Source organism: Nocardia sp. NPDC101769 (assembly GCF_044766925.1).
GTDB lineage: Bacteria > Actinomycetota > Actinomycetes > Mycobacteriales > Mycobacteriaceae > Nocardia.
Map to the genome: position 1 here is coordinate 1 of NZ_JBIWMX010000015.1, position 55,939 is coordinate 55,939.

At 65.9% G+C, this 55,939-nt stretch carries 58 protein-coding genes and 3 pseudogenes (1 of these 61 cut by a window edge); 29 read left to right on the forward strand and 32 right to left on the reverse strand.

Going from position 1 to position 55,939, the window contains the following annotated elements; translation table 11 throughout:
• Positions 1–267 precede the first annotated feature (267 nt).
• Positions 268–507 carry a hypothetical protein gene (locus tag ACIRRA_RS22980; protein WP_402771458.1) on the reverse strand — a complete coding sequence of 80 codons (240 nt, stop codon included), beginning with the start codon at positions 505–507 and terminating at the stop codon, positions 268–270.
• Positions 498–680: pseudogene (locus ACIRRA_RS22985) on the reverse strand (DUF6301 family protein); the annotation flags it as partial. The gene ACIRRA_RS22980 and the pseudogene ACIRRA_RS22985, both read right to left, overlap by 10 nt.
• Positions 681–893: 213 nt before the next feature.
• Here ACIRRA_RS22985 and ACIRRA_RS22990 point away from each other — a divergent pair.
• Positions 894–1,451, forward strand: coding sequence for an alpha/beta hydrolase (locus tag ACIRRA_RS22990; protein ID WP_402771461.1), 558 nt, complete (start codon positions 894–896; stop codon positions 1,449–1,451).
• Positions 1,452–1,595: 144 nt separating this feature from the next.
• Positions 1,596–2,420: an alpha/beta fold hydrolase gene (locus ACIRRA_RS22995; RefSeq protein ID WP_402771464.1), complete on the forward strand. Its 825-nt coding sequence runs from the start codon at positions 1,596–1,598 to the stop codon at positions 2,418–2,420.
• Positions 2,421–2,815: 395 nt separating this feature from the next.
• On the opposite strand, the pseudogene ACIRRA_RS23000 reads toward ACIRRA_RS22995, so the two are convergent.
• A pseudogene (locus ACIRRA_RS23000) lies at positions 2,816–3,949 on the reverse strand (RNA polymerase sigma factor); the annotation flags it as partial.
• 306 nt (positions 3,950–4,255) lie between these two features.
• Here ACIRRA_RS23000 and ACIRRA_RS23005 point away from each other — a divergent pair.
• Positions 4,256–4,468, forward strand: a complete 213-nt coding sequence (locus ACIRRA_RS23005; protein ID WP_402771466.1) for a cold-shock protein — start codon at positions 4,256–4,258, stop codon at positions 4,466–4,468.
• A 294-nt stretch (positions 4,469–4,762) separates the two neighbouring features.
• Positions 4,763–5,221: a zinc-binding dehydrogenase gene (locus ACIRRA_RS23010; protein ID WP_402771951.1), complete on the forward strand. Its 459-nt coding sequence runs from the start codon at positions 4,763–4,765 to the stop codon at positions 5,219–5,221.
• A gap of 536 nt (positions 5,222–5,757) precedes the next feature.
• Here ACIRRA_RS23010 and ACIRRA_RS23015 read toward each other — a convergent pair.
• A complete protein-coding gene (locus ACIRRA_RS23015) occupies positions 5,758–6,723 on the reverse strand; it encodes an alpha/beta hydrolase (RefSeq protein WP_402771469.1) in 966 nt (321 codons plus the stop codon).
• A gap of 132 nt (positions 6,724–6,855) precedes the next feature.
• On the opposite strand from ACIRRA_RS23015, the gene ACIRRA_RS23020 reads away from it, so the two are divergent.
• Positions 6,856–7,890: a PucR family transcriptional regulator gene (locus ACIRRA_RS23020; RefSeq protein ID WP_402771472.1), complete on the forward strand. Its 1,035-nt coding sequence runs from the start codon at positions 6,856–6,858 to the stop codon at positions 7,888–7,890.
• 170 nt (positions 7,891–8,060) lie between these two features.
• Here ACIRRA_RS23020 and ACIRRA_RS23025 read toward each other — a convergent pair.
• Positions 8,061–8,294 (reverse strand): annotated as a pseudogene (locus ACIRRA_RS23025) (DDE-type integrase/transposase/recombinase); the annotation flags it as partial.
• 941 nt (positions 8,295–9,235) lie between these two features.
• Here ACIRRA_RS23025 and ACIRRA_RS23030 point away from each other — a divergent pair.
• A complete protein-coding gene (locus ACIRRA_RS23030; RefSeq protein WP_402771474.1) occupies positions 9,236–9,517 on the forward strand; it encodes a hypothetical protein in 282 nt (93 codons plus the stop codon).
• A 435-nt stretch (positions 9,518–9,952) separates the two neighbouring features.
• Here ACIRRA_RS23030 and ACIRRA_RS23035 read toward each other — a convergent pair whose 3' ends face one another.
• Together ACIRRA_RS23035 and ACIRRA_RS23040 are read right to left on the reverse strand one after the other, a co-directional pair.
• A complete protein-coding gene (locus ACIRRA_RS23035; protein WP_402771477.1) occupies positions 9,953–10,174 on the reverse strand; it encodes an SDR family NAD(P)-dependent oxidoreductase in 222 nt (73 codons plus the stop codon).
• Positions 10,175–10,303: 129 nt separating this feature from the next.
• Positions 10,304–10,876, reverse strand: a complete 573-nt coding sequence (locus ACIRRA_RS23040; RefSeq protein ID WP_402771954.1) for a hypothetical protein — start codon at positions 10,874–10,876, stop codon at positions 10,304–10,306.
• Here ACIRRA_RS23040 and ACIRRA_RS23045 point away from each other — a divergent pair.
• Positions 10,847–11,119 carry an SDR family NAD(P)-dependent oxidoreductase gene (locus ACIRRA_RS23045; protein ID WP_402771480.1) on the forward strand — a complete coding sequence of 91 codons (273 nt, stop codon included), beginning with the start codon at positions 10,847–10,849 and terminating at the stop codon, positions 11,117–11,119. The genes ACIRRA_RS23040 and ACIRRA_RS23045 overlap by 30 nt on opposite strands.
• Positions 11,120–11,367: 248 nt before the next feature.
• On the opposite strand, the gene ACIRRA_RS23050 is transcribed toward ACIRRA_RS23045, so the two are convergent.
• Complete coding sequence (locus ACIRRA_RS23050; RefSeq protein WP_402771483.1) at positions 11,368–11,784, reverse strand: hypothetical protein; 417 nt, start codon at positions 11,782–11,784, stop codon at positions 11,368–11,370.
• A gap of 532 nt (positions 11,785–12,316) precedes the next feature.
• Here ACIRRA_RS23050 and ACIRRA_RS23055 point away from each other — a divergent pair.
• On the forward strand, positions 12,317–12,514 hold the full coding sequence (locus ACIRRA_RS23055) for a hypothetical protein (RefSeq protein ID WP_402771486.1): 198 nt from the start codon (positions 12,317–12,319) through the stop codon (positions 12,512–12,514).
• A 309-nt stretch (positions 12,515–12,823) separates the two neighbouring features.
• On the opposite strand, the gene ACIRRA_RS23060 is transcribed toward ACIRRA_RS23055, so the two are convergent.
• The 3 genes from ACIRRA_RS23060 to ACIRRA_RS23070 form a co-directional block, all read right to left on the reverse strand.
• On the reverse strand, positions 12,824–13,177 hold the full coding sequence (locus tag ACIRRA_RS23060) for a DUF4870 domain-containing protein (RefSeq protein ID WP_402771488.1): 354 nt from the start codon (positions 13,175–13,177) through the stop codon (positions 12,824–12,826).
• 251 nt (positions 13,178–13,428) lie between these two features.
• Positions 13,429–13,554, reverse strand: coding sequence for a hypothetical protein (locus ACIRRA_RS23065; RefSeq protein ID WP_402771493.1), 126 nt, complete (start codon positions 13,552–13,554; stop codon positions 13,429–13,431).
• A 702-nt stretch (positions 13,555–14,256) separates the two neighbouring features.
• The gene (locus tag ACIRRA_RS23070; RefSeq protein WP_402771496.1) at positions 14,257–14,844 is read right to left on the reverse strand and encodes a TetR/AcrR family transcriptional regulator; all 588 of its coding nucleotides are present in this window, start codon (positions 14,842–14,844) and stop codon (positions 14,257–14,259) included.
• A gap of 110 nt (positions 14,845–14,954) precedes the next feature.
• On the opposite strand from ACIRRA_RS23070, the gene ACIRRA_RS23075 reads away from it, so the two are divergent.
• Together ACIRRA_RS23075 and ACIRRA_RS23080 are read left to right on the forward strand one after the other, a co-directional pair.
• On the forward strand, positions 14,955–15,824 hold the full coding sequence (locus tag ACIRRA_RS23075) for a sterol desaturase family protein (RefSeq protein ID WP_402771499.1): 870 nt from the start codon (positions 14,955–14,957) through the stop codon (positions 15,822–15,824).
• A 337-nt stretch (positions 15,825–16,161) separates the two neighbouring features.
• A complete protein-coding gene (locus ACIRRA_RS23080; protein ID WP_402771502.1) occupies positions 16,162–18,129 on the forward strand; it encodes a serine/threonine-protein kinase in 1,968 nt (655 codons plus the stop codon).
• A 570-nt stretch (positions 18,130–18,699) separates the two neighbouring features.
• Here the strand turns inward: ACIRRA_RS23080 and ACIRRA_RS23085 are convergent.
• Together ACIRRA_RS23085 and ACIRRA_RS23090 are read right to left on the reverse strand one after the other, a co-directional pair.
• Positions 18,700–18,900, reverse strand: coding sequence for a DUF5988 family protein (locus ACIRRA_RS23085; protein WP_402771504.1), 201 nt, complete (start codon positions 18,898–18,900; stop codon positions 18,700–18,702).
• Positions 18,901–19,130: 230 nt separating this feature from the next.
• Positions 19,131–19,271 (reverse strand): cupin domain-containing protein, encoded by a 141-nt coding sequence (locus tag ACIRRA_RS23090; protein WP_402771506.1) that lies wholly within the window; start codon positions 19,269–19,271, stop codon positions 19,131–19,133.
• 266 nt (positions 19,272–19,537) lie between these two features.
• Between ACIRRA_RS23090 and ACIRRA_RS23095 the strand changes: the two genes are divergently transcribed.
• The 4 genes from ACIRRA_RS23095 (at position 19,538) to ACIRRA_RS23110 (ending at position 24,258) form a co-directional block, all read left to right on the forward strand.
• Positions 19,538–20,353 (forward strand): alpha/beta fold hydrolase, encoded by an 816-nt coding sequence (locus ACIRRA_RS23095; RefSeq protein WP_402771509.1) that lies wholly within the window; start codon positions 19,538–19,540, stop codon positions 20,351–20,353.
• 81 nt (positions 20,354–20,434) lie between these two features.
• Positions 20,435–20,836: a hypothetical protein gene (locus tag ACIRRA_RS23100; RefSeq protein WP_402771512.1), complete on the forward strand. Its 402-nt coding sequence runs from the start codon at positions 20,435–20,437 to the stop codon at positions 20,834–20,836.
• A gap of 266 nt (positions 20,837–21,102) precedes the next feature.
• Positions 21,103–21,891, forward strand: a complete 789-nt coding sequence (locus tag ACIRRA_RS23105) for a lysostaphin resistance A-like protein (RefSeq protein ID WP_402771514.1) — start codon at positions 21,103–21,105, stop codon at positions 21,889–21,891.
• A 1,242-nt stretch (positions 21,892–23,133) separates the two neighbouring features.
• Positions 23,134–24,258, forward strand: coding sequence for an LCP family protein (locus tag ACIRRA_RS23110; RefSeq protein WP_402771516.1), 1,125 nt, complete (start codon positions 23,134–23,136; stop codon positions 24,256–24,258).
• A 121-nt stretch (positions 24,259–24,379) separates the two neighbouring features.
• Here ACIRRA_RS23110 and ACIRRA_RS23115 read toward each other — a convergent pair whose 3' ends face one another.
• Together ACIRRA_RS23115 and ACIRRA_RS23120 are read right to left on the reverse strand one after the other, a co-directional pair.
• On the reverse strand, positions 24,380–24,865 hold the full coding sequence (locus tag ACIRRA_RS23115; protein WP_402771518.1) for a hypothetical protein: 486 nt from the start codon (positions 24,863–24,865) through the stop codon (positions 24,380–24,382).
• A gap of 247 nt (positions 24,866–25,112) precedes the next feature.
• A complete protein-coding gene (locus ACIRRA_RS23120; protein ID WP_402771521.1) occupies positions 25,113–26,147 on the reverse strand; it encodes a cupin domain-containing protein in 1,035 nt (344 codons plus the stop codon).
• Positions 26,148–26,237: 90 nt separating this feature from the next.
• Between ACIRRA_RS23120 and ACIRRA_RS23125 the strand changes: the two genes are divergently transcribed.
• The gene (locus ACIRRA_RS23125; RefSeq protein ID WP_402771523.1) at positions 26,238–26,558 is read left to right on the forward strand and encodes an EthD family reductase; all 321 of its coding nucleotides are present in this window, start codon (positions 26,238–26,240) and stop codon (positions 26,556–26,558) included.
• Positions 26,559–27,051: 493 nt separating this feature from the next.
• Here the strand turns inward: ACIRRA_RS23125 and ACIRRA_RS23130 are convergent, their stop codons facing one another.
• The 8 genes from ACIRRA_RS23130 to ACIRRA_RS23165 all read right to left on the reverse strand — a co-directional run bounded on the left by ACIRRA_RS23130 (position 27,052) and on the right by ACIRRA_RS23165 (position 32,297).
• Positions 27,052–27,249, reverse strand: a complete 198-nt coding sequence (locus tag ACIRRA_RS23130) for a hypothetical protein (protein ID WP_402771525.1) — start codon at positions 27,247–27,249, stop codon at positions 27,052–27,054.
• Positions 27,246–28,670 (reverse strand): amidase, encoded by a 1,425-nt coding sequence (locus ACIRRA_RS23135; RefSeq protein ID WP_402771528.1) that lies wholly within the window; start codon positions 28,668–28,670, stop codon positions 27,246–27,248. Before ACIRRA_RS23135 ends, ACIRRA_RS23130 begins: the two co-directional genes overlap by 4 nt.
• Complete coding sequence (locus tag ACIRRA_RS23140; protein ID WP_402771531.1) at positions 28,667–29,521, reverse strand: GntR family transcriptional regulator; 855 nt, start codon at positions 29,519–29,521, stop codon at positions 28,667–28,669. Before ACIRRA_RS23140 ends, ACIRRA_RS23135 begins: the two co-directional genes overlap by 4 nt.
• A 465-nt stretch (positions 29,522–29,986) precedes the next feature.
• Entirely contained in the window at positions 29,987–30,196 is a 210-nt protein-coding gene (locus ACIRRA_RS23145; RefSeq protein WP_356995811.1) for a cold shock domain-containing protein, read from the reverse strand.
• 389 nt (positions 30,197–30,585) lie between these two features.
• On the reverse strand, positions 30,586–31,017 hold the full coding sequence (locus tag ACIRRA_RS23150; protein WP_402771534.1) for an I66 family serine proteinase inhibitor: 432 nt from the start codon (positions 31,015–31,017) through the stop codon (positions 30,586–30,588).
• A 40-nt stretch (positions 31,018–31,057) separates the two neighbouring features.
• Positions 31,058–31,327 (reverse strand): hypothetical protein, encoded by a 270-nt coding sequence (locus ACIRRA_RS23155; RefSeq protein ID WP_402771536.1) that lies wholly within the window; start codon positions 31,325–31,327, stop codon positions 31,058–31,060.
• A 114-nt stretch (positions 31,328–31,441) separates the two neighbouring features.
• Entirely contained in the window at positions 31,442–31,837 is a 396-nt protein-coding gene (locus ACIRRA_RS23160; protein WP_402771539.1) for a phage tail protein, read from the reverse strand.
• A gap of 262 nt (positions 31,838–32,099) precedes the next feature.
• Positions 32,100–32,297 (reverse strand): hypothetical protein, encoded by a 198-nt coding sequence (locus tag ACIRRA_RS23165; RefSeq protein ID WP_402771542.1) that lies wholly within the window; start codon positions 32,295–32,297, stop codon positions 32,100–32,102.
• A gap of 680 nt (positions 32,298–32,977) precedes the next feature.
• Here ACIRRA_RS23165 and ACIRRA_RS23170 point away from each other — a divergent pair.
• Together ACIRRA_RS23170 and ACIRRA_RS23175 are read left to right on the forward strand one after the other, a co-directional pair.
• Positions 32,978–33,313, forward strand: coding sequence for a hypothetical protein (locus ACIRRA_RS23170; RefSeq protein WP_402771545.1), 336 nt, complete (start codon positions 32,978–32,980; stop codon positions 33,311–33,313).
• A gap of 20 nt (positions 33,314–33,333) precedes the next feature.
• Entirely contained in the window at positions 33,334–34,302 is a 969-nt protein-coding gene (locus tag ACIRRA_RS23175; RefSeq protein WP_402771547.1) for an alpha/beta fold hydrolase, read from the forward strand.
• A gap of 130 nt (positions 34,303–34,432) precedes the next feature.
• Here ACIRRA_RS23175 and ACIRRA_RS23180 read toward each other — a convergent pair whose 3' ends face one another.
• From ACIRRA_RS23180 to ACIRRA_RS23195, 4 genes are all read right to left on the reverse strand, one after another.
• Complete coding sequence (locus ACIRRA_RS23180; RefSeq protein ID WP_402771550.1) at positions 34,433–35,161, reverse strand: SDR family oxidoreductase; 729 nt, start codon at positions 35,159–35,161, stop codon at positions 34,433–34,435.
• A gap of 94 nt (positions 35,162–35,255) precedes the next feature.
• Positions 35,256–36,122 carry an ABC transporter substrate-binding protein gene (locus tag ACIRRA_RS23185; RefSeq protein ID WP_402771553.1) on the reverse strand — a complete coding sequence of 289 codons (867 nt, stop codon included), beginning with the start codon at positions 36,120–36,122 and terminating at the stop codon, positions 35,256–35,258.
• A 16-nt stretch (positions 36,123–36,138) separates the two neighbouring features.
• Positions 36,139–37,119, reverse strand: a complete 981-nt coding sequence (locus ACIRRA_RS23190; protein ID WP_402771556.1) for an SDR family NAD(P)-dependent oxidoreductase — start codon at positions 37,117–37,119, stop codon at positions 36,139–36,141.
• 253 nt (positions 37,120–37,372) lie between these two features.
• Complete coding sequence (locus tag ACIRRA_RS23195) at positions 37,373–37,555, reverse strand: hypothetical protein (protein ID WP_402771558.1); 183 nt, start codon at positions 37,553–37,555, stop codon at positions 37,373–37,375.
• A gap of 20 nt (positions 37,556–37,575) precedes the next feature.
• On the opposite strand from ACIRRA_RS23195, the gene ACIRRA_RS23200 reads away from it, so the two are divergent.
• From ACIRRA_RS23200 to ACIRRA_RS23215, 4 genes are all read left to right on the forward strand, one after another.
• Positions 37,576–38,301 (forward strand): TetR/AcrR family transcriptional regulator, encoded by a 726-nt coding sequence (locus tag ACIRRA_RS23200; protein ID WP_402771560.1) that lies wholly within the window; start codon positions 37,576–37,578, stop codon positions 38,299–38,301.
• A 366-nt stretch (positions 38,302–38,667) separates the two neighbouring features.
• A complete protein-coding gene (locus ACIRRA_RS23205) occupies positions 38,668–39,165 on the forward strand; it encodes a nucleoside deaminase (protein ID WP_402771563.1) in 498 nt (165 codons plus the stop codon).
• Positions 39,166–39,471: 306 nt separating this feature from the next.
• On the forward strand, positions 39,472–40,158 hold the full coding sequence (locus ACIRRA_RS23210) for a GNAT family N-acetyltransferase (RefSeq protein WP_402771566.1): 687 nt from the start codon (positions 39,472–39,474) through the stop codon (positions 40,156–40,158).
• 194 nt (positions 40,159–40,352) lie between these two features.
• On the forward strand, positions 40,353–40,877 hold the full coding sequence (locus tag ACIRRA_RS23215) for a hypothetical protein (RefSeq protein ID WP_402771569.1): 525 nt from the start codon (positions 40,353–40,355) through the stop codon (positions 40,875–40,877).
• A gap of 5 nt (positions 40,878–40,882) precedes the next feature.
• Here ACIRRA_RS23215 and ACIRRA_RS23220 read toward each other — a convergent pair whose 3' ends face one another.
• Complete coding sequence (locus tag ACIRRA_RS23220) at positions 40,883–41,359, reverse strand: hypothetical protein (protein ID WP_402771572.1); 477 nt, start codon at positions 41,357–41,359, stop codon at positions 40,883–40,885.
• 148 nt (positions 41,360–41,507) lie between these two features.
• Here ACIRRA_RS23220 and ACIRRA_RS23225 point away from each other — a divergent pair, with 148 nt between their 5' ends.
• From ACIRRA_RS23225 to ACIRRA_RS23240, 4 genes are all read left to right on the forward strand, one after another.
• Complete coding sequence (locus tag ACIRRA_RS23225) at positions 41,508–45,278, forward strand: BTAD domain-containing putative transcriptional regulator (protein ID WP_402771575.1); 3,771 nt, start codon at positions 41,508–41,510, stop codon at positions 45,276–45,278.
• 71 nt (positions 45,279–45,349) lie between these two features.
• A complete protein-coding gene (locus tag ACIRRA_RS23230; RefSeq protein WP_402771578.1) occupies positions 45,350–46,006 on the forward strand; it encodes a CHAP domain-containing protein in 657 nt (218 codons plus the stop codon).
• Positions 46,007–46,162: 156 nt separating this feature from the next.
• Positions 46,163–47,395 (forward strand): hypothetical protein, encoded by a 1,233-nt coding sequence (locus ACIRRA_RS23235; protein ID WP_402771581.1) that lies wholly within the window; start codon positions 46,163–46,165, stop codon positions 47,393–47,395.
• A gap of 272 nt (positions 47,396–47,667) precedes the next feature.
• Positions 47,668–48,393 (forward strand): DUF1906 domain-containing protein, encoded by a 726-nt coding sequence (locus ACIRRA_RS23240; protein WP_402771583.1) that lies wholly within the window; start codon positions 47,668–47,670, stop codon positions 48,391–48,393.
• Between the two features lie 28 nt (positions 48,394–48,421).
• On the opposite strand, the gene ACIRRA_RS23245 is transcribed toward ACIRRA_RS23240, so the two are convergent.
• Positions 48,422–48,790, reverse strand: a complete 369-nt coding sequence (locus tag ACIRRA_RS23245; RefSeq protein WP_402771586.1) for a hypothetical protein — start codon at positions 48,788–48,790, stop codon at positions 48,422–48,424.
• 179 nt (positions 48,791–48,969) lie between these two features.
• Positions 48,970–49,722 carry a hypothetical protein gene (locus ACIRRA_RS23250; RefSeq protein WP_402771589.1) on the reverse strand — a complete coding sequence of 251 codons (753 nt, stop codon included), beginning with the start codon at positions 49,720–49,722 and terminating at the stop codon, positions 48,970–48,972.
• 342 nt (positions 49,723–50,064) lie between these two features.
• Between ACIRRA_RS23250 and ACIRRA_RS23255 the strand changes: the two genes are divergently transcribed.
• Both ACIRRA_RS23255 and ACIRRA_RS23260 read left to right on the forward strand, forming a co-directional pair.
• Positions 50,065–51,297 (forward strand): mannosyltransferase, encoded by a 1,233-nt coding sequence (locus ACIRRA_RS23255; RefSeq protein WP_402771957.1) that lies wholly within the window; start codon positions 50,065–50,067, stop codon positions 51,295–51,297.
• A gap of 184 nt (positions 51,298–51,481) precedes the next feature.
• On the forward strand, positions 51,482–52,702 hold the full coding sequence (locus ACIRRA_RS23260; RefSeq protein ID WP_402771591.1) for a mannosyltransferase: 1,221 nt from the start codon (positions 51,482–51,484) through the stop codon (positions 52,700–52,702).
• Here ACIRRA_RS23260 and ACIRRA_RS23265 read toward each other — a convergent pair.
• Positions 52,644–52,937 (reverse strand): 4a-hydroxytetrahydrobiopterin dehydratase, encoded by a 294-nt coding sequence (locus ACIRRA_RS23265; protein WP_402771960.1) that lies wholly within the window; start codon positions 52,935–52,937, stop codon positions 52,644–52,646. The two genes, ACIRRA_RS23260 and ACIRRA_RS23265, sit on opposite strands and share 59 nt — an antisense overlap.
• A 20-nt stretch (positions 52,938–52,957) precedes the next feature.
• A complete protein-coding gene (locus tag ACIRRA_RS23270) occupies positions 52,958–53,134 on the reverse strand; it encodes a hypothetical protein (RefSeq protein WP_356995835.1) in 177 nt (58 codons plus the stop codon).
• A 170-nt stretch (positions 53,135–53,304) separates the two neighbouring features.
• On the opposite strand from ACIRRA_RS23270, the gene typA reads away from it, so the two are divergent.
• Complete coding sequence (typA, locus tag ACIRRA_RS23275) at positions 53,305–55,203, forward strand: translational GTPase TypA (RefSeq protein WP_356995836.1); 1,899 nt, start codon at positions 53,305–53,307, stop codon at positions 55,201–55,203.
• Positions 55,204–55,458: 255 nt separating this feature from the next.
• On the forward strand, positions 55,459–55,939 hold the 5' end (the start) of the coding sequence (locus tag ACIRRA_RS23280) for an ABC transporter family substrate-binding protein (RefSeq protein ID WP_402771594.1). The gene runs 1,262 nt beyond the window's last position; only the first 481 of its 1,743 coding nucleotides appear in the window; it begins with the start codon at positions 55,459–55,461; its stop codon lies beyond the right edge, outside the window.

Here is a 55,939-nt window from a genome sequence, read left to right on the forward strand (position 1 = left end):
ATTTGAATGAACCCAGGTAGAGCAGTGATTGCTGAGATCAATTGGTGTACCGGGAGTTCATTATCGCGTGTTGCTGGGTGGTCGTCGTGCCCGACCTGTGGCATCACGTGGCCGCATGGCCAGCAGATTCGAACGGTGGAGTCGCGCATCCTGCAGGAAGCAATCCCGACACCTGCCACATCACATAATCGGCATTATGGTGCGTTCGGCCGGCCTTGGATCGGCACGGCCAGTTGATCTTTGCCTGTCCCGCGCTGGCCGGTTCGATCAGCGCGGTATGCGGCAGTAGCGGATGTGTTCGCGGTGGCGCTCGCCGTATTCAAAGCTGCTTCGCATGGTCCAACGACCGCGGTCCGAGATGATCTCGGGCCGCTGATCTTCCGGACTGTCGTGGGACCGGTTCGAACCCCTCCCAACCCAGTACGGCTCGAAGTCCTCCGGGGTGTCGACCCATTCCTGGTAGGCGGGGTTGACCAGATAGAGGTTGATGTAACCGCTCAGCACCACAGAGAGCCGGATAACCAGATTTTGCGGTCCCAGCGCGCCTTTGGCTCCGGCCCTCGTTGAACGTCGTGTGGCGGGCCCAGCACAGTTGTGAGACGGGCCACCAGACCGTCGTATTCGTCGCGCAGCTGCTCCATTGCCGTGACGTCGTTCGTGTCGACCCCGGTCGAGCAACTGACGCGAACTCTTCCGGGCCAGACCGCTCAGTTCCCACGAGCGGTTGCATTTTGAGCGCACCTGAATGGGGTGCTGACAGGGAAGATGCATTGAGGTTCGGTGTCGAGTGTGTGCTCAGTCACCTAGATCTACACCCACACCGGGAACGCTAGACCTGGACTCGCCGAAACAGCGACTCTGACCGTTTCAGCGGCGACGCGAGCCGAACTCTGTTGCAGCGCAGGGCTATCGCGCCTGCGTACCCGCTCTATGCCGCCTACCGCGCTGACCACAGCGGCGACGCCCTGATCGCCCAGCCACAGGCCCGTGGCCCGAATGTGAAGGCCATGGTCTACATCGCGGCCTTCGCGCCGCAGCAGGGCGAACCCATAGCGATCGCCATGGATCCCTCCCGCTTCCCCGGCAGCCAATTGCAGCCGCCCGCACTGGCATTGGAGCCATCGAGTTCGGGATTGGACGGATACGTCGCCCCCGATGCCTTCAACAGTGTGTTCGCGCAGGATGTGTCGCCCGATACGGCGGTGAACATGGTCACCCATCAGCGCTCCATCGCAGTAAACGCGCTGCTGGAACCCAGCGGTCCGGCCGCTTGGACGACGACTCCCACCTGGTATCTGGTTTCGGCTGCCGACCGGGTGATCTCGCCCGCCGCCGAACGGTTCTTCGCGCAGCGGATGGGTGCGCACACCACCGAGGTCGAAGCCTCACATGCTTCGCTGGTTTCCCAACCGGCCGTGGTCGCCAGATTGATCGAACAAGCGGCTCGGTAAGGAGAAATCGATTCGCCCGGCATGGCCGAATTGGTGGGATTCGTGGCGTGGATGGTGGGGCGTGACGGACCCATGATGACGCACACTGACTGCGCGCCACCCATCCATAGACTGCGAACCGAATATCCGACCAAGGAGTCTCACATGCCCGTCATCACAACGCCCGAAGGCGTCGAAATCTTCTACAAGGACTGGGGCACCGGACAGCCGATCGTGTTCAGCCACGGCTGGCCGCTGTCGTCCGACGACTGGGACGCGCAATTGATGTTCTTCGTGTCCCAGGGCTTCCGGGTGATCGCCCACGACCGGCGCGGTCACGGCCGTTCGGCGCAGGTCGCCGACGGCCACGATATGGACCACTACGCCGATGACCTGGCCGCCGTCGTCGCGCACCTCGATCTGACGGACGCGGTACACGTCGGTCATTCCACCGGCGGTGGTGAGGTCGTGCGCTACCTGTCGCGCCACGGGCAGGATCGGGCGGCCAAGGCCGTGCTGATCAGTGCGGTGCCGCCGATCATGGTCAAGACCGACGACAACCCCGGCGGATTGGACAAGTCGGTCTTCGACGATATCCAGGAACAGGTCGCCACCCGCCGCTCGGACTTCTTCCGCACCTTCGCCGAAGGGCCGTTCTATGGCTACAACCGGCCCGGCGCGCAGCCCTCCGAAGGCGTGATCGCCAACTGGTGGCGTCAGGGCATGGCCGGCGGTGCCAAGGCGCACTACGACGGCGTCGTCGCGTTCTCGCAGACCGACTTCACCGAGGAACTCACCAAGATCACCATCCCGGTGCTGGTCCTGCACGGCGAAGACGACCAGGTGGTCCCCATCCAGGACTCCGCCATCCGTTCGGCCGAACTGCTGCCCAACAGCACCCTCAAGACCTACCCGGGCTTCCCGCACGGCATGCCGACCACCGAGGCCGCCACCATCAACGCCGACCTGCTCGCCTTCATCCGTTCCTGAGCATAGCCAGCGAGGTGGTGCGGCCGGAGAGGCGGTCTCGGATCGGTGCCGGCATCGGTCGGCTCGGTAGGTTGCGTGCAGAGGTTATTCGGCTTCGGAACGCGAGTCGGGCCCCGAGCAGGGCGTTTGACGTGCAGCAATTGGATGTGAATGGGGTCGAATTCCGAAGCGGATCAGCGTCTGCGAAGAAGTAGGGCAGCGCGCGTATCGCTGCTGGTAGAGACTCTGCTGAGCCCTTATCCGGTATCCGGGTGGGGGCTCAGTCGTTTCGCCGGCGCGGCGCGCTGGCCGGTTCGGTCAGCGCGGTATGCGGGGTGCCATTACAGGATGTCGGGTCGCGGTTTCGGCGATTGTGCAATTCGCCCTTCACTGCGGACGGCAGACCTCAGGGCCGGTCAGTCGAGGTAGCCCTGCAGGGCCTGTGAGCGTGACGGATGGCGCAGCTTCGACATGGACTTCGATTCGATCTGGCGGATTCGTTCACGCGTGACGCCGTAGACCTTCCCGATGTCGTCGAGGGTCCGGGGCTGCCCATCATCCAAGCCGTACCGCAGGCGCATTACGCCTGCTTCCCGCGGGGTGAGCGTGTCGAGCACCGACCGCAATTGGCGCTGCAGCAGGGTGAACGACACGGCGTCGATCGCGACGACCGCCTCGCTGTCCTCGATGAAGTCGCCGAGCCGGCTGTCACCCTCGTCGCCGATCGTCTGATCCAGTGAGATCGGCTCACGCGCGTACTGCTGGACCTCCAGAACCTTCGCGGGTGCGATGGCCAGTTTCTCCGCGAGCTCTTCGGGCGTGGCCTCGCGGCCCAATTGCTGCAGCAGCTCACGCTGGACGCGTCCGAGCTTGTTGATGATCTCCACCACGTGCACCGGGATGCGAATGGTCCGGGACTGGTCGGCCATGCCGCGACTGATCGCCTGCCGGATCCACCAGGTGGCATAGGTCGAGAATTTGAATCCCTTGGCGTAATCGAACTTTTCGACCGCACGAACGAGGCCCAGATTGCCTTCCTGGATCAGGTCGAGAAAGGCCATACCGCGCCCGGTGTACCGCTTGGCGATCGATACCACCAGGCGCAGATTCGCTTCCAGCAAGTGGTTCTTGGCCTTGACGCCGTCCTGCACGACCCAGGTCAGGTCGCGGCGACGCGCGGTGGTGATGCCGGACCCCGATTCGAGCTCCTCGTGCAGCTTCTGCGCCGCATACAGTCCAACCTCGATCCGGATCGCGAGATCCACCTCTTCTTCCGCAGACAGCAGGGGAACACTGCCGATCTGCTTCAGGTACGCGCGCGTCGAATCCCCACCGGCCGTGAGCGCGGCTTCCATGCGCACCCGTCGCATCGCTGGGGACTCGCTGTCATCCGATTCCGAATCATCCCCGGCGCCACCTCGCTGCGCTGGGTCGATTGCGACATCGAAGGTTGAATCCTCTTCCGGTGCATCGGTTTCGACGCTTACCGAGGCCATATCGACATCCGATGGAGGCTGGTCGGTCGTTTCGTCGGCGGAGGTTGCCATATTCGCCCTTTCGTGGGATCAGGGCGGCACCGCGAGATGAGATCCGCAGAGAGGCCTTGGACGCCCTCGGCAATCACCGAAGCCACTGGTCAGTCTACTGGCCACCGGCCGATACACAGTGGCTGCAGCGTAGCCCGGGCAGGTCGTCGCCGGCACTGATGCGGGTGCCGCGTTGATCATCGCAGTTCTGGTGTTGCGCTATCCGCCTGTGAAACTGTCCCTGGGAGTACCGGCAAGAGATGATAAACGCCGTGACCGGCAATCCCGCCCGTCACGGCTCGAGGACCTCACACGATTGGGAATGACATCATGGCCGACAGGCAGAGCGGGACCGTGAAGTTCTTCAACGACGATAAGGGGTTCGGCTTCATCGCCCCCGATGACGGAGGAAACGACCTGTTCGTGCATTTCAGGGCGATTGAGACCCAGGGCTTCAAGTCCCTTAAAGAGGGCCAAAGGGTGTCATTCGTCGCTGCCCAAGGGCAAAAGGGCCCGCAGGCCGAGCAGGTTCGCCCGGAGTGAGGAGATCGCAGTAGCCGACCGCGAATGCGGATCGGCTTGGGACCAGCGCACGTTCGCGAACCCGTCGCCAGGTGTCCAGCATCCGGGGACACCGAGCGCACGTCTGGTAGGGCGTCGCTGAGCTGCGCGAGCGGCCATTTGCGTGGCGTGAGCGGCTCGTCGTGCCCGCCGACAGCCTGTTCGCACTCCCCGCCGGCGACATCGAGCAGTACCCGACGCTGGGCAGCAACCCCCCGACGGCAGGGTTGATGCTCAATAGCGCTAGCCAAAATTCGTGGACTGAAGACGATCAACCTGGCCCGTGACGACGCAACGTTCGCGGAACTCACAGCAGCCGGGGCCGACGTGGTCCACGCCGATGACCCCGATGCGGTCGGCGATGTTCGAGCAGTGATCGGCGACGCGCGCGTGGCGCTGGCAGTGGACCGCGTCGGTGGTCCAGCGGTGGCGCGGCTGGTCGAATTGCTGTCCGACGGTGGATGGTTGGTCGGCTATTCCTGGGCCAGTGGCGAACCCATGTGGGTCGACACCCTGGCACTGGTCGGCAAGCACCTCACGGTCCGCGGATTCCTTGTCGGCGACTTCGACTACCGCGACAAGGTGGTGCCTGTCATTCGTGAGGCGGCACCGCTGGTAGCTGATGGCACCCTCGTGGTCCCGGTGGCGGGCGTGTACCCCCTCGAGCATATCCAGGATGCGGTGTCGCATCAGCTCCGTGGCGGCAAGATCCTGCTGAAAGTGGCGGGGCGATGAACGCGCGCACAGCGGGCGGCTGAAGATTCGCCACTTTCGTGAGACAAAGTTGTTCGCCGTGAGCTGAGAGCTGGCCCGCCACGTGCTCACATACCCGTCCGTTGCTGCCCACCGGCCCCAGTCAGCACTCCAATCGGGCAGCCGATCCCCAGCACGACTGATACTCCCGGCTCGCCAACCGAGACTAGCGAGCCCACCGGCAGCCGAACCATCGATCCAACCCAGCGACCTTCGAATGCGCTCAACTCGGCAATAGCGGACGTTCTGCACCGCAACAGGTTTCGGCCGCCGACACCTCGCGCTGCCGGCTCGGTCAGCGCGGTATGCGGCAGTTCAGTGCGCTCGACTGGCCGAGATGATCTCGGCGCGTTGATCTTCGGGCTTGCCGCGTGGCCGCTTCGAACCCCGCGATATGCGGAATGAGCGGATGTCCTTGGCTCGCGGCCGTTTCGCCGCCAACCACTGGATCAGGGGGTCCTTGTCGCTTCGGTGGTCGCGGTCGCCGCTGCTGCTGAACACCGCCGGTCCGAGGCTGGTCAGCCGAGGACGCGCTGCAGGTAGGCGGTGCGGGCGGCAGCCGCGAGCTGGGAGAGTGCGGCCTGCGGGGCGGCCGTGGAGAAACCATGCCAGGCGCCGGGCCACATGTGCAGTTCGACCGGAATCCCGGCGTCCGACAGGCGCATCGCGTAGATGAGCGCCTCGTCGCGGAAGGTTTCGACCTGACCGACGTCGATGAAGGTCGGCGGCAATCCCGAAAGATCCTGCGCACGAGCCGGAGCCGCGTAGTGCGACACCTCCGGTCCGCCGGGCGCATGGCCCAGATACCGGGTCCAGGCCGCGATATTGGCGCCGCGATCCCAGAATCCCTCGCGGTCGAGGGCGTGACTGGAGCGGGTCAGATTGCGGTCGTCGAGCATGGGTGCCTGCAGAATCTGATGGATGAGCCGTGGTCCGTTCCGGTCCCGGGCCAGTAGCGCCGTCGCCGCCGCGAGCCCGCCGCCCGCACTACTGCCGAAGATGATCAGCCGCTCCGGGTCGATGTCGAGCTCCCCGGCGTGCTCGACCGCCCAGGTCAACCCGGCATAGCAATCCTCGACCGGTGCAGGGTAGGGATGCTCGGGTGCCAGCCGGTAGCCGACCGACACCACGACCAGCCCGACGATGTCCACCCAGCGCGCGAGCGTGTCTGAGAGTTCGAATTCGTCGCCCGAAAGCATGCCGCCGCCGTGCGTGTGGAACACGCACGGCCACGGACCGCCACGACGCGTCGGCCGCATGATGACGACCGGAAGGTCCACGCTCGCCTCGGAACCGGGGATCCGGCGCTGCTCCAGCGCTACCGCACCCTCGCGCTCCAAGGCGACCAGATCAGGGCGCGACGTGTTCATCTGCCGGTAAGCGTCCAGGTCGTGCGGACCGGTCCAGCCAAGTTTCCGTAGTTCGAGCGGATAGGACAGCAAGATCGCCTCCAGTTCGGCATCGAACGGCGGGCGTGTGCTCATCGTGTGTTCTCTCCTCGGATAGGCCGACCACATCAGGGTCGCAGCCGGGAACGGCGTGGTCGATACGCGGACCGGCGGACGTTACGACGGGAAATCCGCCACTTGGCGGATGTTCGCTAGGCTGTAGCGCATATGGAAGAACTGCTGCAACGCCTTGCGGCGCTCGACCCCGCCGCAGAGGACGCGGTTCACGCCATCAGCTACTTCGATCGCCTCATGGAACGACGAGCCGGCCTGGATTCGTTCATCCGGGCCGCCGCGATCCTGTCCGGTTGCCCTGCGGGCCTGCATGACCCGGACCGGCATCTGACGATCCGCATTCATCCTGACGGTCACCGGATCGATCCCGCGCCTCACTCCGACGCCTATGCCACGGCAGACCTCGGCGGCGGTTCCACGGGCTACGTCTGGCTGGAACGCGAGGCCCCCGCCCTGCCGACGGATCGAATCATCCTGGAGCGCTTGGCTGTCGGCGCCACGGTCGTACTCGATCGCACCCGCGGAACCACCCCAGGACACGACCCCGCCAGCGTCGAAGCGCTGCTGTCCGCCGAAACCGGCAGCGCCGCACGCCGGCTGGCACTGCGCCGACTGGCACTGCCCGCCGAGCTGCGGGTACGGGTGGTGGCCAGTCTGCCCGACCACCCCGGCTCGGACTCGGAACCCGCGGTGCGCTGGACCACCCGCATCGGCCGCGTGCATGCCGCCGTCATACCCGCCGACATCGAGCCCACACCCGCGGCGCGCGCCGGGGTCGGACCGATCGTCACCGCCGCCGAGCTGCCACGATCCTGGACGGCGGCGCTGCGGGCCCTCCGGCTCACCGGCGAACCCGGCCCGCGGCTGCTGAGCTACGACGACCTCGGCGGCTGGGCCCTTGTCGCGGACCGTATTTCGGCCGACGAGGCATTGATCGAGGACGTCCATACCCTGCGGGCCGCACGAGACCAGTTGCCGGACGCGCTCGAAACCCTCACCGCCATCGCCGAAACCGACAGCCTCCGGCGCGCGGCGGAGGCCCTGTTCATCCACCATTCGACCCTGCAGGCCCGCCTGCGCCGCCTGATTGCCGTCCTCGGCTATCGCCCGGACACCGCCTCCGGCCGAACCCGCCTGCACCTCGCCCTCGCCCTGCACCGCATCAACCTCAACGGCCCGCTGCCCTGAACTCCGCGACACGGTGGTCACGGTGAAGGGCCACGGGTGCTTCCGGCAGGAGTGGCTCGAGGTAGGACAGAAGGCGTATGGGACTGCCCCGAGTTCGGTCGACTTGCGGGGTTTAGTGTTTCAGGCCGAGAGTGCGGGCTGATTGATTGTCTCGAACTCGATGGGTATCAGGCGGCGTTGTCGCCGCATGCTCCGACGTGACCCATCGATCCCTGTAATCGGTTGGCCGACAACGCATGAACGAACGTTCTGGATTGAAATTGACTGCCCCTGTCCGAGTGGACGACGGTGACGACCGGGGTCCGCATCGCGACCGTGTTGCGCAGCGCGGCCACCGCTGGAGCGAAGGTCATGCGCTCGTCGATGGAGTAGCCGACGATCCGGTTGGAAGAGCAGTCCTCGAGGTCTCGTAGACCAAGGGAAGTCAGAGGCATCTCGCCGCGCGCACCATTGCCCGGCTATAGCCAGCCTGGCGATGTGGTCGGGGACCCGTCTCGAGCGTTGTCGGCGTCGGTTGGATAGGTGGGTCGGTGTGCACAGGTTGTTCGGCTTCGGAACTCGGCTCGGCTCGGCTCGGAGGTGGCGGGTATCGCGGAATTGGCCGACGTGCTCGAATTGCCTGTGTCGCAGTGTCATTCGCGGGCTTCACCGCGGGTTCGGGGTATGGGGAAGTGATCGCGCTTTCACTTCTGCTGTCCGATGTCGAGAGGGTCGAGTTCCGAAGCGGATCAGCGGCTGCGAAGAAGTAGGGCAGTGCGCGTATCACTGCTGGTAGAGGCTCTACTGAGCCCCCGTTCGGTCTCCCGGCGGGGCTCAGTCGTTCCGCCGATGCCGCGAGCTGGCCGGTTCGGTCAGCGCGGTATACGGGCATTACAGCTCACTTGATCCGACTAGAGTCAACTCCTCGAGCGGGTGCCCGAACACGCCATTGTCCCGGGTTCTCGCTCCGCCGCTCGGTTATCTGCGGGCGGAGCTCGAACAGACATTCCTGGCTGCACGGTGACCAAGCCCTGACGTGTGGTGGTGGACGGAAACATTCCTTCCATGTGGAGGTTTGCCAGACGCCGAACTCATGCACGTGCGAGCACAGGGACCAGAAATGCTTCAAGTCCACTTCGCCCACAGGGGTAGTGCGATATAGCCACAGTTCAGAGGGTGTTTTCCCTGGCTCGGCCCGCACTGCCCAGAGGTACGCGCGACGAAGCGAGAGTCAGTGCCAGGCTCCTCCTTTGCTGGTGGTGGCGACCACGGTGCAGGCCTAACATCAGACGTGTCGGGGAATGTCAATGAACTCGACAATCGGCCGGTGAGGTCCGCGCGAACTCGCCGGAAGAAGGTGATGATGATGACCAACAAGACGCACCGAACTGCCACATGCAAGCTGCTCGCGAATGTCGCGCTCGTTGGAGCCGCGGTAGCGGTTCCGATGACGGCGGCGGTTCCTGTCATGGCTGTGACGACGCCCATGCCCGGTGTGGTGCAGGCTGATCGCGCTTGGGACGGCGGCGATGATGGCAGCGGTCGGGGCGGTGACTGGGGTAATGGTGGTTGGGCCAATGGTGGTTGGGCCAATGGTGATTGGGGTAGTGGTGATTGGGGTAGTGGCGACTTGTTCGGCAGTAGCTGACCGAACGGATCTGCGCGGGATAGACCGCCACACCAATCCGGCTCGAAGCCAATCGACAACGGCGATATGACCCCTTGCCCTCATGCACCGAGCCTAGCTGTCCTTGTTGGTACAGCGGCTGGTCAGCGAGTGCTCTGGACCGAGCCTGCCACAGCAACGACCGATGATCACTCGCTCATCGGTGTGGTCTCAATGTGTTAGCGCAACACCGGGTTTGGACTGTTTGGCAACAGCGCGATCGCTGCCGTCGTCAGACATAGCGACTCCGGGCGCGGGTGCCGCGGCCAGGGCAGAGCAGTCGTCGGCGTTGAGTCGACGACTATCCGCTTGACACAGAACGCCTTACGCCGATGAGCGGACGTGTGGCGTTTCGTTGATCATGTGTCGGATGTGGCGCTGTCGCTGTCTCCGGCTGGGTCGGTAGCCACAGCGCCGTTACCGGCCCAGTGCCGCTTCGGCGGCCCGCGCCGTGGGGTCGATCCGGTCCGCGTCGGACAGGTCGAGGATGAAGGCCCGGGCGCGGTCGGGGTCCAGTGCCTGGAAGGCGGCTGCGTGCCGCTCGGTACCCGCGACCCGGTGCCCGGCCGCCAGGGCTCGTCGGGCGATGGCCAGTCCGAGGCCGGTGCTGACGCCGGTGATCAGGAACGTCTTGCTCACTACGGATGTCCTTTCGTGGATGAGTGTCAGGCCGCGGGGCGTGCGTGGGCACGACGGCATCGACCCCGCGGGTACGGCGGGGTCGTGTCTGGGTGGTGTTGGTGCTGGATTGCCCGGTTCGGGCGGTGGTCAGGACTCGGCGGCCGTGTCCCGGGTAGTCGCGGTGGCGGGTTCGCGGCCCCAGCTGGCCAGCAGCCGCAGGCGTTCCTGGGATGGCGAGCCGGACGGCGCGCAGTAGACGACGAGCGATTGGCCCGGGTCGGCGACCGAGGTGAAGATCTCGTACTGCAGTTCCAGGTCACCGGCGACAGGGTGGTGGAGGCGTTTGAGGCCGGTGCTGCGTTCCTGGACGCGGTGTTCCGACCACCACGCCGGGAACTCGGGTGAGCGCATCATCAGCTCACCGATCAGGTTGGCGATGCGTTGGTTTCGCGGCTGGGCGGCGGCGGCCCGCCGCAACCCATGCACGGAATCGCGGGCGACGCGTTCCCAGTCGCACCACACCAGGCGAGCACGCGGATCCAGCAGCGTCCAGCGCGCCATGCTGCGTTCCCGGCGCGGCAGCTCGGCCACATCGGGAAACAGCAACGCCCACAACGTGTTCCCGCCGATGACAGCGCAGATCGGCCATCGATGACTCTTCGAAGGTGCCTTCCGAGCCCGTAGCCGGCGTTGGCCACGAGCACTTCGATCGGGCGCCAGTTCGAGGTCAACGTATTCGGCACGGTAGCGACTGTGAAAGCGGTCCTACCCGGCATGCGGAAGCGGCGCGGCGGTCACATCTTCGTCATCACCTCGATGGGCGGGCACACCACCTTCCCCGGACTGTGCGCCGCACCGGGTTCCGGCCACGGGCCGCTGCGCGCCGGCCGGTTCGGTCAGCGCTGGGCGCGGCAGAATAGTGCACAGCTATGTGCCGGCCGATGTTGCGGTCGACCGGTCTAATCACGCACAACCACTGAGGAATTGGCGAAATACGGGCGATTTGCGATCAGTAGTGCGAGGCTATGCCGGTTGCGCGAAACTCGGCAGATGCGGACGTTCTGCACCGCAACAGGTTCCGGCCGCCCACGCCGCGCGCTGGCCGGTTCGGTCAGCGCGGTATGCGGTATGAGCGGATGCTCCAGGTGTGTGGGAGGTGTCGAGAATCGATCGATTCTCGACACCTGATCTCTCCTGCTGCCGAGGGAGGTTCAGTCGATCTTGATGTTCATCGTGTAGGAGGCGTCGTGCTCGGGCGAGGTGATGGTCAGGCGGTAGGTACCCGTGGCCGGGAGCCAGAGCTCGCTTCCGGTGGCGCTGGTGACCATCTGCTGTCCGTCGGGCGCGGTGAGCGTGTAGATGGCGGTGCCGGACGCGGAGGTGTAGTGCGAGATGATCTCGGTGCTCATCTGCTGACCGGCGCTGGCGTCGAGCATCCAGGTGTCGGTGTATCCGCGGTTGATGTAGCCGTCCACGGTGCCATGGTCGGTGCCGGGTGCGAACTTGATCTCGGCGTTGACCCCGCTGGCGTTCGCGGTACCCGCGCCTGCCAGGACAACGAAGAACGCCGCCGCGATCGCGGCCATGGCGAAGGCAGCTTTGCGTGTGGTCGTGAGAAAGGCAGTCATGATGTTCCCGTTTTCGATGTTTCGGAGGGGGTGTGCCGAGGAAGAAGGCTTCCATCCGCTGTTACCGAGTACATCGCGTTCGGAGCGAAACCCGTTGCGCCCCCAGTCTTATGGGCATATCTGGCTGGGGAGGCCGGCCGCGATGCCGGAAGGGTGCGTGAACGCCGGCGAGCGGGTGAGAGTGGTCGCCCGCCACCCGGCCGGCATCAACCACGGCTTCAGTACCTCCCGTGCGGCGGCCCATGGGAGATCGGGAGTAGGGACGCTCGATATCCGACTGGCGCACCTACCGAACTCGGCATCACGTGCACTGCCGGCGACCGTAAGGCGCTCGGTCCGTTGATCTTCCGCAGGTCCGCGCTGGCCGTTTCGAACCGCGCGGGTTGCGGCAAGAAGAGGATGTTCGGGGATGGCAGATCGCCGAGGAGATTGGCCTGGCTGCCGAGCGACACCCGCGTACGGGCTGGTCGGTGACTGTGCTGCCGGAAGGAGCCGTGAGCGAATACCGGTGCGAGATAGGCATTCTGGAAAAGTGATCGTGGCATACCGCCCGCTGGAACCGGCTGCCGAGGACGGCGACGGCACGGTGCCGGGCCCGAAGTCGGCGGATCGCAACGGCAGCCCGCTCACCTGCCGGTGCGAGCCGCCGTGCCGGATCCGCGCGCACAAGAAGATCATTGCCGCCGGGCCGATCCTGTGCGGGGTGTGCCAGCAGCCGTTCGCCCAATAGTCCAGTTGCGCCAACGAACTCGCCGAGCCAGGTGGTTCAAACTGATCCACCTGACGGTGGGCAGGTTCAAGTAACGTCCCTTGTCCTCCGCCGTGGTCGGGGGTAACCGGACGATATTCGAAACAGTGGGAGCCAGACCGCTGCCACCGGTCAGGCGCTACGCTGTGGCTCGCTCGCGGCCACCGCTGAGTCAGTTGTGTCCCGGAAAACAGGACCTGATCACGCGGTAGTCGCCTACAGTGCAGCCCGCTGACCAGCAGCATCATCGATTACGAAATCCGGCTGGCGCTAGGGCCGCCGAATGCGTCGCTACTTGATCGAATTGGCCAACTGATCGGCATAGGGGGCGATGAACTTTCCGACGACGGGGAGCTCCGCGCGGACACCGCCGGTGTTGTTCGCCTGGATCATGGCCATGATCCAGATGACGACCGCAAAGATCCCGACTGCCAGGCCGGCGAGGCTGAATATGATCCCCAGGACTCCGAGGAGCGAGCCGATGATGCTCAGAACAATATTGACTACCGAGACCGCCCCGAAGAAGATAATCGATTGTGAGGCATGGAATTTCACATCGGGGTCGTTCTTTCCCACGAATAGGAAGACAATTCCGGTGAGCCATCCCAGCGCGTACGACAGGATCGCGCTGGTCTTCTTGTCCAAGCCGGCAGACTGCGGTTGGTCCGCGGGAGGCTGGGGAGACGTCATGGTTTAGCCTTTCATGTTCAGGGAAAAGTTTGCTGCGCAAGCATTATGGGGTGCCAAGTCGATGCCCGCCATGCGAATACGCGACGAATCGCAACGTCGCTCGGGCAAGCCGATGTCCATCGGTCGGCCGGGCCATGGCGCGGGTGCCGGCGTTGGCGTCGCCACATCGACCAGCACAGGTGTGTTCGATCCACACCCCTGCCGGCTCACTCCGAGCAGGTGTTCATGGTCTTGTGGTCGGAGCCGCAGGCCGCCAGTAGCGGCAGGGCGACGAACGCGGCGGCGATCGGTGAAATCCGCAACCCGTTCCTCGTTGCGTGTGTGGTTGTCACTGATGTGTTCCATCTGTTGGCCCGCTGCGGGTTGCGGCGGTCATGTGGTAACTACATGCCGCCCGCGCTGCCTACCGATCCCAACTTTCGGCACGAACCCACGAATCGCGGAGCATTGGGATCCAGTAAGGGCAGTCATAGTTCGGGGGATCGGGTACACCGATGTGGAGACGGGATCAGGCGTTTCGGCGTGGCCGGCTCACCGAAAGCGCCGAGATCGAAAGGTCTGCTAGCGGCTAGCTGGCCGGGGTGGTCGACCGGGAATCGACAGTCGAGGTGTCCGGCCAGGTCGTCGCTGCGTTGGGTGCAGTCGTGTGCCGTGGGGACGGTCTCGCTGGACTGCAGTTCGGGCATACGAGGCCAAATACGGTGTGCTCGCGGAGGGCAGCGCCGACGACTGGGATCTCGGAGGTGGTTCTCTCGAGGAGATGACTGCCGACGAATTCGAAAAAGCCTGGGCGATGGCTCGTTACGCAATCGAGCACCGAGGGGCCACAGAATAGCTGAGTAGGTCTCCGAGCAAGGAGCGCTGCACGGTCATCGGCATAGAACGGTGCGTTCGGCCGGGCCTCGGATCGGCACGACCAGTTGATCTTTGCCCGCCCTGCGACGGCCGGTCCGGGCAGTGCGGGGCGCGGCGGTGTCGGACGTTGGGTGCCGAGTAGTCGACCGCCGGGGTTGGTGTGGTCGGCCGGTTCGGATCTATCGGGTGGTTCCGACGGAGAAGATGGTGTTGATGAGGCGTCCGAAGCGGTCGGTGAGATCGTCGGCGGTTTCGTCGGGGTGGTTTCGGGCCCAGTTCATGATGGCGTCGACGGCGGAGGTCCAGATCCCGATGAGTGCGTCGATATCGCGTTCGTCGGTGTCGCCGAGGTTGGTCAGGAATCGGGTGACGCCGCAGGTGGCGAAGCGCGCGATCCGTTCGCGGTAGCTGTGCACGACCGGTGCGGCCGCGCCGGTGTCGGGGACGGTGGGGTCGTGCAGGATCCGCCAGGCGGTCCGGTCAGGTCCGAGGGTGTCGAATATGCCGTGCAGCGCGTTGATCGGAATGATGAAAGGTGATGCACCGCTGGTCATCTCGACTTCCATCCGGGCCAGCAGCGGTTCCCCGACCATGGTCGCGCAGTCGGCGTAGAGCTGGTCTTTCGAGGTGAAGTGCTGGAAAACCAGGGCTTTGGAGATCTGCGCGCGGGCCGCGATGGATGCCATCGAGGCGCCGGTGAATCCGCGGTCGGCGAACTCGTGCAGCGCCGCGAGCAGGATCTGCCGGCGGCGGTCGTCCGAGGGCATCCCTTTGGTTCCCAGAACCGCTGGTGTTGACATGTTCTCGAACTTACCTTACGGTCACTTCACTCGATGTGACCGTGCGGTCATATCATTGATGTGGAGGCGATGACGCCGTGACCCTGTGGGAGCAGATCAATCAACCGGTGACCTACGCGGTGCCGTTCTTCGCGATCGCGATCGCGATCGAAGTCTGGTCGATGCGTGCGGACCGGCACGACCGCGCCGGCTACGACCGTGCCGACGCCCGCAGCAGCGTGGTCATGGGCCTGGTGTCGCTATTGATCAACGGTGCGGCGAAGTTCGCGGCGGTCCTCGGCTACGCGGTGCTTTATGTGCACGCGCCCTGGCATGTGGATCCGCACAATCCGCTGTCCTGGGTCGCGGTCGTCGTGGCGGTCGATCTGCTGTACTACCTCTATCACCGCATGTCGCACCGGATCCGCGTGATCTGGGCGACGCACCAGGCCCACCACAACGGCCGCTTTTTCAACTACGCCACCGCGCTGCGGCAGAAATGGAACCCCTGGTTCGAGCTGCTCGCCTGGACACCCTTGCCGGCCCTGGGTGTGCCGCCGTGGATGCTGTTCACCGCGTGGTCGTTCAACCTGGTCTTCCAGTTCTGGGTGCACACCGAGACCGTCGACCGGCTCCCGCGCTGGTACGAGTACATCTTCAACACACCCTCACACCACCGGGTCCACCACGCCAGCGACGCGGGCTACCTGGACAAGAACTACGGTGGCATCTTCATCCTCTGGGACCGCATGTTCGGCAGCTTCCGCGCCGAAACCTTCCGCCCCACCTACGGGCTCACCAAGAACGTCGACAGCACCAATGTCCTGACCCTGCAGTTCCACGAATACGGCGCCTGGTGGCGAGACCTGCGCTCCACCAGGCGAATCCGTGACTGGCTGGGCTACACCTTCGGCCCGCCCGGATGGCAGCCCGCCACAGGGCAGGCCGACAAAGCATTGCGGCCATGACCGCGACCGTGCTCGTGACCGGCGGGATGGGCGCGCTGGGCACCCACGTGTCGAGCCATCTGGCATCGCCGGGTTGGCGAGTGGTCGTCCCGGTCCGCGAAACAGCCGAGCACGCAACGACTCTCGACCCGCGACCGAATCGAACTCGTGCCCTGCGATGTCGGCGCGCCTCGGACTCGAGCGGGCCGACCGGTTCGAGATCTCGTGTGGCCGGTGTCCGCGCCTATGCTTGTTGAGAGGTTTCTGTTGCCGGTGCGGGTACCCGAATGGCGGGGCTGGGTGTTTGCTGGTCGGGTGTCGGAGTGAGGGTGTTCCCGGAAGGGAGGGGTCCTCAGCGATGGGCGCTTCGTTGGAGTCGGGGGGAGTGTTCGCTGGTTATCGGATCGTGCGTCGGCTGGGTGCGGGTGGTATGGGCACGGTGTATCTGGCTGAGCATCCGAATTTGCCGCGGCTGGTCGCTTTGAAGCTGCTCAATCGTGCTCTGACCGATGACGAGGATGTGCGTGCCCGGTTCCTGAGAGAGGCCGATACCGCTGCCCGGCTGGATCATCGCAATATTGTCGCCGTCTACGACCGGGGCAACGAGGGTGGTCAGTTGTGGATCGCGATGCAGTATGTCGACGGCAGCGACGTGGCCCAGTTGTTGCGGGATGGGCCGCTGCCGGTCGGGCGGGCGGTGTGGATCGTCACCGAGACCGCGGCTGCGCTCGATTACGCGCACGGGCATGGGGTGTTGCATCGTGATGTGAAGCCGGCCAACATCTTGTTGACCGATGCGTCGCGTGGTGAACCCGAGCGGGTGTTGCTCGCGGACTTCGGTATCGCCAAGGCTCTCGATGAAACCGGCGGTTTTACTCGCAGTGGCATGCTGCTGGCGAGTCTGCAGTATGCCGCGCCCGAGCAATTCGATATCGGCGTGGCGGTCGATCACCGTGTCGACGTGTACGCCCTGGGTGCGACTCTGTATCGGATGCTGACCGGTGCTCTGCCGTATCCGGGGAGCACTCCGGCGCAGTTGATGTACGGGCATTTGAGTCTGCCGATCCCCAAGCCCAGCAGGCACGGCGAAGTGCGTGTGCCCGAGGGTTTCGATGTCATCGTCGAACGTGCTCTGGCCAAGGACCGTGAATGCCGGTACTCCAGTTGTGGTGAGCTGGCCGCTGCCGCCAATGACGCGCTGGCGGCGTCATCGAAGGAGCTCACCGCAACCGTCTCATCGTCGCCCGTACCGCCGAAATCCGAGATGGTGCCGGAAGGCATCCCGGCAGTCGGAGGCGCCGAGTATGCGAGCACCATGAAACCGGCGGTGGTGGCGGGGACTCCGGTCCGAAAGCGCCGCGTCCGCCGCGGGTTGGTTGCGGTGCTTGTCGTGGCCGCAGGAGTGGGCGTCCTGCACTTTTTCTGGCCGAGACCCCCCATCGGCATCGGCCCTCCCAGGGTCGTCACGTCCATCGAGGTGGGCAATGGTGCATTCGGTGTTGCGGTCGATCCGTCGGCCCACGCCGCCTACGTCGCCAACAACGGAGCGAATTCGCTCAGCATGATCGACACGACCAGCAGGACGGTTACCGATACCATCGCTGTCGGACACCGCCCGGTCGGTGTTGCTGTGGATCCAGCCACACACGGCGTCTTTGTGACCAACTACGACGATTCCTCGGTGTCAGTCATCGACACCGTCAGACGCACCATCGCCACCGTGGCTGTCGGTGGCCATCCCGGCGGTGTGATCGTCGACCCCGATACCCATATCGCCTACGTAACCAACGGCGACAACGGATCGGTGTCACTCATCGACACGACAACAAATGCGGTCAGGGCCACCGTGCCCACCGGAAACGGTTCAAACCGCGTAGCACTCGACCCCATTGCCCACCGGGTGTATGTCACCAACGACGGCGACAGGACGGTGTCGGTCATCGACAGCACGAATCGAACCGTCATCGGTACCGTCGCAGTTCCGGGCCGCCCGGGCGGTGTGGCGATCGATCCTGCACATTTCGCCTATGTCACCAACAGCGACAATGCGACGGTATCGGTCATCGACACCGTCGGCCTCAGGGTGACTGCCACGATTACCGTCGGGCAGGGCCCTGGCGGCATAGCTGTCGACCCTGCGACGCATACCGCCTACGTCGCCAACTACCGCGAGGGGACGGTGTCGGTCATCGACACCTCCAGCCTTGCTGTTAGACCTGTTTCCCTCTTCGGCAATCCACTCGGTGTCGCTATCGACCCGACCACACACACCGCCTACGTCACCAGCGACATCGAACACGGCTCGGTGAGCTTAATCGAGCGCTGAAGCCCCAACATCGTTCGGCAATGCCTACTCCGAGATTCACGGAATCGGCCGCCACCTCGCGCACCGCCTGGTTGTGGGGCTCAGGGCGTTGCGGGCAGCAGCTGGAACGGCCTGTCCGGCACGCAGGTTATTCGGCTCCGGAACGCGAGTCGCATGCTGACCACCGCGTTTGACGTGCAGCGATTGGATGTCAATGGGTCGAATTCCGCTTCAACGTCTGAGCCTCTGCGAAGAAGTAGGGCGGCGCGTGCATCGCTGTCGGTAGAGACTCTGCTGGGCCCCCATCCGGGAATTCAGGTTGGGGGCTCAGTTGTTTCGCTGGCCGGTTCGGTCAGCGCCGTGAGCATATGCGGACGTTCGTCTGCGAGGGTTGTCGCCATTATGTCGGCAAGAAAGTGGCCATTCGAGAAAGTGGTCATTGGCGTATGGCGGACTTGTTCAGCTCTGGAAAGCCGGTATCGCACGCTGATTGCTCACCAACGCATCAGGGCGTCGGATGGGACCGGATTCAGAGTAGCTCCAAGGTGGTGTTGCCCACCGCATCCACAGCCGCAGATGACCGGCTCAGTATCACTCGGCGATCTCGGTCCGTTCGAACCACTCATAGACAGGAAGCTTGCCCTCTGCAGTGTCCGTGTGTCGTGGTGTGTTCTTGAAGTGCTCGTACCCACCACGGCGCGGGATCTTGATTTCGAAGCCCGGTGGGGAGATCGGCACGATGCGAGTGGGCAGATCCTCGGGTCCACCCTCGAGAAACGCTTTGGCTGCCATAGTCAGAGTATTGTCCGATCAGGCCATGCCTGTCCGAGTGTTCGCGAAGAAACACCGCAAGCCAGGGAACCCCACTCCCAGTGTTCGGGGATGTTCGACGATGGCACCGCCGAAGATGCCAAACGCCTCGTCCGGTTGATTTCCGGAGGCCCGCGCTGGCCGGTTCGGTCAGCGCAATATGCAGCCCGGTCTCGGTTCTCACTGCTTGTTCCGCTGAGTCAGGAGTCTGGCTATTCGAGGTGTGTGGAGATGATCAGCACTTCGGCGGTCTCGTCGCTGATATTGCTGATGATGTGGGGCAGGCGTGCCTGGAATTGGAGTGCGTCGCCGCGATCGAGGTCGAGGGTGTCGGTGTTGACGGTGACGCCCACGGTACCTGGGCAGCATCCTGTCGAGCCGGTTCACCGCCGCCATGCGCGGCCGCCGAACAGTCCCCGAACCGGATCGGCGACATCGAACTCGTGAACGCCGCCCACTGACCGCCACAACATGTCAGCGGACGTGTCAGGTCCATGTCAGGGACATGACAGACCGACCCCTGACAGTAGTCCTGTGCACCGGCCGAGGCCGCTGACACCACCGAAGACCAATGCCTCACCACCAATTCAGCCGAACCATTTCCAAGGAGCAATCTGTCATGTCGAACAACACTGCCTCGGCCAACTCGACCTGGACCGGCATGGTCGCCGTCGAGGACACGGCCCTGGCCGTCACCGACACCGGCGGCAACGGTGTCCCGGTCGTCTACCTCAATGGCTCCTACGCCAGCCAGAAGCACTGGAAGAAGGTGATCGCCGATCTGGGTCCCGGCTTCCGGCACATCACCTTCGATGAGCGGGCGCGCGGTAAGTCGAAGACCTCGGCGGACTACTCGTTCGAGGCGTGCGTGCGCGATGTCGACGCTGTGCTCGCGGCGCGCGGTATCGAGCAGAAGCCGATTCTGGTGGGCTGGTCCTACGGTGCACTGGTCGCGGTGCACTGGGCCGACCGCAACCCCGACCGGATCGCCGGGGTCGTCTCGGCCGATGGCGCGATGCCGTGGGGTTTCACCGATGCGGAGAACCTCGAGCGGATCCGCAAGATGTTCCACAAGATGGGCCCGATGATGCCGGTGTTGCGCCCGTTCGGTCTGGCCGCGCGCATGAGCGCTGACCAGCACGCCGATGTCAATATCGAGCTCAACCAGCTCTGCGCTGCCCTCGCTCCGGTGCTGGATCGCCTGACCAGCCCGGTCCGGTACGTGGTGGCCAATGGCGCGAATCTCGGTGCGGCCGAGGAGGAGATGGCGGCGGTGCGGGAATCGCTGGAGCCGCTGCTGGTCAGCAACGCGAACCTGACCGTGAGCGCGACCGTGGCCAGCAACCACTCCAAGATCCTGACCAAAGACTTCCACGCCGTCGCAGAGGCCGTGCGCGAGACGGCCGCGGACCCGCGGGGCGCCTCGAACCGATGACCGCAGGGGTCACCCTCGGATATTCAGCCATTCGGCAAGTCAATTGAACTGCACCACAATAGATTCGAAGAGGTATCGATCATGTCCATCACTCTGACCGACCAGGACGAGCTCACCCTGCGCACCGCCGCCTACGGTGCGGTCTCGCTGCTGGCCGCCGCCGGTGCCGCCGGCGGCTCGCCCCACAAGATCGCGACCACCGGCACCCTCGCGCTGGCTTCGGCGACCGGTCTGGTCGGGCGCGTGCTCTCCGAGAAGCGGAAGCCTGTGAATCTGGACGGCAGATCCGTCGCTGAGATCGCCGACCGCGTGCTTCCCGCCCTGACCGCCGCCATGAACCTGCTCACGCAGCAGGATCCGGCTGAAGCAAACAACTTCCGCAGCACCGTATTGATCGCCATCGAAGCGGCACAGCAGGGTCGGACCAGCCCCACCGTGGCCGAAATGACCCGCAAGATCGGCGCGGCCCTCGACGCCGCGTAATGCGCTGGGCCACAGAACCACTGCGGCTGTCCACGGGTTCCTCATGTCGATCCTGACAGCCGCAGGGTGGCACCGATCGCTGTACCCCGCTCGATGAGTGACGGTGAAACGCCCTGCAAGACAATCCCATTCACGAGACCCAGCGTGTCATGCCCTTCGAATACGCGGCTCGATGATGTCCAAGCGATGGGCCGGTCCGGTCCCGCGGTCGAGTCGACGCCACCGGATCGAAAACCCATTCATCAACAGCCCGAGGAGCCTTCATCATGCACGCCATCGAGAAGACACGGCAGGGCGCGATGGTCCAGTCGTTGCTGAGCGACCGCCACTCTCTGCCGCTGTCCATCATGTTGCACTTGCTCCCCGGTGCTTTCATCATTGCCGCCTACCTGCTCATCGGCGAACCGTTCATCGAGGCCATCAACTACCCGACCCTTCTCGGCTGGGCGATCGCGCTGTGCCTGGTTCTGATACCGATCCTGCTGGGATTGCTGTGGCTGGGTCGGCAGCTCAACGGCCGTTTCTCCGTACGTGGGGTGCTGCGCTACACCGATAGGCCGGTCCCGCGTGGAAAGCTCGTGGCGATGATCATCCCGCTCATCGTGTGGATGATGGTGCTGAGCGTCGCGACCGAACCGGTGAACCGGTTTTTGCTCCACCACTTCTTCACCTGGGTCCCGTTCACCTCCGGCGCGGGCAGCTTCACCGGATTCATGAGCGGATACTCACACTCGACCATGGTCACCACGATGCTGATCTGCCTGCCGCTGACGGGAATCTCCCTCCCGCTCATCGAGGAGTTGTACTTCCGCGGCTTCCTGCTGCCCCGCATCGCTCGGCTGGGCGGCTGGGCGCCGGTGGCCAGCGCAGTCCTGTTCTCGCTCTACCACTTCTGGACGCCGTGGGTGTTCGTGTCGCGGGTGATCTTCATGTTCCCTGGGTTCTGGTTCGCCTGGCGCACCAAGGACATCCGGGTGTCGATCGGGATGCACGTCGGCGTGACTTCGATCATGGCGACGTTCGGCGTCCTCGCCGTAGCGCTGAATCTCGTCTGAGACCACCTCCGTGCCTCGGCCCACACGCCTACGCGGTCCAGTGCAGCGGCGACGAGTACAAGGCCAACGACCAACCACACCAACGACATAACCACCCCTACATGTCCTGGGCTGGACGATACCCGGCGGACCTGTTGGCCGAGCCGGATAGTACGGTCCTCGGCACAGTACGTTCGCCGACGGCCGCGGTGGCCGGCTCGAACCGCGCGACCAGCGGAAATAACGTGCACTCGCGAGGCGCTTGCAGCTGCACGGTTGCGATCGATGCCGAACCGAATGAGAGCCTGCCCGATGGGGTACTCGATTCCATGGCACTGCCACGGGAGCGAGAGTAGTTGCAGGCCAACTCCTCTGGGGGCGGCAGGACTGGGTTCTGTTCTGCGCCAAAGAAACAACTTACAAGTTCTCGGTCATCGGCTATGAGCGGATATTGCCGTACCGGGTCCGATCGGCGGCGCGAGCAGCGGTCAGCGAGGTCGCTGCTTCATATCGGCTGCCCCGACTACCGCGTTGAATTCCCAGGACCATCGCCATGTCCAGGACCACGACCACGGCCATTTCCACGACCACGGCGAGTCGCCGGCTGCGGAAGGTGCCGGGTCGGCGGTGCGTGGGACAACGCTGCCCGCGACTACAGCAGCGGTGAAGCGATGGCCGGCCCCTGCCTCGGCGCTGAACCATCACTCGCTTTTACCTCACGGGGAAGGCGCCGATGCCGCGTTACGATCAAGGATCCGCCGGCGATACCCCGGTGAAGGGATCACGTGAGTCCCGCACATTGGCACGCTGTACATTCGCGGGTCAGGCGGCTCTCTGCAGGAGTTCGAGCGCACACCCGTCTTCGCTCGGGAATGCTTCGATGCCGTGCGCCTGAGCAGGTGACCCCGCGTTATTGGAGGACTCATGAGCGGCGATTGGTCGGGACGAGGCGGAGAGCGGCGGCGTCCGGTGAATCCCGGCTCTCCGCCGCCACGCCGGCCGGCAGGCCCACCGGCCGGGGCGGGATGGCAGCCGCCGATCAACCCGGGGATGCGGCGTCCGGCGAACCCCGGCTCTCCGTCGCCGCGTCGGCCGGCAGGCCCACCGGCCGGGGCGGGGCGGCAGGCACCGATGAATCCGCGGACGCGGCGGCCCATGAACCCCGCCTCTCCGCCGCCACCCAGGCCGCCGGACCCACCCGCCGGATTGCGGCGGCGCTCGCCGCGGCGGTGGTGGCGGATGATTCGTCGGACGCTGGCGCTGGTGATCGTGCTGGTGGTGGCGCTGGCCGGGTATTACGTCTACTTGTTCACGAAGATGTCCGGCACTATGGCCTCCTCGCATGCGCTGGACGGCGCGTCCACCTCGTCCAACGGCACGAACGTTCTGTTGATGGGTCTGGACACCCGCAACGATCAGAACGGCCAGCAGCTGCCGGCTGCGATTCTGTCCCAACTTCACGCCGGAGACGGGGAAGAAGGTGGTTACAACACCAACACCCTGATCCTCATCCATATCCCGGCCGGTGGCGGTAAGGCACAGGCGTTTTCGATTCCCCGTGACGACGCGGTGGACGTACCCGGCTACGGGAAGATGAAGATCAAGGAGGCGTACGGCAATGCCAAAGCCGACGCCGAGCAGGCCGCGCGCAAGCAGGGCGTGACGAACCAACACCAGCTGGAAACCATCGGCCGCGAAGCCGGGCGCAAGCTGGAGCTGGAGACCGTCCGCAACCTCACCGGCGTGTCCATCGACCACTTCGCCGAGGTCAGCCTGGCCGGTTTCTACGATCTCGCCAACGCTCTCGACGGCGTCAAGGTCTGTCTGAATCAGGCAGTCGACGACTCCGACTACTCCGGCGCGGTGTTCCCGGCAGGCGAGCAGACGCTGAACGGCGCGCAGTCGCTGGCGTTCGTGCGGCAACGACACGGGCTGCCCAACGGCGATCTCGACCGTACCCACCGGCAGCAGGCGTTCCTGTCGTCGGCATCGCACAATGTCCGCGGCCTCGGCACGATCCTCGACCCGATCAAGATGGCCAACATGACGGACGCGGCGAAACGGGACGTCGTTATCGACGACCGGTGGAACGCGCTGTCGATGGCGTGGGAGTTGCGTTCTCTCACCGGCGGTAACACGGTCTTCCAGACACTGCCGATCGAAGGCTATTACACCGTGAACGGCGAGGACGCCAACCGTGTCGACCCGGACACGATTCGCGGAATCATCCAGTCGACTTTCTACGGCACGAATTCGGTGGCCAGCGCAGGTTCCGGTTCCCCCGGTGGCGGCTCTGACGCCGGCGGAGGAAACGAGCCATCCAGCCAGGGACCGAGCGGTGCTCCGGTGAAGTCCAACTCTGACGGCGGGGCGCCCTGCGTGAACTAGGTTGCATGCCGCCGTCAAGAGGCCTCGAGCAGTCAGGCGAGACGTGCCACCGGGTCGGGATAGCCACAACATGTTGCGCTGAAGTCGATTTCGCGACGTGCGTGCCCACGAGAAGATCGGTCTAAGACCGTGTCTCACGTTGTCGTGATTCGCCGTGTGTCGGAATGCGGTGTGCCGCATGATGTTCGATTCGTGACCGATGAGTCCTCGAAAGCCTTGTCCCGGACGAGTTGTGGGCCCTGGTCGAGCCATTGATCCCGAAGTCGAAAAGTATGGATTCTGAAGGGGATTCGGTCCGGTTGGATGTAGAGACACTGGCGGGCGGAAGCCGAAACTCGGCCGCCGCCGGATACAGCTCGCGCGGCAGACGTACAACGAACACGACGACTACGGCAAACGCCGCTACGCCGTCGCCCCACATCGTCGGCGAATACAGCGCGGGGCTGCCGCCGCTGATCGGCGCCGACACCACCGTCCCGTTGCCGAGGTTGGCGATGAACATGGTGCTACCGGAGACGACGACATCGATGGTGAATGTGGTTACCGTAGCGCCGAACCGCACGGTCAAAGGACCAGCATTGCTGAACCCGGAGCCGGTGATCTGCACAGAGTTCCCACCGGCTCAGGGCCGAAAGAGGGTGTGAGCGAAGCAATAACGGGTGACGTGGGTCTGCCTGGTGTGAAAAGTGTTCTACTGCAATGGATACCGATCTTGACGAATGGCACCGCTGAATCCGGTAACCGTCCAGCGGTGGCACGGCCGCAAGGAATCCCCGGTCCGTTTTCCTCCGGTTTGCTGGCGTTTGCGAGAGCTGCATCCGGACACGGTCTGCATCACCGTCAGTGGAACCAATTCACCCAGCTGTACGAGCAGGCCGTCGTATGTCTCGTCTCCAACGAGCCGGCGGCGTGCTGTAGCGGTTCTTGAACGCGCGGCTGAATGCTGCCTCCGATGTGTAGCCGACTCTCTCCGCGATGAGCGGGATCGAAAGGGAGGTGTCGCGGAGCAGGTCGGTGGCGGCGTCCAGTCGTACGTGTGCGAGATAGGTGGCCGGCGGCGTTCCGACGCGAGCGGCGAACCGCGCAGCGAACGCCGACCGGGAAAGGTTGGACACTCGAGCCAGTTCCTCGACTGTCCAATCGTGGCCGGGGTCTCGGTGGATGGCGCTCAAGGACCTACCGAGCTCCGGGTCGAATGCACCGGTCAGCCAGGTCGGTTCGGCATCCTTGCCGCTGGCCCAGGTGCGCATGATCTGGATGAACATCAGATCGAGGATGCGGGAGATCATGACCGCTGATCCTTGCGAGGGCGATTGCATCTCGATTACGAGCATCCGGCGGGCGACTTCGAGCCCTTCGGGCGCTGGGGTGCCGGCGCCGCCGAGGATGATCACGGACGGCAGGCTCCCGAACAGGTGGCTCGCCTGCGGGGCGCCGATGTTGAATGTTCCGCAGAGCCAGCGGGCCGGCTCGGGGGTGGCGTTCTCGGTGGCGCCGGCGTGCGCGATCGCTTGCGTGCGCTCGCCTGCGTTGCTGAGGTGGTGGGAGTCGCCGCGGGGGAGCAGGACGACATCGCCGCGGCGTACGTGCTCGAAGTGAGGGTCTCCGTCGACCCGAAGTTCGAGTTCACCCTCTTCGATGATGTGCAGGCTGCCGAAATCGGCGAAGCCGATCGAGAAAGTCCGCGGCGGAGCGTACGCGGCGATCCGTTCTCCGCTCAGGCGGACGCTCCGGAGCAGCTCTGAGAGCAAGTCGTCCGACTGACTATCTGCGTCGAGACGCAGCGCGGCGTCCTCGAGCGCCGGCGGGCTGACATGTCTCTGCGGCGATCCGAGCGAATCGGCGTGCGCCGCTGGACGATTGGCAAGATTTCCTGGCGGAGCGGTCATGGTCGCTACCTATTCCTCCAATTACTGTCGACAACCGTGAGCGGGTGCGCTCGCTGGTATCAAACCGGAGATTCAACCGAGAGGTCAGCCATGACGGAGCAAGGCAATCCCACCAGGATCAGCTTTGTCTATTCCAACCCCACAGATCCGGACGCCTTCGAGGCGGCTTATCCCGAGCAGCTCACGCTGGCGCGCAAGCTCCCCGGCCTGACTCGGCTGCAGACGTCGAAGGTCTGGCCCAAGGAAGACGGCAGCCCGACCCCGGCGTATCGAATGCTGGACCTGTACTTCGCCGACTACACGGCAGCCAGCGCCGCCGCCGCAGAGGCGGGTCCCCTTGTCGCCGCTACGGTCGAGCACGCCACCGGAGGCGTAGTGATTGCCTTCGCGGAAGTCCTCGAGGACGCCTAGCCTCGGCCGATCACGGCAATTGAGGCCTGCTTGTTCCTGATCGAGGGAAAGGTGTTCCGGCCTGGCGCTGGCCACTCCGCTTGTGACCAGCGGTTATTCCGCTTCGGAACTTGACGCGGCCAGGAGACGGTGACCCCCGGGAGCGGGCCAAGAGGTCGGAAATGGTTGCGCAGCAGTGATATTCATTGATCGCCTCACCCATTTCGAACCCAGGCGAAGTGATCTCTGGCTCACCGCTGCTGGTCGATGTCAAGAGGGTCGAATTCCGAAGCGGACCAGCGTCTGCGAAGAAGTCGGGCAGCACGTGTATCGCTGCGGTAGAGACTCTGCTGAGCCCCCATTCGGCGATCCGGACGGGGGTTCGGTCGTTTCGCTGGCACTGGCGATGGACGGTTCTGTCAGCGCGGTCAGCGGCATGGCTAACTCCAACCAACCGTAGCCACGAGGCCGGACCGCCTCGAGTCGCCGTAACCGTCCACCGTTGTGGGACGCGCTACTCCCCGATACCGGTACGGCTTGGCCGATCGACGACGAGCTGAGTCGGGGGGTTTTCGATCACGAAGTAGTACGCCGGGTCGGCGTATCGGGCGCCGGGGACCTTGTGGAGAGTTTCAGCGAGATCGGAGACGAAGCGGGCGAGGGCCTGGACTGCCTCGGTTTCCTCCGGGGCTTCGGACCACGTTGTCATCATTGGCCTTTCCTGAGGGCGGTGGGGATGGTGAGGTGATGGGTGGTGCGGCGTTGGTAGGCGTCCCCGGCGCGGAGGACGAGGGATTCGTCGAAGTGCTTGCCGGTGATGGACATCGAGAGCGGCGTGTTTGTGCTGGACAGACCGATCGGGAGGGCGAGGGTCGGGTACCCGAGCGGGTTCCAATACGGAGTGTGCAGCGAGGCGAGCACGTTCAACGGCTGGAGTTGGTCGATGGTGTCCAGGCGCGGAGCGCCGAGGTGGCCGGTGGGGGTGACGATCAGGTCCACGCGGTCCAGCAGGTCGGCTACCTGATGCTGAGCTATTCGCCGGACTCGTTGCGCCTGAACGTAATCCGCGGCGGTGACGGCTCCGCCGGCGGCGAGGATGATGCGGGTGCCGCGGCCGTAGTCGGTCCACCGCTCCAGCAGATCGCTGCGGTGGTAGGCGTGCGCCTCGGCCAGCATGACCACGATGTCGATGGCGACCACTTCGGGATACATCGGGATCTCGACCGGAACGATGGTCGCGCCCGCCTCGCGGAGCTCATCGAGGGCGGCCGTGAACCGTGCCGGCTGCTCGCGATCGATGCCTGCCGCTGCGTAGCGGTCGAGATTGTCCACGCCGACGGTGATGCCGTGCAGATCGCCGGTCAGCGCTGCCGGATAGTCCTGAATCGGCGCCCGGGCGCTGAAGGGGTCCGAGGGGTCGTAGCCCGCCAGGACGGAGAGCAGCAGGGCGCAGTCGGCGGCGGTGCGGGCCATCGGCCCGACGTGGTCCAGGGTGTAGCCCAGTGGCACGACACCGGATTTCGGGACACGGCCGAATGTCGGCTTCAGACCGGTGATTCCATTGAACGCAGCGGGGATCCGGATGCTGCCGGCGGTGTCGGTGCCCACCGCGCCCAGGAACATTCCCGCCGCGACGCCGCTGCCGGAGCCCGAGCTCGAGCCACCCGCCCAGCAGTCCAGGTCCCAGGGGGTGCGCGGGACCGGAAATGGCTTGTCCGGGTCCGGGATTCCGATCGCGAACTCCATGGTTGTGGTCTTACCCATGACGATGCCACCGGCGGCCTCCACACGGTGGACGGCGACAGCGTGCCCGACGGAATCCGCCCAGGCGGGATCGAGGACGAGGCTCTGGGCGGTGGTCGGGCCGTCCGGATGGGCCAGAATGTCCTTGATTCCCAACGGGATTCCATCCAGCGGTGATAGCGGTGCGCCCGCCGCGATCTTGGCGTCGACGCGTTCGGCTTGTTCTCGGGCGCGGTCGTCGAATCGGGTGAGGAACACACCGACCTCACCGTCGCGGAGGTCGGCATTGGCGATGGCCTGTTCGACCAATTCCGCGGCGCTGATCTCACCGTTCCGCAAGGCCGCAACCGCGCCGGTGAGGGTTTGCATGGTTGGCGCGACAGTGCTCACTTCGGCTCCTGGAAACGTCCGCCGGTCAGGGTTCCGGTCACATCGATGCGCACGACCCGGTCGATGCGCAATTGGAAGTCGCTGCACCAGGTTCCGAGTGCATAGTCGACGATCTCGCCGTCACGGTTGCGAATCGACTGCTCCAGCAACATGACGGGCTCTCCCGGCATCACATGCAGCAGCGTGGCCGTGTAGTCATCGGCGCGCGCGGCCTGCACGCCGATGTCGAAGGCGTCGATATCGACGCCGCCGTGATGCAGCAGCGAATAGAAGTCATCGACGAACGCGACCCGGTCGACACGGGCCGCCTCGGGTGAGCGCAGGTAATTGGTGAAGATCGCCAGCGGGCGATCATCCAGCAGGAGCAGGTATTCGATGCACAGGCAGTCGTCGCCGGGGTCCACTCCGGTGAGCCGATCGCTGATCACCTCCGGCGCCGGAATCCACGCCCAATGCAGCAGCCTCGGCGCGATCCGGCCGAGCGCCAGATGCTCCTCGAGGGAACATCCCGCGGGTGGAAGTGCGCCGGTCACAATGTATTCCGACCGGATCGGCAGCGTGCCCATCCCCCGGCGGCGCTCGATCAATCCGGCCCGCCGCAGCAGGTCCAGCGCCTCGCGGACCACGTCGCGCGACGCGTGGTATTCGGCCATGAGCTCGGATTCGGCCGGCAGCCTGCCGCTGCCGAAGGCCCCCGCGCGCAGGGCGGCGCGCAGGGCATCGTGGAGGCGGCGGGCCAGCAGCTGCGATGCCGAGGGCAGCACCTCCCGCAACTGGTCGCGAAACCTCGCCCGCCCATCGCGGAAATCGTCCTGCCCGGCCCGGAGGGGTGGATGTGTTCTGAACTGCATGACCGCAGTGTGCGTCGGGGCCGGTGTTACGCGACGACGAATTCGGTTAACATCCAGTTACGCGATCAGTGCAGCATTGTCCAGGCTCGTGACCTGCTCTTTCGCGCACCGGCATGACAGGTTTCGCGGCTCGCGCAGACATGGGCGGTCGTCGGACCTTCTGCCGAAGGACATTTCGCGGGTGCTCACCCGCCGATTCCCGAAGCCGGCAGGCTGTATTGCGTGTATAGCGGCGAACTGAACTGAGGTTTCCCCAAATCTCGGTGCCCTTGTCGAATTCCGAGGCGGATTAGCGTCTGCGAAGAAATAGGGCGCCGTTGCTTCGCTGCTGGTAGAGACTCTGCTGCGGCCCCCATCCGGTGTCCGGGTGGGGGCGCAGTCGTTTCGTCGGCGCGGTATACGGCAGGGCAGTGCGTCCGACGCAACGGTGAATGAGCGCACGGGCCAAGATCAAGGGAGAGAGAGTTATTCGACGACCCGAACATGCTCGGCCCGCACCGTGTCGTCAGTTTCCAGTGAGGGCACGTACGTGACCCGCATGCCCTCGGTGACGAACGTAAGGTCATCGATGGCTTCCCGGCTGATACGGACCTCGCTTCCATCGTCGCCATTGATGTACCCGTAGCCCCGGGCTTGGTTGAACCACCTGACCACTCCGCTGACGCGGTCGCTCATTGCCGGCTCCCTCCATACCGATCTGGACAGCTGAACATCTCCTGCGGGTCGAACGCCTGACGATGCGCGAACAGTGTTGTGCGACTCTGCATTACGCCTGACGTAAATGACCGGAAGTCGACGGGTGGCGAGCAGGAACGGATCGAGGTGATCTCGAGCCGCTGCTCTTCGGCCGAGTCGCGTGGCCGCTTCGAACCGCGCGGGTCGCGGCATGTGAGTGCCTTGGCTACCTGTGGTCGGCCCGAGGGCGAGCATTGGACTGGCGGCAGATCGTTTCGGCGCAACCGTCCAGGCCCAGAACCCGAGAAGGGTCCCGAGGAGCGGCATGGTCGAGCCGAGTCACGGAAGCGTCGATCTGTGCGTTCAGCCAGGGGCGCGACGGCGATTGCCTAATCGATCGCTGATTTCAGTCGCCACAGCTGAGAGGACAGGATCTGCGGCGGCATAGATTTGGTAGACACGAGGGGCTTCAACGAGATCTCGGAGGTACTGGGATCGAGGTCCGATAAAGTCCAAACGCGGGAGGGATCGGAGCTCGATGCGATGGTGTAGGCATTCTGGGAGTCCTGGTATTGGATCCGCCAGTCCTGGTCCTGGTCCGCAAAAATGGTGGCGACGAGGTTTCCGTCGAGGATGCCGGTGTATGGGTAACCGCCAATGGCGAGGCTGAACACCTTGTCGTCGACTTTCCTGACGGCCCAAGAGGTTACCGGGCCTCCCAGGTAGACGCGCTGCCATGCCGTGCGAATGAGGTTGATACTGACCGTTCGCTGGCCATTCGCCATGCTGCTGATCTCGAACATCCCCGAGCTCATTGTCATGATGCGTCCTATCCTCGGATGATTACGACCTATGTTCGTGTCACTGGGGAACGCCTAGACGGATCAAGCATAGGATGCGAGCGGCAACCTTGGCGCAGATCAGCGAAAGCGAACCAAGGCGACAGTTCGGACACCTCTGCCGACGCTGGATCTCCGGCGAGTGCATAACATCATCGGCATGAGCCCCGGTGTGGCACAGCAGTTCTGGGACTTCCTCGACTTCGACCTGCCGGCCGAGGCCGACCGTGTAAACGCCAGGGTCGTCGAACGCCGCCGGGGCGGCCGAAGCGAGGGGCGCGGTATCGGTCATGCGCCCAATCATGGGGACATCTGCCGACAGCCGGAGGTCAGCCAATTCTTTGAGCTGCCCTCCGGGCTGCGGTGCAAAGGTCGGAGGAACGTGGGGGTGTCTCTCGGCTGCAGGCTAGAGCTGCTCGATTTTCATCATTTCGCAGGAGAGAGTGACGGTCTCATTCGCTGACCCAGCGCTGCCGGCCGAGAGCGAGGGAATGTTCCACGAGCGGGTCCAAGCGTCTATCAGAATGATCGCCCGGACGGGCTTCCCATGGTTGTCCAGCTCGGTGATCGTGATGTCCGTTCTCGAGCCGTGGGGGTCCTTCAGCGACTGCCGGATCCAGCGGTCGAAAACCTCGCTCTTGTCCGAGCCCCGGGTGATGGTCACCTCACGCTGCTCGGCCTCCGGCTGTTGGTCATCGTGTCCATCGCCGAGACCTGACACCACGCCGGGCGCCTGTTCCGCAAAGAATCTGTCCAGATCGATGCGGAACATGCCCGTGCTGATCTTGTCCTGGGTTCGCATATCGACCTCCTGAATTCGTAACCGGTGGGTTTCTCCCTCGTGAGGCAATGCCATTCGAGAGTACGGTGTGGGCAGGGCCGCCGGAGTGGGAAGTCGCGGTCTTCTTGATCAATGGCCGCCCGCCGTTTGCACCATGCAGCGACCTCACGCCACCGGCCCCCACACAAGAGCACGGGTGTTCGGAAAACGACCAGGCTGCGCGAGCGGACAGGCGCTTGGGCGAGGTGTCCACGCTGGGGTTCCGGACTGGCAGAGACCGGTATCAGGTAGTTGGCACGGTGGCCGTGGGCTCTGCGAGCCGGTGCCGGCCACCGGTCGAGGGCGCCACCGCGGCCGGGTGCACGACTGTGGGCGTGTCCAGCAGAAGGTGCAGACGGGCGATGAAGACGTCGATGCTGCCGTAGCGCGCGAGGACCTGCGCGAGCAGCTCGTGCACGGTCGATCCCATCAGATCGGTCATTTCACCCCATTAAGGTTCACCGACCGGTCGGGCCGGTTCTGTCTGGCATTCTGCACGACAATCTCGATCGCGTAGCTAATTCCGAGATATCGGTGACCTTCCGTGCCTGGGCACTCTCGATTCGTGCCACCAGCGCGGTATTCGTGCCGTTCGGCACAGGATCTCGGTACGGTGCGATGCGGGTGAGCTGATGGTGGAGCGTGGCGGGGATCCGGGTGCGGTTATCGCGCCGCATTCTCACTTCGGATCATCCGGCCGGGGTCATAGTGGACGGCTCCGGAATCGGTGCCCCGCTTCGCCGACTCCGAGCGGCGCATCGTGCTCGGCGGCCGGGTGGATCGGCCCGCAGACTCTTTCGATCCACTCGGCCTGCGCAGCAGTTGGACCGTCACGGTGGAAATGGTCGTTTGCTATGAGCGGGTACGGGCCGCCCTCGCCCGTGTGGTCGGACTGCTCCGCGGTCCTGTAATCGGCCGAGGCGAAATGCTGGAGTGCGGCGTTGTGCGCTTGCCGAGGGCGTAATCGAGCGACCTCGCGGCAGCCACTGAGCCGACAGGGTCGCCCCGCCCGGGAGCCTGACGCCTTCTGCGCGTTGTCGGGCGCGATCTGTCCTATGCCGCGCCGAGGCGTTTCCGCAATGCTCGAGTGACCCGATTCGACAATGGAAAGGCGTCTGTCACATGGCAGTTCTCGGCATCATCGATGTTCACGGTTTCACCACCGAGCAGTACGACGCTGTCGTCGACCACATGGGCGTCGAAGGCCATGCCCTCGGCAGCATTTACCTGCACCTGGCCGCACAGACGGCCGACGGCCTGCGGATCGTCGAAATCTGGGACGACAAGGACGAATTCGAGAAGTTCATCGACACCACGCTGTTCCCGGCCATGGCAGCGCTGAACCCGGATCAAACCCACACCGTCACCGTGCTGCCCCTGCACAACGTCTTCACCCCCCGCCTCACCGAACTCCCCGGCCTGAGCCGCCACGCTCAGCCTGGGCAATCCATTGCCTGACAAGAGGTTTCACTAATCACATGCGTTTCATCACTTTCGGCAAGCGAGTAGCCCCGCTCGCTGCCCTGCTGGCCGCGGCCACGCTGCTCGCGGCATCCTGCTCGTCTTCACACGACGCTGCATCGGCGAAACCCTCTGCGTTTCCCGGGTTCCAGGACGGCACCGTCGACAGCAATGGTGTCGCGGTCCATTACGTGAAGGGCGGGCAGGGACCCGCGATCGTGCTGTTGCACGGCTGGCCGGAGGATCTGCAGGCCTTCCGGAAGGTCGCGCCGGATCTGGCCAAGGACCACACCGTGGTCGCCATCGATCTGCCGGGCTTCGGCGACTCCGGCTTCGCCAAGTCCGATGACGGGTACCAGGCCCTGGCCGTCGCCTCCGATGTACACGCGGTCACGCAGAATCTGAACCTGGGCCGCTTCGACCTCATCGGTCATGACTGGGGTGGTGCGATCGGCCTGGCGTATGCCGCCGAATTCCGTTCGGACCTGGCACATCTGGTGGTTCTCGAGGCGCCGCCGACATCCGACTACCTGGATCTGGTGCAGGCCAAGCCCCGCACCTTCTGGTGGGATTGGTTCGCCGAGGGGCCCAAGGACGACCTCGCCGAGCAACTGATCGACGGCAAGGAATCGGTTTTCTACGGCTTGTTCTACAAGGAAGCCGGCGGTGCCATCGATCAGGCCGAGAACGACGCCCTCGTCACGGCCTTCAGCAAGCCGGGCCGCACGCACGCCGGGCTGGAGTACTTCCGCCAGCAGGACACCGGTGAGAAGGCTGTCGACACGCTGATCGCCAAGGACGGCAAGATCACTGTTCCGGTGCTGGGTATCGGCGGCGAGCACAGCATGGCCGCCGGCGTCGGGACCATGACCGTGCGGGTGGCCGAACATGTCACCACCGATGTCGTGCCAGGGGCCAATCACTGGGTGCTGGAAGAGAATCCCGACTACATCCTCGGCAGCGTGCGGAAATTCCTCGCCAGCTGATCGATCGGCTCGAGAAACGGGCCGGAAGTCCCGTTCGGGCAACTGTGCCGGCAATGGCCCGACTCCGCAGCAGCGAGTCCCACACCCAGGCGCGTTGCCGAGGGGGAGTTGCTGTTCGTCGCGCAATCGATCAGGAGAGCCAGTCGGAGTAATGGGTGGGGGCGAGATGGGCGTCTCTATCGGTGAGGACGTCGCCTTTGACGAGGGCGAACATGCCGGCGGTGGGATCGGTGACGACGGTTCGGCTGTCGCCTTTGCGGGCCAATGTAATTCGGCCCAGTTCATCGAGGGGGAAGATCTCGGGTCCGGCGATATTGCGGGCGCCGTTCAAAGGGGCGCCTGTCGCGACTTCTGCCACCGCGGCGGCGACGTCCTTCGCGGCGATCGGCTGGATCGGCGTCGTGGGCAATCGGACGGTGTCACCGTCGGTGGTCCACGACAGCACGGCGTCGATGAACTCCATGAACTGTGTGGCCCGGACGATGGAGTAGGGGATCGGCCCGGCCACCAGGATGTTCTCCTGCAGCACTTTTGCGCGGTAGTAGTCCAGGTCCGGCACTTGGTCCGCGCCGATGATCGACAGGATGACGAAATGGCCAACGCCCTGGCTGCGGGCAGCGGTCAGGAGGTTGTCCATGGAGGTCTGGAAGAACGCCGGAGAGGCGTCGTCGAAGGTCGGAGAATTGGTCAAGTTGACGACGACGTCGGCACCGGCCAGGGCTTCGTTCAATCCATTGCCGCTGATGACATCGACACCGGTGGAATGCGAGTGCGGTATCGCCCGGTGTCCGGCGGCATTCAGATCCTCGACGACCTGCGATCCGATCAGTCCCGTGCCGCCGATGACTGCGAGTTCCATGAGGTGTCCTTCCGGATGGGGTATCGACCTGCCCGCTTTCGTGAAACCTGTTGTGGTTGCGCCGAATACGTCTCAGCGCCGCCGCTTCCGGCTGCTAGGTGGTGCGGTAGAACTCGACCGCGGTGACGGTGGCGGGCACCCCGAGTTCGGTGGCTACCGCAGTGATCGCGCTATCGCCGACGGTGAGGTCGGCGCGGCCGTCGGTGGTGAAATGCGGTGCGATGAAAGTCTTGTAGTGGGCTCGGACTTCGTCCGCGGTGTGCCGGCCGAGGAAGGTTCGCAGATAGCGCACCGTGGTATCGGCGTCGTCGTGGATCACCTGTAGCGCACGCCGGTGGGCTCGTACGACGGCCTGGACAGCGGGGGCGTCAGGGCTGAGGTAGGTGGGATCGACGGCTACGCCGACGGTGGGGATCTGGAAGAGGTCGCCGACCCAGGCCACTACCTGCCAGCGTTCCGCTGCGGCGACCGCTTCGGGCGCCATGGTGCTGCCGACGACGGCGGCGTCGATCGTGCCGTCGTGCAGCATGCGCAGGTCCATCCCGTAGTCGCCGGGCGGGCGGACGATCGGGTTGATGTCGTGGTCCGGGTCCAGGCCGGCCCGACGTAACGCGATCCTCGCGAAGCATCCGGGCGCGGTGTGGGGCGCGTGTACAGCGACCCGTTTGCCGCACAGGCCGGCCGGCGAGGTCATGCCGAAGCGGGCCAGGAACCAGAACAGTGGCCGCTGGGTGTTGACAGTCAGCGCGACCCAGGGAATTCCGTTGGCCAACCGGGACAGCAGGGCCCGGCCGAGCCCGATGGTCGCGCACCGGCGCAGTCGTTCCTCATCCCAGGCGCAGCCGTCGCGCAGGGCAACGTGGACGCCCTCGTCGGCGTAAAAGTCCTGCTGGTCGGCGATATAGGCAACCAGTTCCTCGTGAAATCCCCGTCCGACGTAGGCGAGATCGATCGTGTGCATGAGCGTTCTTCCCTCGTCAGTACATGGCCATGCCGCCGTTCACCGCGGCTGTGGTGCCGGTCATGAAGGCGTTGTCTTCGCTCGCGTAGAACGCGACCGCCTGGGCGACGTCCCCGGTCAGGGCCAGGCGGCCCAGCGGTGTCGCGGCCACCTGCCGCCGCTTGTTCTCGTCGTCGAGGACACCCGCGATGCGGGTGTCCTCGACCGGGCCGGGCTCCACGACATTGACCGTGATGGCCCACGGCCCGAGCTCCTGGGCGAGGTAACGAGCGAACTGCGCGAGCGCGGCTTTGGCGGTGCCCAGCGCGATCATGCCCTCTCGGGGCCGGCGGCTGAGGCCGGTGCCGATATAGATGATGCGCCCCCAGCGCTGTGCGGTCATGGTCGGCAGGACGGCCTTGGTGACGGTGAACGCAGCACGCATTTCGTCATCGAGCTTGCCGCCCAGTTCTTTCCACGTCATGTCCTGGAACGATTTGATCGCATACGGGGTAAGCGCGTTGTGCACGAGCACGTCGACGCCACCCCACCGCGCCTGGACCTGTTCGATCAAATTCTCGACCGCGGCGGTCTCCCGGACATCGGCCTGCACGGCCAGCGCGTGGCCGCCTGCCTCCCCGATCCCGGCCACGACCTCCTCGGCCGCTGCCTCGCTGTGCAGGTAATTGACCACCACGTGCATTCCTCGCGCCGCCAGCAGACGCGCGGTGGCCGCGCCGATTCCGCTGCTCGCCCCTGTCACCAATGCCACGCGCCCGGTGCCAGTAATCATGCCGCGACTCCTTTGATCCGCGTGGCGGTCGCTGTGACCGCTACGGCTGGTCCGATCGTCGATGCCGGAGTGTGTGGAGCGGATCGCTCCGTAGAGCACGATGTCGACCGTGGCCCGCGGCAAATCGGCGGCGATACGGTCGTAGTTCGGGCGGCGCCGGAAGCAGTGCTCGCCGGTGCCCTCTCGGAACAGCTCGTCGAGCCGCCGGTAGATCGCCGCGTCCATGCGCTGTTCGATCCGGCTTCGGAATGCCGCTCGGCTTGGATCCGAATCCGCCCGCTGTGCATCCGTTGCCGCTGAAGGGGTTGTGCGACAGTGATTTCGGAGACGGGCGAGATATCAGGGGTGTTGGAAGCGAACGGCATTCACGGCCGCCGCCCGATATCAGTGGGGTCGAGTTCCGGTTCAACCTTTGAGCCGGCCGGGTGCGAGCGACCCACCGCGCGGGCGCGGTGGGGCCGTGGCGTCGCTCTGCGGGTCAGATGCAGATGGTGAAGATGAAAAAGCCCACCGGGACACCGAAGCAGAACGCGACCGAGCCGAAGGTGTCGGTGACCGGCGCAGGTGTGGGCGGGGCGGCTGATGCGGCAGGAGCGGCCAGCCCGGCGAGCGACAGGGTGATGCCGGTCGCGGCGATAATCGAAGCAATCTTGGTTTTCATTTCTGCGTTCCGTTCCTTGGATGGGCGATGACGGTCTGACCCCCGACCCGGAACAACTGTCTAATCGATCTTCCGCCGATGATCTCCCGGCGACAACCCCCCGCCTTACACTGCTAAACGCCAGTTCGGCTTGTGTTTGCGGAGGTTCGGTGACGGGTGGTGAGGTTCGGCGCCGGCCGGGCGGCAGGTCCGCCCGGGTGCGCGAGGCCGTGCTCGAGGCGGCATTGAATGTGTTGGCGGACAAAGGGGTTGGCGAGTTCGCGGTATCGGATGTGGTCGCGTCGTCGGGGGTGCACGAGACGACGATCTATCGGCGTTGGGGCAGTCGGGACGAGCTGATCATCGACACCCTGCTGAGCTGCGGCGAACAGCCGATACCGGTGCCCGATACCGGGGCGATCCGGACCGACCTCTACGAACTGCTCGACGCCTTCGCGGCCTACCTCGGCACACCGCACGGCCGGGCGCTCAATCAGGCGCTGTCGTTCGGCGGTGGCGAACCGCGGTGGGCGCGCGTGCGGGAGGCGTGCTGGACCACGCGGCTGGAACTGACCCGGCCGATCGTCGAGCGCGGCGTCGACCGCGGCGAGCTGCCCGCCGGGACCGACCCGCGGTTGCTGCTCGAAACCTTGATCGCGCCACTGCAATTCCGCACGCTGGTCACCCGGGAACCGATCGACCCGCAGCTGTGCGTCCGCCTCGTCGACCTGCTGCTCGACGGTGCGATCTCCGGTCCGCGGCCGTGATCACCGCATCGACGACGTTCCGGCCGAACCGGGGCCGCCGCGATCATCCGGCGAATCCCCGCAGCCTGAGCCGGGTCTCGAATTTCGCGAGCACCGCGCGGGTGCGGCGCGACTCTCACGCCGGCACCCGGTCGCGGACACCCTTTCGCCGCCGATGACGACCTGGATCTCGAGGGGATCCGCCATGCACCGCTGTTCCTCCGCGCTCGTCGTGCCGCCTCCCTGAAGCTAGTTGAACTGGCGTTAAGCACCCGGGTGCCTGCTAAAAGCAAGAGACACCCGCGTTTGTGGCCGCCGCTCGTCGCCCGGTGACCTTCGAACCCCTCCGGTGGCGGCGCCGAAGTGGCTGTGTGGCAAGGTGTTCGGGTGGTCGAATCGCTCAGCGAGCGGGATATGGAAAATCTGCTGACGGCTGTCGGCATTGCGCGGCGGTCGCGTGAGCACGGCAATCATCCATTCGGGGCGGTGCTGGCCGAGCCCGGGGGAAGGGTGTTGCTGGAGGCGGAGAACACGGTGATCACCGCGCGCGACGCGACAGGACATGCGGAAACGAATCTGGTGCGGCTGGCGAGCGCTGGCTATGACGCCGAGTTTCTGCGTGACTGCACGCTTTACACCAGTACCGAACCCTGCGCGATGTGCGCGGGGGCGATCTACTGGGGAAATATCGGGCGGGTGGTTTATGCACTCGGTGAGGACCAGCTCTTGGCCCTGACCGGTGCGGATCCCGAGAACCCGACCATGGCGCTGCCCTGCCGTGCGGTATTCGCCGCCGGTCAGCGCGCGCTGCCGGTCATCGGTCCGATCGAGCTTGCGGAGGCAAGGGCGGTGCACGACGGTTTCTGGCGGGGAAGACCGGCGTAGTAATACCTTCCAGCGCATAGGTATTCGCATTTCTGGCAGCCCGAAAGGGGGTCGCCGGCAGGTAGCGGATGGCCGTGCCGGCAAACGCTGTAAGACACCTGCGAAATAACCCGCGCGACGCGCGGTAGAGCGCATGAAATTTACATGCCGCCTGCGGCGCGGTGCGCTGGTGTTCCGCTATCGTTCATCCCACTATCCGATGCTGCTACTGGCGCGCCAGGGCTGGTTCGTCGATTCCGGAGTGTGTGGCCGGGGCGGCCATTGCCTGACGCGAGCCCCCGACCCCTTCTGAAAGATCGAGGGAACGTGCCCGTACCCGTAACTCTGACCGGCCGTCTGGTACGGCTGGAACCCCTTGCGCCGCAGCATGCCTCGGGGCTCGCGGAGGCTGCTGCGGGGAACCGTGACGATTACGCTTTCACGCCTGTCCCACACGGTGTGGACGAGGCGCTGGAATACGTCGCTCAGGCCCTTTCCGGGCATGCCTCGGGCACCTCGCTGGCCTTCGCCATCATCGCCGTCGCCGGTGGGCGGGTGCTGGGCTCGACCCGGTTCACCCGTTTCGACTACTGGCAGGGCCCGGTGGTGTGGCCGCTGGTGCACGGCCTGCCCAGCGGAGATCCCCTGCTCGCGGTGCCCGACGCCGCCGAGATCGGCAATAGCTGGCTGTCCCCGCAGGCGCGCGGTGCGGGCATCAATCTGGAGTCCAAGCTGCTGTTGCTGCAGCACGCCTTCGAGGTGTGGCGGGTGCGGCGGATCGCCATGCGCGCGGATGTCCGAAATCTCCGGTCCCGCTTGGCGATCGAGCGTCTCGGCGCCACCAGCGACGGGGTGCGGCGCGCGCACTCGCGCGGGCTGGACGGCGAGGTGCGCAGCACCGCCTTCTACTCCATTCTGGACGAGGAGTGGCCGACTGTCCGGGCCACCATCGAGGGCCAGCTGGCGGCGTTGCCGGCCGGGCAGGGCACGCGCAGCCGTCTGGTGGGCGCGTAACCGGGCCGCTCAGCGACCGGGTGGCCGATCGGATCGACCGTAAGACCGGTCGGTCCGATTTGTGTCCGGCGACTATAATTCCGGGTGTTGCACCGGTCGGGCGTCGAGGAGAGATCTGTCCGAGTCTGGTAACTCGACGAGCCGGCACGATTCGGATGACGAAGCCAGCAACCCCTCCCGTTAAGGAGTGGCGCATGACCGACCCCATGCGCACCAAGGTCTGCCTCTGCGACAGTCTGTCCGGATCCCCGGTGCTCAGCCTCTTCCTCGTCCCCGAACCCCGCGTGCCCGGTGCCAGCGTGCTGCACCTGCTGGAGCAGACACCGTTGTCCGAGAGGTCGATTCCGCGCCCCAACCCACATCTCATCGAGTGGCTGCAGGAGCACGGCTCGCCCGCCATCCGCGCCCGCTTCCTCGCCTTCGCGGCCGGGCAGCACGACCCGCACAGTGTGCACGCGGTGCTGCACGATCACTTCATCGTCGACCCCGGCCCCATCGGCCTGGACATGGACGATCCGGACGAGATGACCCGGCTCGCACTGCTCCCCGAGCACTGGCTCGGCCCGCGGCGCATCGACGACTTCCACGACCAGGCCGTGCGCAACACCATGCTCGCGGTCTATCGGCACTTCGGCGTGGACCGGCGCATACCGCTGATGTATCACGGCTATGCCGAACCGGAGGACGGCTGGTTCGAGGTTCCCGCCGCCGAGGCCTGACCGGGCTAGTCGAACGGCACGATCGTCAGCAGCCACCACGGCCGCTGCGGCGACTGGAACTCGAAGGTCTGCACGTACATCCGGCGTTCCCGGCGGGACAGTGGATCGTTCATCAGCACCGTGCGCTCGCGCGGCTCCGGGGGGACGACGTGGCTGTGCCACAAGCGATCCCAGTCGGGTGAGCGGCGCGCCAGGTTGACGATCTCCTCGACCCGATCCGGCCGCAGCTCGGGGGCGGCGGACCGGAAGGCCGACACCATGACCTGTGCCTCCGCCTCCCAGTCGCCCAGCCGGTAGCGGGCCATGGGTTCCAGCAGGATCGCCGTCATCAGGTTCGCGCCCGGGCCGGTGCCCGGAAACAGGTTCCGGAAGGCTTCGTTCGCGGCCACCACGTCGTAGCCGCCGTCGTGCAGGCAGGCCGGATGCGGAAGGCTGTGCAGGACCGCGAGATCGGCGTCCGGCGGCGGGGAGGGGTCGAACACCCTAGGCAGTGTGCGGGACAACTCTTCGGAGCGTCTTCGTATCGAGTTAAGCCCCGTCACAAGACTGGGTACTGTCGCAGAATTTCTGTCATATTGAGAGGATCCTGTTTGGTTTTATTCGAAGTGGGTACGGGGGTCGCACAGCGACATGGCGCTCATACGCATCGGGGTGCTGGGCCCACTGCACATCAGCATCGACGGTCAGCGCGTGCCTCCGGGCGCGCCCATGCAGTGCGCGGTGCTGGGACGACTGGTCGCCGCAGGTGGCCGGGTGGTGCCCACGGAACGGCTCATCGACGACCTCTGGCACGGTGACCCGCCCGCCAAAGCCGTTGCAGCGCTGCAGGTGTACATCCACAACCTGCGCCGGGTCTTCGAGCCGGACCGGCCGCGGCGGGCGCACTCACGCGTCATCGTGTCCGAATCACACGGCTACGCGCTCAATCTCGAGCCGTCCCAAGTGGACTCCTGGCACTTCGAACAACTGCTGCACGGGCACGAGGCCGCCATGCGTGACCCCGCCGGGCGACCCGACCCGCTGGAACAGGTGCGGGTGCTGGACGCCGCCCTGGCGTGCTGGCACGGCGGCGCCTTCGAATCCTTCCCCGGAATGCCGTGGGCGGCACAGGAGACCGCCCGCCTACAGGCCCTGCGGCTGACCGCCGCTGAACTGCGCGCCCAGGCGGCGCTGGAACTGAACCGGCCCGCCGAGGTGGTGCTGGCGCTGCGGCCCATCCTGGAAGAGCATCCCGGACGCGAGGAATGCGCGCGGCTGCTGGCCGTCGCCCAGTACCGACTGGGACAGTCGCTGGACGCACTCGCGACGGTGCGCCGCAGCCGTGAATTCCTGACCCTGGAATTCGGGGTGGATCCCGGTCCGGGACTGCGGGATCTGGAGACCGCCATCCTCACCCACTCGGTGGACAACGAGACGGTCACCCCGCCCGCACCCGCGCGGCCCGCCGAACCCGAACCGCTGCTCGATCCGGAACCCTTGCCGGACACCGGATATGCCGCACAGCGCGCCGCCATGCTGGCCGCCGCCGACGCCGCGTCCGCCGGGCACGTGCGGCTGGTCTGGCTCTCCGGTGAGGCCGGAGCCGGAAAGACCACCCTCGCCACCGCCCTCGCCACACACCTGGGCGACCGCGGCTGGACCACCGTGTTCGGCCGCTGCCCCGAGGTCGAGTCCGCACCGCCCGCCTGGGCCTGGGCCGAGGTGCTCACCGGCCTCGACGCCGCCGACCCCGAAACCTTCACCGCCGCCGACGCTTTCACCCTGGCCCGCCGCGTGGTCCGCTCCTGCCGCGAACGCTCGGCCGGAACGCCGATCGCCATCGTGCTCGAGGACGTGCACGGCGCCGACACCGCCACCCTGCAGGTGCTGCGGCAGGTGGTGAACTGGCTGCGGGACCGCCCGATCCTCATCGTCGCCACCCTGCGCGGCACCGAGGCGGGCCCGGGCGTCCGCGACACCGCCGCCGCCCTGGCGCTGTTCACCGCCGACCGCCTCGAACTCGACGGCCTCGATATGGCGGGCACCCGCCGCGCCGCGGCCGCGGCCGGGCTCGCCGCCCCCGACGACCGCACCGTCGAACTGCTACGCCGGCGCACCGGCGGCAACCCACTGTTCGTGCGCGAACTCGCCAAACTCGTTGCCACCCAGGGCACCACCGACGGCCTGCCCGACAGCGTGCGCGACCTGCTGGGCCGGCGCGTCGGCCAGCTCCCGGCCGACGTCGTGGACCTGCTGCGCCACCTCTCGGTCTGGGGCGAGGACAGCGACATCACCACCCTCGCCGCGTCCGCCGACCGCCCCGCCGACACCGTCATCGACCTGATCGCCACCGCCGAATCCGCGCGCCTGCTGCGCACCGACCGGGCCGGTCGCGTCACCTTCGATCACGCCCTGGTCCGCGAAACCGTCTATTACGACCTCCCCACCCTGCGCCGTACCCGAATGCACTGGGCCGCTTTCGAATACCTGCGCAGCGACCCGGAACCAGGTCCGACAGCGCCGGGCTCGACCCGCGCGGAGGCCGCGCCCGGCGGCCAGGACGACCGACGATCCGACCCCGGAACCGGGACGGAAGACCTTCCGGGCACGGGGAATCGGGTGCTCAGCGCGCTGTGGGGAGCCGATCATCTGGTCGCGGCGCTCCTGGGGTCGCCGCGGCCCAGGGCCACGCGTCGCACCGACCGGACGCTCGCGGCCCTCCGCGGGGCAGACGAGGTGGCCACGGACTCATCGACCGGGCAGCCGGAACCGGACGCCGCGGGGATCGCCGATCCCGGCGCGGTCGTCCCCGCCGGCCCCGACCGAATCACCGAGTTCGCCTATGCCGGAACGAGTTCCGCGCACGATACGGTCTACGTACCGCGCGGGCGGGACATCGATGCGCTGGCGCATCACGCGGCGCTGGGGGCGGATGCCGAAACCGCCACGGTGGCCCTGCCATACGTCCGCGCGGCGGCGCGGCGGTGTGTGGAGCGGCGGATGCGAGCCGATGCCGTGCGGCGGTGGCGATCGGTGCTCGCGCTGCACGATCTCGCCGGGCACGCCGCCGCGGGATCCGCACGCGCGGATCGGCTCGCGGTGCTCGAGGCACGATGCGAGCTGGTGGTGGCGCTCGCCTACGACGGGCAGCACATCGCCGCGCGGGCGGCGCGCGAGCAAGCGCTCGATCTGGCCGAATCACTCGGCGGCACAGCGTCATCGCCGGGCGGGACGGAGCTGCTCGCGCACGCCGCCACCTGCTGGCCGACACCGCTCATCTGGTCGGTGCACGACTGGCACACCCCGGACCCGCGCATCCGCGAACCGCTGCGCCTGGCCTGCGCCGATCCCGGGCTGCCGGTGCGCACGCGAATTCTGTTGCACGTCACCGCCGTGTTCGATCGCGCCATCGAGGAACCCTCGGCGGCCCGCATCCTGGCCGGCGCGGCCATGGCCCTGGCCGAACCGCTCGATGACCCCGACCTGCTGTGTACGGTCCTCAACGCGCAGGCGTTCGCCGCCTTCGCGGCGGGTGGCTTCCTGCGCGCCCACGACCTCCAACGGTATGCGACCCGGCTGCTCGAGGTGTCCTCCGCGGCCGAACTCACCGAATTCCGCGCGCTCGCACACTATCTGCTGTTCCGCGCCTCCCTGGCCGACGCCGATCTGGTGGCCGCCGCCGAACACGCCGGGCGGGCCGGCGAATACGCCACCGACGGACAGCTGCGGCACCTGCTGGACGCCATCGCACCCTTCGGCATGGTGCTGGAACTGTTGCGCGGCAATACCGATGAGGTGCTGCGCCTGCTCGGCGAGGGCTCCGGCGAACTGGACGACCTGGTGGCGCACTCCGGCGAGGGCGCGGCCGAGCCGACCCGCGACGCCAATGCGCTGCACGTCGGCATCGCCGTCTCCATCGGCTGGCTGCGCAATGACATGTCCGTCTACCTGAACGATCTGCGCGAGCGCACCGCCCTCAAACCGGAGCTGTTCATCCACGGTTACGCGCTGGCCCTGGCGCATTCGGGCCGCCCGGAGGAGGCCCGTCGGGTACTGGCCGCCGCACCCTCACCGGCCCCGCAGTTCTGGTCCACCTTCACCGGAGTGAAGGCCCGCCTCGTCATCGCCCTCGAGGATCCGGCCATGGCGCTGGGTGTCTACCAGCAGCTGCTGCCGTACTCGGGCACCGTCTGCGGTCTGGAGACCGGCGCTTCGGTGCTCGGGCCCATGGACTACATCCTCGCCGAGCTGGCCACCTACCTCGGCGACCCCGAGCGGGCCGCCGGTCACCGCGCCGACGCCGAGGAACTGGAGGCCAGACTGCAATCCGAGCTGGCGGAACTCGCACCCCAGGGTGTCGGGCTCATGCAGGCGGGCCGCCTCGGTCCGACGGGCCGCGGCCGGCTGGTCCACCGACCCTGAGGGAACTCCGCGGCCGGGTGGAACGTCCTCCCTGGTAAGGCCGAAGGCCGGCCGGAACGGGGGAGGACCGAATGACAGTCGAGCTCGAGCGCCCGCGGCGCAGACGGCGACGATGGCTGGTGGTGGGTACCGTTGCGCTGGTGATGATTTCGGCGCTGAGTGCCGGGGGAGTGCTCGGCGTGCGGTGGTGGCAGCAGCACCGGCACGAGGAGTCCTACGGCCCGCGGGAGCTGGACGGGCGCCTGCTGCACGACTTTCCGGAGGTCGATTCCGCCGGGTTGAGTCCCGGGCAGATGCAGGTGGTCGATGTCCTGCGACAGCAATTCGACGAACAGAGCGGTCGGGACAAATACTCTGAGGGCATTGCCGAACCCTGGTGCGCCGACTTCGTCAGCTGGGTGATGCGGGCGGTCGGACAACCGTTGAGCAATCCGAATTCCGGATCCTGGCGGATTCCTGGTGTGTACACCCTGGAGGAGTACTACCGGGGGCAGCATCGTTTCGAGCAGGCGAACAACGGATATCTCCCGCGGGTCGGCGATGTGGTGATGTACTCGGATTCCAGTGTGTTCCATCAGCACACGAATATCGTTATCGCGGCGGACTCGTATACCATCACCACGGTGGGCGGCAATGAGGCCGGTGAATCCGGCGGTGTCGCCATCCACAAATTCCGCCCGTCCGGCACATCGGGGCTGGTCGGATTCGGGCGATTGGGAACACGCTGATTCCACATTCTGGAAACACGCGGGGCGGGGTGTACAACTGAGCGCACCTTCCGCTTACGATGGGTTTCGGCGACGCCCGGCAGCGTCGTCGATTGATCCCTGTCCTGCTGCCCCCTCATCGGCAGGACAGGGGTCCCCGCCCGACGAAAGTAGCTGATGACGTCGTCCGACCAACCGACCTGGATCGATTACGCCGAATTCGGCGAACGTTTCGTGGCGGCGGCGGTGACGGAAACCCGGATCGAGTCTGCGGTCTCCAGCGTGGCCGGGCGGGGAATCACCATCGGCCCCTTCGGAATCGGGCCCGCCGGGCTCGCCCGTTTCGTGGCCAAGGGCAGTATCGGCAAACCCACCGTGATCCGGCGCGGGCCGCACGTGCACTTCGACGTCATGCTCCCGGTGAAGCTGCGGGTCGACGTCACCCTCGGCGGACAGCGGCTGCGGCTGGAGGCGGTTGTGGAGATCGACCTCACCATGCATGCCCGCACCGCCGATCCGCTGCTCATCGTCATCGATATTCCCCCGGTCACCGGGCGCGACGTCAGCTTCGTCATGCGCGCGCAGGCCATCGGCAGCGCCTGGGAACTGCTGCTGGACCCCATCGCCAAACTGGTGCAGCGCGAGGTCGCCAATCGTCTCAACGGCATTCTGGCCGACCCGGATTCGCAACGCGGCCGCACCTTCGACGTACAGGCCATCATGGACGGCACCCGCTCGGCCTACCGCGGACGGCCGACCCACGAGTGGATCGGCTATGACGAATTCGGCCGCCGGTTCTTCGCGCGCATCGTGACCACGGAACGGGTGCGGCAGGTCGTGGAATCGATGGCGGGCAAGCCCATCGAGGTCGGCCCGCTGCGCACCGGCCCGGGCAACAAGGCCGAGGTCTGGGTGCAGGGCAGTGTGCGGCTGCCCCGGATCGCCGCCGCCGGCCCGGTCACCGTCACCCCTGTGCCCGAGCCGCGGATCGCCGAATTGCCCCATGCCGCAGCCGAATCGGCGGCGGCCGCGGCGCACGCGAACTCCCATGATCCGGCGCTGGTGCGCTTCGACCTCACTATTCCGGTGAGCCTGGACATCTCCGTGGACGTGCTCAAGACCAACCGCTATCGGGCCGAGCTGCAGGTGCCGGTGGCCCTCACCGCGCGGGCTGCCGATCCGTTGCTGATCGTCATCGACGCGGTGCCGCCGCGCGCCCGCGATATCGATCTGGAGATGACCGCGGAGGGCTGGCGGGCGGCCGCGCTGGGCAAGCTGGCCGGCATGCGCAAGCAGATCGCTGCCCAGGTGGCGACGGTCGTGCGCGCCGAGGTGGCCGACGTGTCGCGCCGGACCATCGATGTGGGCGCCCGGCTGGACTCGACGCGCGTCCGAGGTACCCGGCCGTAGATAGCTGTAAGTTCGCCATCGGCCGGTCGTCGCCCGTTTCGCCCCGATGTGACATATGGTGCCGATGTGCTCGATGAGCCTGGCGATTCCAATGTGAATATGGTGAAATGAGAGCACGTTCAGGGCTCCCGGCGCACGGATGATCTTGTTTTCATCGGGGAAGGTGCGCCGGGCACGCCGCAAGTAGTTCCAACCGGTCACCGGTGAGATGCCGTCTCCCAATCGTCACGACTGGAATGTTCGACCAGCGAGTGTGTGCGAAGGAGCCCATGATGCGTTCTGCCCATGTCGATCGACGGAACTTCCTCTCCGGGGCCACGGCTCTCGCCGCCGGAATCACCGCCGGACTGACTCTCCCACCCGCCACCGCGGCAGCCAAGCAGCAGCTCGGCACCCTCCTCGACTACGCCGGCGGCGTCCCCTCCGCCCAATCCATCAGCGATGACGGCCATATCGGAGTCATCCGCTATGTCTCCGACCGGCGGCCCGGCGCCGAATGGATGGAAGGCAAACCGCTGCTCGCACGCGAGGTCGACGCCCTGCGCGCCGCGGGCCTGTCGGTGGTCTCCTGCTACCAGTTCGGCAAGGCTCAGACCGCCGACTGGCGCGGCGGCTACGCGGCCGGATTGAAGCACGCCGCACGGGGATTGATCCTGCACAAGGCCGCGGGCGGGCCCGACACCGCGCCCATCTACGCCTCCATCGACGACAACCCCGGCGACGATGATTTCGAGCAGTTCATCGAGCCGTATCTGCGTGGCTGGGAGACCGTCATCGGGCACGGCCGCACCGGCGTCTACGCGAACTCGCCGACCATCGACAACATTCGCGACGTGGGCCTGTGTTCCTTCTTCTGGCAACACAATTGGGGCACCCCGAAGGGGTACGTCCACCCCGCCGCCACCCTGCACCAATTCGAGATCGACGAGCGCGAGGTCGGTGGCGTCTCGGTGGACGTCAATGCCGTACTGGCCCCGCAGTACGGCCAATGGTGGTAGCCAGACTCTCCCAGCTGAAGGAAACCCGTCAGGTCTGGCAGTGGCAGGTCGGGTCGAGTGCCAGGTCCGGCTCCTCGGGGACGACCCGGAGCATGAGGTGGGGATCGGTGTGTTCGTCCTCGCCGCTGCCGTCGGAGAAGACCTCACCGTTCCCGTTCCAGGAAAACAGGGACCAGCGGGACAGCGCCGAGAAGGCGGAGCCGAGGCTGCCGAAGGAAGCCGAGGAGATGAGAGAGCCGAACGAGCCCACCGACCCGATCGACAGCACCGAACCCACGCTGCCGATGGACAGGATCGAATAGGCCGAGCCGATCGACAGGATCGATCCCTCCGAACGGATCGAGAGGATCGACCGGCGCGAATACAGTCCCCGCACGGGGTTGGTCACAGCGGCCATAGATGTCGGTCTACCACACGGCACCGCGAGACAGTATGGAACGTGGCAACTGATTTGGTGAGTTCCGGGGTAACTCACCGGGTACGCCCGAAAATCGGTTGGGCTCCCAACCGCCGGCACGGGTGCCCTACAGTGAGCGGCTCTCAGCCGCCCGCTGAATATTCGGGGAGGCGGTACTGCTAGGCGACGGTGAAGAATCCGATGGTCGGCAGGAACGAGCAGGTGATCGGCTGCGACTCAGGATCGGCCTGGGTGGTCAGCGAACCCGAGACGATGGCGACCACACGACCGGAACCGGTATTGGCGATGGCCGACAGGGTGGCCGGGCCGTCCGGGTTGATGTGCGCGTCATTGGTCAGGTTCTGGGTGGCGGTGGCGCGCGTGTCGAGGTTCAGCCACTGCACCGTCATCGGGGTGGGCTGCACATCGGTGGGCTGCTTGGTGCCCAGCGCGGTGAACACGAAACCGGCCTGGCCCTGCGCCGGTCCGGGCGGGGGCAGCTGCGCCGGACCACTGACGGCCAGCGCGGTGCCCACCGAGTCCGCCGTGGAGGAGATGCAGCCCTTGCCGATGGTCGGCCACAGGAACTGCGAGATGACCGGGCCATCCTTCGGGATGTCCGGGCCGCCACCGCCACTGCCGTCGAGGAAGGTGATGACGGCGAGCAGTGTGGTCTTCACCTGCGGCGGCAGGTTGCTGCTCTCCAGCAGCTGCTTGGCCTGGGCGAGAATGGCGTTCTTGGGGCCCGCGTCCGCGATATCGGCGGGACCGGTGGCCGCGCCGATGATGGCGGGGACCAGCGAGGCCAGCGCGTCGACCGGAACCCCTTCGGGGATCATCGGAATCGACGCGCTCTGGGGTGCCGGCGCGGGGTTCGCGTAGGCCGTCGGCACGGCGACGGTGGCGCAGGCCGCCAGGGCCAATGCGGACATTGCGAACCGCGATCCTCGGGTGCGAAGCACTGGTGTAGCCGTCCTTACCTTCAGGGACATCTAGCAGCGATGGAGCCATCGCTCCGCGTCACTCTAGGGACCGGGCCGCCGTGTTGTACAGCCGCGGTGTGATCTTGGCGAACTCGATCAGCTGACGCTATCGAACGGCCGAACAGAATGCGTGTTGCGGATGGGGTCGGTGATGCAAATGTTACAGCGGAGGGTCCGCGCTGCACGGCTCATTTCGCTGGGCGACTACGCTTGCCAGGGCCGCAACGCCGCATTCGCGAGGCCCGCAAGCCGCATTCACCAGCCGTGCACTCGGCCGGTGACCCGCCCGAGCTGAAAGACAGTGCCGTGAATCGACACTTCCACATGGCCGCCGCGGCACTGGGTATTTCGGTGCTGGCCCGTCTCGTGTGGGTTCTGTGCCTGCCCAATGGCATGAACTTCGTGGACCTGCACGTCTATGTGGACGGCTCCGCGAACCTGTTCGGTGGGAACCTCTACGACTACACCGATTCCAGTAAGACGCCGGACTTTCCGCTGCCGTTCACCTATCCGCCGTTCGCGGCGCTGGTGTTCTATCCGCTGCATTTCCTGCCCTTCGGCGTGGTCGCCATCGGATGGCTGCTGGCCACGGTGGCGGCGCTGTTCGGTGTGGTGTGGTGCGCGCTGGAGATGATGGTCGGCCGCGAGGCCATGCGTGAACAGTCCTGGCGCACCGCCGCGGTGGCGTGGACGGCGATCGGCATGTGGCTGGAGCCGGTGCGCTCGACCTTCGACTACGGCCAGGTCAATGTGTTCCTGGTGCTGCTCGCCATGATCGCGGTCCGCAGCGCGCGCTGGTGGGTGTCGGGCACGCTGGTCGGCGTGGCGGCGGGCATCAAGCTGACCCCGGCCGTCACCGGGCTGTATTTCGCGGCCCGCAAACGCTGGTTCACGGCGATTTGGTCGGCGCTGGTCTTCTTCGGGACCATCCTGCTGACCTATCTGTTCGCCCCCGGTGAGACCAACAAGTACTTCCGTGAGCTGCTCGGCGACGCGCATCGCATCGGGCCGGTCGGATCGGTGACCAATCAGTCGCTGCGCGGCGCGCTCAGTCGCCTGCTCGGCCACGACGTGGTGTCCGGGCCGGTGTGGATCGCGGCCGCGCTGGTGACCGCCGTGCTCGCGTTCTTCGCTTGGCGCGCACTGGATTCCGACGACCGGCTGGGCACGCTGATCATCGTGCAGCTGTTCGGGTTGATGGTGTCGCCGATCTCCTGGTCGCACCACTGGATCTGGCTGCTCCCGGTCATCCTGTGGCTGCTCTACGGCCCGCTGCGACAGGCGGCGGGCGCCCGGGTGCTGGCCGGTTACTGGCTGGTGGTGACGCTGATCGGTGTGCCCTGGGTGCTGGGCTTCTTCCAGAACTCGATCTGGACCATCTCGCGCCCGGGCATCCTGTCCTGGCTGGGCGCGGTGGACGTACTCGGCGTGCTGGCGCTCTATGCCTGGATCATCGGGGCGGGCCGGCTCAGCCCCGGACATCCCGTCGATCGAACTCGCGAGCAAGAGCTGTCCGACCGGTGAAGTGAGATTTTCGGCGCGAGATCCACGTCCCGAATTTCTCGGGATGCTCGAATGTCGTTGGTGCCCTGAATATTTGGGGTGCGCGGGATAATCGTTGGTCCAGCTACGCTCATCGAGCGCCGAAAAGGCCTGCTCGCCAGCCGTGAATTCCGGTCGGTGATCCACCCGACCGAAAGTCCACGCCGTGAATCGACGTTTCCGCCTGGCTGCCGCTGCTCTCGGCGTCTCGGTGCTGGTCCGCCTGCTGTGGGCGCTGTTCTGGCCCAGCAATCTGATCCTCGTGGACCTGCACGTCTATGTCGAAGGCGCCGCGAATCTGTTCCGCGGGAATCTCTACGACTGGACCGATTCCAGTCGGTCACCACAATTTCCGCTGCCGTTCACGTATACACCGTTCGCGGCGCTCGTCCTGTATCCGCTGCATTTCCTGCCCTTCGATGTGGTGGCCGCCGGCTGGCTGCTGGCCACCGCGGCGGCGCTGTTCGGCATCGTGTGGATCTCGCTGGAGATGATCGTGGGCCGGGAGGCCATGCACGAACAGTCCTGGCGCACCACGGCGGTGGCGTGGACCGCCGGCGGCATGTGGCTGGAACCGGTGCGGTCCACCCTCGACTACGGCCAGGTCAATGTGTTCCTGGTGCTGCTCGCCATGGTCGCGGCGCGTAGTGCCCGGTGGTGGGTGTCGGGTGCGCTGGTCGGCCTGGGTGCGGGCGTCAAGCTGACCCCGGCGGTGACCGGGCTGTATTTCGTGGCCCGCCGGCAGTGGCTCGCGGTGATCTGGTCCGCGGTGGCCTTCGCCGGGACCATCGGCGTGACCTACCTGCTCACGCCGGGGGAGACCACAAGGTACTTCGGGGAGCTGGTCGGCGACCCGCGTCGCATCGGGCCGATCGGTTCGGTGATCAATCAGTCGCTGCGCGGGGCGCTCAGCCGCCTGGCCGGCCACGACATCGGGTCCGGGTTGCTGTGGAAGACGTCCGTGCTGGTGACGGCCGTGCTCGCGTTCTTCGCCTGGCGCGCACTGGATTCCGACGACCGGCTGGGCACGCTGATCATCGTGCAGCTGTTCGGGTTGATGGCGTCGCCGATCTCCTGGTCACACCACTGGGTCTGTCTGGTCCCGCTGATTCTGTGGCTGCTCCACGGCCCGCTGCGTCAGGCCGCCGGTGCGCGCCTCATGGCCGCATACTGGCTGTTCACGACGGTGATCGGGGTGCCCTGGATGCTGGGAACCCTGCAGAAGTCGATGTGGGATATCTCGCGTCCGGGCTACCTGGCCTGGCTGGGCGCGGGGAACGCCATCGGGGTGCTGGCGCTCTATGCGTGGATGATCCGGGCTGGGCGGCTCAACTCTGAGCGTGCAGTTGATCGATCTCGCGAGCGAGAGCCATATCGTGTTTCGTGAGACCGCCCGCGGAGTGGGTCGACAGTGTGAAAGTGACCCGCCGCCAGCGGATATCGATATCGGGATGGTGGTTTGCGGCCTCGGCCGCGGCGGCCACCCGGCGCACCAGTTCGATGCCGGCCAGGAACGAGGGGGCTTGGATGGTGCGCGTGATGCTGTCGCCCTCACGGGTCCATTCGGGCAGTTCGGTGAGGGCCTTGGCGATGTCGTCGTCGGAGAGCAGCGCAGGACTCATGACTCCGGTGTACTCCGGATTCAGGCCGCCCGCGCGAGTTTCAGGCACTTCTCGAGTTCCTTGCCGGAGCAGCCCGCGGCTTCGGCCTTCTTCATCCGCGTAATCACAACAGGGCATTTCAGGCACCGCGTCTTCTTGCGGCAGCATTTTTTCTTCGGCTTCAGACCCGAGACATGTTTGGCCTTCACCTTGCCCATGTTGGTTAGCATAACCTAACCTCCGCCCATTGACCATGTGACCTAGTGCGCCCGGTAGTCTGTAGCTCGCCGCATGCCCGGTGGAGTTCGCCATGTCTCTTCGTAGGCAAGCCCCACGCATGAGACCCATCCGGGTCGGCAACAGACTTTTTCACCAGGAGGAATCAAACGTGTCGTCTGTCGAGTTCCGCAACGTCGCCATCGTGGCGCACGTCGACCACGGCAAGACAACACTGGTCGACGCCATGCTCCGGCAATCCGGTGCGTTCGCCGAACGTGCCGAACTCGTCGACCGAGTGATGGACTCCGGTGACCTCGAGCGCGAGAAGGGCATCACCATTCTCGCCAAGAACACCGCTGTTCACCGGCATAACGCCGACGGATCGGTCACCGTCATCAATGTCATCGACACCCCCGGCCACGCCGACTTCGGTGGTGAGGTGGAGCGCGGCCTGTCCATGGTGGACGGCGTCGTACTGCTCGTCGACGCGTCCGAGGGTCCGCTGCCGCAGACCCGCTTCGTGCTGCGCAAGGCCCTCGCGGCCTCGCTGCCGGTGATCCTGGTGGTCAACAAGACCGACCGCCCGGACGCCCGCATCGAGGAGGTCGTCGAGGAATCTCACGACCTGCTGCTGGACCTGGCCTCCGACCTCGACGACGAGGCCTCCGAGGCCGCCGAGCTGGCCCTCGACCTGCCGGTGCTCTACGCCTCCGGCCGCGCGGGCGTGGCCTCCACCAGCCGCCCCGACAACGGCCAGGTGCCGGACGCGGAGAACCTCGACGAGCTGTTCGAGGTCCTCATGAAGTACGTTCCCGCCCCCAAGGGCGACCCGAAGGCCACCCTGCAGGCGCACGTCACCAACCTCGACGCCTCCCCGTTCCTGGGCCGAATCGGCCTGGTGCGCATCCACAACGGCACCCTGAAGAAGGGCCAGAACGTCGCGTGGATGCACGGTGACGGCGTCAAGACCGTGAAGATCACCGAGCTGCTCAAGACCATCGGCGTCGAGCGTCAGCCCGGCGAGGAGGCCGTGGCCGGTGACATCGTCGCCATCGCGGGCATTCCGGACATCATGATCGGCGACACCCTCGCCGACGTCGACAACCCGGTCGCGCTTCCGCGCATCACCGTCGACGAGCCGGCCATCTCGGTGACCATCGGTACCAACACCTCGCCGCTGGTCGGCCGGGTGCAGGGTCACAAGCTGACCGCTCGCATGGTGAAGTCGCGCCTGGACCAGGAGCTGGTCGGCAACGTGTCGCTGCGCGTGCTCGACATCGGCCGCCCGGACGCCTGGGAGGTGCAGGGCCGTGGTGAGCTCGCGCTGGCCATCCTGGTCGAGCAGATGCGCCGCGAGGGCTTCGAGCTGACCGTCGGCAAGCCGCAGGTGGTCACCAAGACCGTCGACGGCAAGGTGCACGAGCCCTTCGAAGAACTGACCATCGACTGCCCGGACGAGTACCTGGGCGCCGTCACCCAGCTGCTGGCCGCCCGCAAGGGCAAGATGGTCCAGATGAGCAACCACTCGGCCGGGTGGGTGCGCATGGAGTTCATCGTCCCGTCGCGCGGTCTGATCGGTTTCCGCACCGACTTCCTCACCGAGACCCGCGGCACCGGTATCGCCAACGCCGTGTTCGACGGCTACGCGCCGTGGGCCGGTGAGATCCGCGCTCGCCACACCGGTTCGCTGGTCTCCGACCGCAATGGTTCGGTCACCCCGTTCGCCATGATCCAGCTGGCCGACCGCGGCCAGTTCTTCGTGGAGCCGGGCGCCGACACCTACGAAGGCCACGTGGTCGGCATCAACCCGCGTGCCGAGGACCTCGACATCAACGTCACCCGCGAGAAGAAGCTGACCAATATGCGGTCCGCCACCGGTGACGTACTCGAAACCCTGGCCAAGCCGCTGCAGCTGGATCTCGAGAGCGCGATGGAGTTCTGCACCGACGACGAGTGTGTCGAGGTCACCCCGGAGATCGTGCGAGTGCGCAAAGTCACCCTGAACGCCAACGACCGCCAGCGTGAGATCTCGCGCCGCAAGGCCCGCGACAAAGCTGCCGCCCAGTAACCAACCGAGCGCAAGGGCCGGGCAGAGCCTTTGCCCGGCCCTTGCGATGCTCGCCTAGGATCTCCGAGAGCACTCCGTTCACGGCGCTCCGCGCTGCGGACTGTGCAGGCAACCCAGCACCACGAACCATCGCGCGATGATTCGCGGCCGTCTCGATTCTGGACCGACGGAGCGGGGGAGCGAAGCGGAGGAGCGGAGGAGGGAAGAATCGAGACCTCAGGGCCGCGAATCCGCCCGGAGCGAAGCGGAGGGCAAATGACACAGCTGCGCGCGGTGTTGGTGTTGGTGGCGACCCTGTTGGCGGTCGCGACCGGATGCACCGCGAATCCGCCACCGCCCATCGAATCCACCGACAGTCCGAAGACACAGCCGGCCAAGCCGGGGAAGAACTCGGTCGTGGTCGCGGTCGATGACATCGGGATCGGGTTCAATCCGCATCTGCGGTCGCAGCAGTCGCCGGCGACGGCGGCGGTCGCGTCGATGGTGTTGCCGAGCCCGTTCCGGCCCGGTCCGACGCCGGGGGTGCCCGGCGGCACGGACTGGATTCTGGATCCGGCGCTCATGGTGTCGGCGGATGTGACGGCGCAGGAGCCGTTCACCATCACCTACCAGCTCAAGAACGAGGCGTCCTGGTCCGACGGCGCGCCCATCGCGGCCGAGGACTTCAAATACCTCTGGCAGCAGATGATCACGCAGCCGGGCACGGTGGATCCCGCTGGCTATCGGCTGATCTCGG

Coding starts and splice junctions, on each gene's coding strand:
- ACIRRA_RS22995 (WP_402771464.1), top strand. CDS start 1,596: ATGCCCGTCATCACAACGCCCGAAGGCGTCGAAATCTTCTACAAGGAC.
- ACIRRA_RS23005 (WP_402771466.1), top strand. CDS start 4,256: ATGGCCGACAGGCAGAGCGGGACCGTGAAGTTCTTCAACGACGATAAG.
- ACIRRA_RS23015 (WP_402771469.1), bottom strand. CDS start 6,723: ATGAGCACACGCCCGCCGTTCGATGCCGAACTGGAGGCGATCTTGCTG.
- ACIRRA_RS23020 (WP_402771472.1), top strand. CDS start 6,856: ATGGAAGAACTGCTGCAACGCCTTGCGGCGCTCGACCCCGCCGCAGAG.
- ACIRRA_RS23030 (WP_402771474.1), top strand. CDS start 9,236: ATGACCAACAAGACGCACCGAACTGCCACATGCAAGCTGCTCGCGAAT.
- ACIRRA_RS23050 (WP_402771483.1), bottom strand. CDS start 11,784: ATGACTGCCTTTCTCACGACCACACGCAAAGCTGCCTTCGCCATGGCC.
- ACIRRA_RS23070 (WP_402771496.1), bottom strand. CDS start 14,844: ATGCCCTCGGACGACCGCCGCCGGCAGATCCTGCTCGCGGCGCTGCAC.
- ACIRRA_RS23080 (WP_402771502.1), top strand. CDS start 16,162: ATGGGCGCTTCGTTGGAGTCGGGGGGAGTGTTCGCTGGTTATCGGATC.
- ACIRRA_RS23085 (WP_402771504.1), bottom strand. CDS start 18,900: ATGGCAGCCAAAGCGTTTCTCGAGGGTGGACCCGAGGATCTGCCCACT.
- ACIRRA_RS23095 (WP_402771509.1), top strand. CDS start 19,538: ATGTCGAACAACACTGCCTCGGCCAACTCGACCTGGACCGGCATGGTC.
- ACIRRA_RS23100 (WP_402771512.1), top strand. CDS start 20,435: ATGTCCATCACTCTGACCGACCAGGACGAGCTCACCCTGCGCACCGCC.
- ACIRRA_RS23105 (WP_402771514.1), top strand. CDS start 21,103: ATGCACGCCATCGAGAAGACACGGCAGGGCGCGATGGTCCAGTCGTTG.
- ACIRRA_RS23120 (WP_402771521.1), bottom strand. CDS start 26,147: ATGACCGCTCCGCCAGGAAATCTTGCCAATCGTCCAGCGGCGCACGCC.
- ACIRRA_RS23125 (WP_402771523.1), top strand. CDS start 26,238: ATGACGGAGCAAGGCAATCCCACCAGGATCAGCTTTGTCTATTCCAAC.
- ACIRRA_RS23130 (WP_402771525.1), bottom strand. CDS start 27,249: ATGATGACAACGTGGTCCGAAGCCCCGGAGGAAACCGAGGCAGTCCAG.
- ACIRRA_RS23140 (WP_402771531.1), bottom strand. CDS start 29,521: ATGCAGTTCAGAACACATCCACCCCTCCGGGCCGGGCAGGACGATTTC.
- ACIRRA_RS23145 (WP_356995811.1), bottom strand. CDS start 30,196: ATGAGCGACCGCGTCAGCGGAGTGGTCAGGTGGTTCAACCAAGCCCGG.
- ACIRRA_RS23150 (WP_402771534.1), bottom strand. CDS start 31,017: ATGACAATGAGCTCGGGGATGTTCGAGATCAGCAGCATGGCGAATGGC.
- ACIRRA_RS23155 (WP_402771536.1), bottom strand. CDS start 31,327: ATGACCGATACCGCGCCCCTCGCTTCGGCCGCCCCGGCGGCGTTCGAC.
- ACIRRA_RS23160 (WP_402771539.1), bottom strand. CDS start 31,837: ATGCGAACCCAGGACAAGATCAGCACGGGCATGTTCCGCATCGATCTG.
- ACIRRA_RS23165 (WP_402771542.1), bottom strand. CDS start 32,297: ATGACCGATCTGATGGGATCGACCGTGCACGAGCTGCTCGCGCAGGTC.
- ACIRRA_RS23170 (WP_402771545.1), top strand. CDS start 32,978: ATGGCAGTTCTCGGCATCATCGATGTTCACGGTTTCACCACCGAGCAG.
- ACIRRA_RS23175 (WP_402771547.1), top strand. CDS start 33,334: ATGCGTTTCATCACTTTCGGCAAGCGAGTAGCCCCGCTCGCTGCCCTG.
- ACIRRA_RS23180 (WP_402771550.1), bottom strand. CDS start 35,161: ATGGAACTCGCAGTCATCGGCGGCACGGGACTGATCGGATCGCAGGTC.
- ACIRRA_RS23185 (WP_402771553.1), bottom strand. CDS start 36,122: ATGCACACGATCGATCTCGCCTACGTCGGACGGGGATTTCACGAGGAA.
- ACIRRA_RS23190 (WP_402771556.1), bottom strand. CDS start 37,119: ATGGACGCGGCGATCTACCGGCGGCTCGACGAGCTGTTCCGAGAGGGC.
- ACIRRA_RS23195 (WP_402771558.1), bottom strand. CDS start 37,555: ATGAAAACCAAGATTGCTTCGATTATCGCCGCGACCGGCATCACCCTG.
- ACIRRA_RS23200 (WP_402771560.1), top strand. CDS start 37,576: ATGGGCGATGACGGTCTGACCCCCGACCCGGAACAACTGTCTAATCGA.
- ACIRRA_RS23215 (WP_402771569.1), top strand. CDS start 40,353: ATGACCGACCCCATGCGCACCAAGGTCTGCCTCTGCGACAGTCTGTCC.
- ACIRRA_RS23225 (WP_402771575.1), top strand. CDS start 41,508: ATGGCGCTCATACGCATCGGGGTGCTGGGCCCACTGCACATCAGCATC.
- ACIRRA_RS23230 (WP_402771578.1), top strand. CDS start 45,350: ATGACAGTCGAGCTCGAGCGCCCGCGGCGCAGACGGCGACGATGGCTG.
- ACIRRA_RS23235 (WP_402771581.1), top strand. CDS start 46,163: ATGACGTCGTCCGACCAACCGACCTGGATCGATTACGCCGAATTCGGC.
- ACIRRA_RS23240 (WP_402771583.1), top strand. CDS start 47,668: ATGCGTTCTGCCCATGTCGATCGACGGAACTTCCTCTCCGGGGCCACG.
- ACIRRA_RS23245 (WP_402771586.1), bottom strand. CDS start 48,790: ATGGCCGCTGTGACCAACCCCGTGCGGGGACTGTATTCGCGCCGGTCG.
- ACIRRA_RS23250 (WP_402771589.1), bottom strand. CDS start 49,722: ATGTCCGCATTGGCCCTGGCGGCCTGCGCCACCGTCGCCGTGCCGACG.
- ACIRRA_RS23265 (WP_402771960.1), bottom strand. CDS start 52,937: ATGAGTCCTGCGCTGCTCTCCGACGACGACATCGCCAAGGCCCTCACC.
- ACIRRA_RS23270 (WP_356995835.1), bottom strand. CDS start 53,134: ATGGGCAAGGTGAAGGCCAAACATGTCTCGGGTCTGAAGCCGAAGAAA.